We start from the raw sequence: 55,488 nt of genomic DNA, 5'->3' as shown, positions 1-55,488 counted from the left end.
ACGGGGAACTGCTGGTCGGAGCCGACGATGGGCAGGCCGACGATGGAAGGGGGCGTGAAGACGAAGGACATGGAAGCTCCTGCCGCGTGGGACGGCACATCAGACAAACAAGAAGAGAAGGAAAGAAGGTCGCCGCGCTTTCAGGCGTCTTCGAGAAAGGCTTCGCGCAGGATGCCCATGGCCTGCTGCACGGGGCGGTCGGAAAAACTGAAGAGCACGGTGTCTTCGCTCGGCGACGACAGGCGCAGCGGCGCCCACGAGGGCACGACGAAGGTGTCGCGCGGGCCGAAGTCGAAGCGCTGGCCGGCGATTTCGGCCGTGCCGTGACCTTCGACCACGCTGTAGACGGTGCCGTCGGTGGCGCGGTGCGCCTGGCCCGCGAAGCCCTTGGGCAGCAGTTGCAGCTGGGTCGAGATGGTCGGCATCGGCGAGCCGCCGGTCAGCGGGTTGATGTAGCGCAGCTTGTGGCCGAGCCAGGCATCGGGCGCCTCCTGCTTCTGCAACTGGGCCAGCGCCTCGCGGCTGCGCAGGTAGGGGTAGTTGAAGATCGGCGAGGTGGCCGAGGTGTGGTCGTGCCGCACCGGCACCATGTTGTGGCCGAAGCGCGCCAGGCTGTGGCCTTCGGGGCGCGCCACGTGCTGCACCTTGGCATCGTCGTTCTCGGCGAAGCCGGCGTCGAAGAAGCGCAGCATCGGAATATCGAGGCCGTCGAGCCACACCACCGGCTCGGTCACGCCTTCGATGCCTTCGTTGCCATGGTCGTGCCAGGCCCACGAGGGCGTGATGATGAAGTCGCCGGGGTGCATCGTCGTGCGCTCGCCGCCCACCGTGGTGTAGGCGCCTTTGCCGTCCACGATGAAGCGCAGCGCCGACTGCACATGGCGGTGCGAGGGCGCCACCTCGCCCGGCATGATGAGCTGCAGGCCGGCGTAGATCGACTGCGTGATCGACGCGTTGCCAGGCAGCGCCGGGTTCTCGAGCACCAGCACGCGGCGCACGGCCTCTTCGGCGGTGATGAGGTCGGCCGACTCCATGAGCAGCGGGCGGATCTCGTCGTAGCGCCACAGCGCGGACACGCACGGGCTCTTGGGCTCGCGCGGCACCAGCACGTGCAGCGACTCCCACAGCGGCGAGAGGTTCAGCGGACGGATGCGGGCGTAGTAGTCGCGGCGCTCGGCGGCGTTGGCCGGTGCGCTGGCGGCATGGGAAGAAGCGGGGTTCATGGGGTCGGTGTCTCCGTTGGCGGCATTGTTGACCCGCACCACTATTTCCTCAAGACCGCGTGCCAATACACGGAATTCGAAATTTCGATAATGGTGTCTTTCGCCTTCAGGGCTCCGTCCCGCCTCACCCCACCTCACCCCATGTCCAAGCTCGATCTCGAATGGCTCGCCGTGTTCGACGAGGTCTACAAGACCGGCAACGTCACCAAGGCGGCCGAGCGCCTGGGCATGGCGCAGGCGGCGGCCAGCACGGGGCTGAACAAGCTGCGCGCGCACTTCGACGACCGCCTGTTCACCCGCACCGCGCAGGGCATGCAGCCCACGCCGCACGCCGAGCGCATCTACCCGAACCTGCGCGAGGCGCTGGCGCAGCTGGCGCAGGCGCAGGGCAACCGCAGCAGCTTCGAGCCGGCGCGCGCGCAGCGGCGCTTTCGCATCTGCATGACCGACATCAGTGAGGTGGTGCTGCTGCCCGGCCTGCTCGACCACCTGCGCCATGCGGCGCCGGGCGTGCACATCGAGACCGAGATCATCTCCACCCACAGCGGCCGCCGGCTGCAGGACGGCGATGTCGACCTGGCCGTGGGCTTCATGCCGCAGCTGGACGCGGGCTTCTACCAGCAGGTGCTGTTCATGCAGAACTTCGTCTGCCTGGCAGCGCAGAACCATCCGCGCATCGGCGCCAAGCTCACGCGCAAGCGCTTCGAGGAAGAGGCGCACGCGGTGGTGTCCAGCTCGGGCACGGGGCACGCCATCGTCGACACCACCATCGCGCGCCTGGGCCTCAAGCGCAACGTGGTGGTGCGGCTGTCGAGCTTTTTGAGCGTGGCGCGCATCGTGGCCCACACCGAGCTGATCGTGGTGGTGCCGCGCATCCTGGGCAACGTGCTGGCCACGCAGGAGCCGGTGAAGGTGCTGGCGCCGCCCTTCACGCTGCCGGCCTATGCGGTCAAGCAGCACTGGCACGAGCGCTTTCATGCCGACCCGGGCAATGCCTGGCTGCGCCGCACGCTGGCCCAGCTGTTCAGCGGCAGCTGAACGGCGCCGGGCAGACGCCAAAGGGCGCCCGGGCGCTCGCATAATCGCGGCTCCCCACCCACAGCCCACAGAAAAAAGGCGCCCCATGTCTTCCATCACCCTCCGATTCCTGGCCGAACCCAGCACCGTCAACTTCGGCGGCAAGGTCCACGGCGGCACGGTCATGAAGTGGATCGACGAGGCCGGCTACGCCTGCGCCACCAGCTGGGCCAAGCGCTACTGCGTCACCGCCTTCATCGGCAGCATCCGCTTTCACCGGCCGATCATGATCGGCGACCTGGTCGAGGTCGAGGCCCGCCTGGCCTACACCGGCAAGACCAGCATGAACATCTCGGTCGAGGTGCGCAGCGGCGACATGAAGGGCGGCGTGATGGAAAAGACCACCGAATGCCTGATCGTGTTCGTCTCGGTCGACTCGCACGGCCGGCCGCTGCCGGTGGAAGCCTTCGTGCCCGGCACGCCCGGCGAAATGGCGCTGGCCGAGCGCGCCAAGGCGCACCTGGACGCCAGCCGCGCCGCCGGCGGCACGCCCTGATCCCGGACACGGGGATAGGCGGCGCGCCCTAACCACGGCGCGCCCGGGCGGCTAGAGTCGTGCGATTGCATCCCAAGGAACACACCGCATGGCCACCTCCCGAGACGACGACAGCAACGACAAGACCGACCGCATCAAGGACTCGGCCCAGCAGATCTGGCTGGCCGGCCTCGGCGCCTTCGCCAAGATGCAGCAGGAAGGCAGCAAGGCCTTCGAGGCGCTGGTCAAGGACGGCGCCGGCATGCAGAAGAAGACCCAGCAGGCCGCTGAAGAAACGCTGGCCCAGGCCCAGCAGCGCATGGCCGGCTTCGCCAGCGAGTTCGGCACCAAGGCCGCCGGCCAATGGGGCAAGCTCGAGAACATCTTCGAAGACCGCGTGGCGCGCGCACTCGAAAAGCTCGGCGTGCCCTCGGCCGCCGACGTGGCCGCACTGCAGGCGCGCGTCGAGGCGCTCGAGGCCCAGCTCAAGCAGCGCGATGCCAAGGCCTCGCCCGTGCGCGCCTCGCGCAAGGCCGCGCCGGCCCCCGCCGCCAAGAAGACCCTGCGCCGCACCAAGGCCGGCTGACATCGTTCTGTAATTGCGGCACTGCACAAAAAATCAGCGCCGCAAAACATGCCCCGCACCGTTCATGGTGCAGCGCACATGCGCTAGAGTGCCCCCAGAGACCAAGAGAAACCACGGGGGCACCGACATGGCAAAGAAGGCGCCACGCCGCACTGCGCAACGCATCCTCGAAGCTGCATTGGATTTGTTCAACCGCTTCGGGGAACCGAACGTGTCGACCACGCTGGTGGCCGGCGAACTGAACATCAGCCCCGGCAATCTCTACTACCACTACCCCGCCAAGGAAGAGCTGATCAACAAGCTCTACGAAGGCTACGAAGCCGAGCTCAACGAGCTGCTGCACGCCAGCGAAGGCGTGCACGACGTGGAGGACGCCTGGTTCTTCATGCACAGCCTCTTCGAGCTGATCTGGCGCTACCGCTTCCTGTACCGCGACCTCAACGACCTGCTGAGCAAGAACCGGCACCTGGAGACCCAGTTCCAGCTCGTGCTCAAGAACAAGGCACGCGCCATCCGTCAGCTGATCGCCGGCCTGAGCCGCGCCGGCCACCTGGACATCGACGCGCACGAGGTCGACACGCTGGCCCAGAGCATGGTCGTGGTGCTGACCTACTGGCTCAGCTACGAGTACGTGCGCAACCCGCGCCAGGCGCTGGAGCCCGCGCACGCGCAGGGCGCGCTGATGCGCGGCGGCCACCACACGCTGCACCTGCTCGCGCCTTACCTCGCACGCGACCAGCGCCGCCACCTGCTGGCGCTGAGCAATGCCTACAACGGCGAGAACGCCGCCAGCAACCCCAGCCACGTGCCACCGACGGTCGATATGGCGGCCTAGAACATCCATGCCCCACTCCGATTTCAAACCGCTCTCGCTGCTGTCCGCCGGCCCTGCCGCGGCCACGGCCACCGCCGGCACCGAACCTTGGACGCCCCTTCCCTACCCCGACGTGCCCCGCTACGACGCGCGCAGCCTGCTCACGCACTGGCCGCGCCTGCACGCCGGCCACGCGCTGCCGCCGCCTTCAGCCGACGCGCCGCTGGCCGAAGGCTGGGCGCTGTACCACAGCGGCGAGTTCGAACGCGCCGCCGTCCTCGGCCTGCGCCACGGCCCTGACGGCCTGGCGCTCGCCAACCAGGCGACCGCGATCTACGCCAACTACCTGGAACCGCGCGAGGCCGTGCGGCTTTCGCTGTTCCGCCAGGTGATCGAGCGCGCCGGCGCACAGGTCGCGGCCGAGCCCGACAACTGCCAGGCGCTGTACTGGCAGGCCTACGCGCTGGGCCGCTACAGCCAGGGCATCAGCGTGGCGCGAGCCCTGGCGCAGGGCCTGGGCACCAAGCTCAAGGGCGCGCTGGAGCACGTGATCGAACTGCAGCCCGACCACGGCGACGCGCACCTCGCGCTGGCCGCCTTCCACGCCGAGGTGATCGACAAGGTCGGCGCGCTGGTCGGGCGCATGACGTACGGCGTGCGCGCCGAAACCTCGATCGAACTGTTCGAGCGCGGGCTGGCGCTGCACCCGCAGTCGGCGGCCGGGATGATGGAGTACGCGCGTGCGCTGCTGATGCTGCACGGCGAGTCGCGCCTCGGAGAGGCGAACGGGCTGTACGAGAAGGCGGCGGCGCTGACGCCGGCGGATGCGCGGGAGCGGCTGGACGTGGAGCTGGCGCGCGCAGGCCTGACGGACTGAAAGGCCGGAACGCTTGCGATTGGTACCACTTGGTACCAATCCATTTAAGATGCGCGGTTTCCGACCTTCTTCCCGACCGCCATGTCCGACCTCAACGCCCAATTCGAAGCCGCCCAGGCCAACTCCAAGCTGCTGGCCGAGCGCCCCGACAACCCGACGCTGCTGAAGATCTACGCCCTGTTCAAGCAGGCGACCGAAGGCGACAACACGGTCAAGAAGCCCAGCTTCAGCGATATCGTCGCGCGCGCCAAGTGGGACGCGTGGACCGCCCAGAAGGGCGCCACCGCCGACGAAGCCAAGCAGAAATACATCGACCTGATCGAATCCCTGCGCGCCTGACCGGCCGCGCCGGCTAGCCGACGATCCCGCGTTCCTGCAACGCGGCAATCTGCTCGGCGCTCAACCCGATCTCCTCCAGCACCGCCTGCGTATCCGCCCCCAGCGCCGGCGCATTGCGCCGGTGCCCGGCCGGCGTGAGCGACAGCTTGGGCACGAAGCCGGGCACCGCGAGCGCGCTGCCGTCGGGCATCTTCACCTCTTGCAGCATGCCGCGCGCGGCGTAGTGCGGGTCGGCCGCGATGTCGGCGATGGTGTAGATGCGCCCGGCCGGCACGTGCGCCGCATCGAGCGCGGCCAGCACCTCGGTCACCGTGCGCTGCGCGGCCCAGTCGCCGATGGCGGCATCGAGCATCCCGACCTGCGCCACGCGGCCCGTGTTGCCGGCCAGCGCCGGGTCGGCCGCGAGGTCCGGCCGGCCGATGCAAGCCATGAGCCGCTTGAAGATGCTGTCGCCGTTGCCCGCGACGATGGCATAGCCGCCGTCCGCGCAGCGGTACGCGTTGGTGGGCGCAATGCCCGGCAGCGCACTGCCGGCGGCCTCGCGCACCGCGCCGAATTCGGCGTACTCGGGCAGCAGGCTTTCCATGCAGTTGAAGACCGCCTCGTACAGCGCGACGTCGACCACCTGGCCCCGGCCTTTGGGGAATTCGGCGCTCACGGTGGCGTGGCGGTGCTGCATGGCCATCAGCACGCCGATCACGCCGTGCAGCGAGGCCAGCGTGTCGCCGATCGACACGCCCACGCGCACCGGCACGCGGCCCGGTTCGCCCGTGAGGTGGCGCAGCCCGCCCATGGCCTCGGCCACCACGCCGAAGCCGGGGCGGTCGCGGTAGGGGCCGGTCTGGCCGTAGCCGCTGATGCGCAGCATCACGAGCGCGGGGTTGGCGGCCAGCAACTCGTCGGGCCCGAGGCCCCAGCCTTCCATCGCGCCGGGGCGGAAGTTCTCGACCAGCACGTCGGCCTCGGCCGCGAGCTGGCGCACGATGGCCTGCGCCTCGGGCTGGCGCAGGTCCAGCGCCAACGAGCGCTTGTTGCGCGACTGCACCTGCCACCAGACGGAGGTGCCGTCCTTCAGCAGCCGCCAGGTGCGCAGCGGGTCGCCCGCGCCGGGCGGCTCGATCTTGACCACGTCGGCGCCGAAGTCGGCCAGCGTGCGCGCCGCGAAGGGGCCGGCGATCAGTTGCCCGAGTTCGACGACCTTGAGGCCGGCCAGCGGACCCGCGGCCGGAGGGGAAAGAGAGCTTTGCGTCATGGTTTCCGAGTGTGCCGTGCCGCCCGGAGTACCGGGTCAGGCCGGGAAAACACCTATGAAATCTTGACACGGCGCGACGCGGCTCTTTTGCACTGCAGCAATTGCACTCCCGCACGCGCCACGCCCCGAGGAGAAAGGGGTTTGCTGCAGCGCAGCGCGTCGTCGCGCCCTTCACTACCAGGCAGGACCGCGACTCAAAAAAGTATCAGTTGCGAGCGCCAACGCTGGTTGTTGGCATCCGGAGCGATTCGTACAGTCCGCCTCACCCCACCCCGGGGCCACCACCACAGAGGAAAGACCGCCGGCCATGCAACCCGATCTGGAAATCGTCGAAGTCCAAGGTGACGAATCGTTCACCGCCTGGGCGCACGGCTATCCGTATCGCACGGTGCGCTGGCACTTCCATCCCGAGTACGAGATCCAGTTGATCGTCGAGACCCAGGGCGTGTACTTCGTGGGCGACCACGTCGGCCACTTCGAGCCGGGCAACCTCGTGTTCATGGGCCCCGACCTGCCGCACAACTGGATCAGCGACGTGCCCGCCGGCCAGAGCGTCGAGCGCCGCGGCATCGTGATCCAGTTTCCGGCCGCGCTGGTGCGCAACATGGCGGCCACCTTTCCCGAGTTCCGCCGCATCGAGCCGCTGCTGGCCGAGTCGGCCTCCGGCCTGCTCTTCTCGGCCGCCACCGCCGCCGCGGCCAAGCCGATCATGGAAGCGCTGCTCGAGGCGCGCGGGCTGCGCCGCGTGGTGCTGCTGCTGTCGCTGTTCGAGCTGCTGGTGGCCAGCGACGACCGCCAGCGGCTGGCCAGCCCCGCGTTCACGCCCGACCCCAAGGCCTTCATGTCGCACGCGATCAACAACGTGCTGGCGCACATTGCCGCCAACCTGGGCGACGAGTTGCGCGAGCCGATGCTGGCCGAGCTGGTGGGCCAGAGCCCGAGTGCGTTCTCGCGCTCGTTCCGCAAGCACACGGGCCAGTCGTTCGTGCGCTACGTGAACCGGCTGCGCATCGGCCGCGCCTGCGAACTGCTCGCCAACAGCGACAAGCCCGTGCTCGACGTCTGCATGGACGTGGGCTTCAACAACGTGTCGAACTTCAACCGGCAGTTCCTGCTGCACAAGCGCATGCCGCCGACCAAGTTCCGCCATTTCCATCGCATGCAGCTCGCTGCATCGCGCGCCGCCAACAGCCCGCCGTAGCGCGCCCCCCGTGTTCCCCGCGTCGTTCCTGGCGCGGCGCCTTGCGCGCCGCGCGGGGCGGCCCTTTGCCCGCGTTTTTTTGCCGACCGTCACACAACCAACCTCAAGGAGACAACCCAATGAAGAGCCTTCTCAAAGCCACCGCCCTCGTCGCCGCCCTGGCCTGCGGCACCACCGCCGCGCTGGCACAGGCGCCCAAGCAGCCGCTGCGCATCGGCATGACCTTCCAGGAGCTGAACAACCCCTACTTCGTGACGATGAAGCAGGCCCTGGAAGAAGCCGCCGCCAGCATCGGCGCCACCGTGGTCACCACCGATGCGCGTCACGACGTGGCCAAGCAGATCGGCGACGTGGAAGACATGATCCAGAAGAAGATCGACATCCTGCTGCTGAACCCGACCGACTCGGCCGGCGTGCAGTCGGCGGTGCGCTCGGCCAAGAAGGCCGGCGTGATCGTGGTGGCGGTCGACGCCAACGCGCAGGGTCCGGTCGATTCGTTCGTGGGCTCCAAGAACCTCGACGCCGGCCGCCTGGCCTGCGAGTACCTGGCGAAGAACATCGGCGAGAAGGGCGACGTGGCCATCCTCGACGGCATTCCGGTCGTGCCGATCCTGGAGCGCGTGAAGGGCTGCCGCGAAGCGCTGGCCAAGTACCCCGGCATCAAGGTCGTGAGCACGCAGAACGGCAAGCAGGAGCGCGCCACCGCGCTCACCGTGACCGAGAACATCCTGCAGGCCAACAAGAACCTCAAGGGCGTGTTCAGCGTGAACGACGGCGGCTCGATGGGCGCGCTCGCGGCCATCGAGGCCAGCGGCAAGGACGTGAAGCTCACCAGCGTGGACGGCGCACCCGAGGCCATCAAGGCGATGCAGAAGGCGGGCTCGAAGTTCATCGCCACCACCGCGCAGTACCCACGCGACCAGATCCGCCTGGCCATCGGCATCGCGCTGGCCAAGAAGTGGGGCGCCAACGTGCCCGCGGCCGTGCCGGTCGACGTGAAGCTCATCGACGCCGAAGGCGCCAAGACCTTCAGCTGGTAAGCCACCGCAGGCACCGCCCGTGACCACCACGTACGAACCACATCGGGAGATGCTGCGGCTGGAGGGCGTGTCCAAGCGCTTCCCGGGCGTGAAGGCCCTGTCGAACATCGACCTCTCGGTGCGCCACGGCGAGGTGCACGCGCTGCTCGGCGAGAACGGCGCGGGCAAGTCGACGCTGATGAAGATCCTCGGTGGCATCCACCAGGCCGACGAGGGCCGCATCGTCATCGACGGCACCGAGTGCCACTTCGCCGGCTACGGCGACGCCATCGCGGCCGGCATCGGCATCATCTTCCAGGAGTTCAGCCTGGTGCCGTACCTGAACGCGGTGGAGAACATCTTCCTGGGCCGCTACCGCACGAACCGCTTCGGCCTCATGGACCAGGCCGCCATGCAGCGCGAGGCCCGCGCGGTGTTCGATGAACTGGGCGTGCAGATCGACCTCGGCGTGCCGATCTGCCAGCTCTCGGTGGCGCAGCAGCAGTTCGTCGAGATCGGCAAGGCGCTGTCGCTGAAGGCGCGGCTGCTGGTGCTCGACGAACCCACCGCCACGCTCACGCCCAACGAGGCCGAGCACCTGTTCAAGGTGATGCGCGCGCTGCGCGCCAAGGGCGTGGCGATGATCTTCATCTCGCACCACCTCGATGAAATCTTCGAGGTCTGCGACCGCATCAGCGTGCTGCGCGACGGCGCCAACGCCGGACACGCCGAGGTGGCCGCCACGACCGTGGACGCGCTGGTCGAGATGATGGTGGGCCGGCGCATCGAACAGAGCTTTCCGCCCAAGCCGCAGCCCGCGCCGAACGGCCGCAAGGTGCTCGAGGTGCCCGAGATCCAGCTCGTGAAGGACGGCCCCGTGAACCGCTTCGACCTGCACGAAGGCGAGATCCTCGGCTTCGCGGGGCTGGTGGGCTCGGGCCGCACCGAACTCGCGCTGGGCATGATGGGCGCCGACCGCGCGCACCGCAAGACGGTGCTGCGCAACGGCCAGCGCGTGCGCCTGGACGACCCGACGCAGGCGCTCGCGCACGGCATCGGCCTGCTGCCCGAAAGCCGCAAGGTCGAAGGGCTGATCACCGACTTCACGATCCGCTTCAACATCTCGCTGAACAACCTCGGGCGGCACCGCCGCGCGGGCGTGGTCGACACGGCTTCCGAGAAACGCTCGGCCGACGAACTCTCGCGCCGCGTGGGCGTGAAGGCGCCGGGCATCGACACCCGCGTGGCCACGCTGTCGGGCGGCAACCAGCAGAAGGTGGTGATCGCGCGCTGGCTCGGCCACGACTGCGATGTGCTGATCTTCGACGAGCCCACGCGCGGCATCGACGTGGGCGCCAAGGCCGAGATCTACCAGCTGATGCGCGAACTCACGCGCCAAGGCAAGTCGATCCTGATGATCTCCAGCGAACTGCCCGAGATCGTCGGCCTGTGCGACCGCGTCGCGGTGTTCTCGGGCGGCGCCATCGTGGCCACGCTCACGGGCGACGCGATCAACGCGGGCGAAATCATGCGTCACGCGACGTCTTCTTCTCCCTCCCTTCCCTCTTCCTCCGGAAGCCCCCCATGACTGCCACCGCCACCCATCCCACGCCGCCGGCACCCGCGGGCGGGTTCTTCACGCAGTTGCGCCGCTCGACGGCCTTCCTGCCGCTGGTCGGCCTGGTCGCCATTTCGGTCTTCATGATCGTGGCGACCGACAACTTCCTTTCGGTGAGCAACCTGCAGAACATCGCGCTGCAGTCGTCCATCAACGCGATCATCGCGGTGGGCATGACGGCCGCGATCCTCACAGGCGGCATCGACCTCTCGGTGGGCGCGGTGGTGGCGCTGTCGGGCACGCTGGCCTCGGGGCTGATGGTGCACTTCGGCCTGCCGCCCGTGCTCGCCGTGCCGCTCGGGCTCGGCGTGGGCGCGGTGATCGGCCTGTTCAACGGCTACTGCGTGGCCTACCTGCGCATGCCGCCGATCATCGTGACGCTGGCCACCATGGGCATCGCGCGCGGCATCGCGTTGATCTACACCGGTGGCTACCCGATCGACGGCCTGCCCGAGTCGTTCGCCTTTCTCGGCAGCGGCACGCTCGCGGGCCTGAAGGTGCCGATCCTCATCATGCTGGCGACCTACCTCGTGGCCTACGTGCTGCTCAACATGGCGCCCTTCGGCCGCTACGTGTACGCCATCGGCGGCAACGAGGAAGCCACGCGGCTGTCGGGCGTGCGCGTGTCGCGCTACAAGCTGCTGGTGTATGTGCTCAGCGGCCTCACGGCCGCCATCGCGGGCATCGTGCAGGCCGCGCGCGTCACCAGCGGCCAGCCCGGCGTGGGCGTGGGCTTCGAGCTCGACGCGATCGCGGCGGTGGTGATGGGCGGCACGTCCATCGCCGGTGGCCGCGGCGCCATCGTGGGCACGCTGGTCGGTGCGCTGCTGCTGGCCGTGCTCAACAACGGTCTCAACATGATCGGCGTGTCGCCGTACCTGCAATTGATCATCAAGGGCGGCATCGTCTTGCTCGCGATCTTCATCAGCAGGGAAGCCAAGCGCTGACCCTTTCCTGCCTGGCTCCTTCCCCTTCCGGGGGAAGGCTGGGATGGGGGCAGGCAGAGCGCCCGCAATAAGCGCCGCTTGCCCCCACCCCGGCCCTCCCCCGGGAGGGGAGGGAGAAAAACCCAAACCCTCTCTGAACACAAGGAACCCATGTCTTATCAAAAGCTGCAACCAGGCACATCGGGCCTCGCCGCCATGCAGGCCGTCGTGTGCCACGGCCCCAAGGACTACCGCCTCGAAACCGTCGCGATGCCCACCATCGGCCCGAACGAACTGCTCATTTCCATCGCGGCCTGCGGCATCTGCGCCTCCGACTGCAAGTGCCACTCGGGCGCGAAGATGTTCTGGGGCGGCGACGGCCAGCCTTCGTGGGTCAAAGCGCCGGTCATCCCCGGCCATGAGTTCTTCGGCTACGTCGAGGCGCTGGGCGAAGGCGCGGCGGAGCACTTCGGCGTGGAGAAAGGCGACCGCGTGATCGCCGAGCAGATCGTGCCCTGCGGCAAGTGCCGCTTCTGCACCAGCGGCAAATACTGGATGTGCGAGGTCCACAACATCTTCGGCTTCCAGCGCATCGTGGCCGACGGCGGCATGGCCGACTACATGCGCCTGCCGCCGACCTCGCGCGTGCACAAGATCCCCGACGGCATCTCGCTGGAAGACGCGGCCATCATCGAGCCGCTCTCGTGCGCGATCCACACCGTGAACCGGGGCGACATCCAGCTCGACGACGTGGTGGTGATCGCCGGCGCCGGCCCGCTCGGGCTGATGATGACGCAGGTGGCGGCGCTGAAGACGCCCAAGAAGCTGATCGTGATCGACCCCGTGCCCGAGCGCCTCGCACTCGCGAAGCAGTACGGCGCCGATGTCGTCATCAACCCGAAGACCGAGAACGCCGACGCCCTCGTCAAGGGCCTCACCGAAGGCTACGGCTGCGACGTCTACATCGAGACCACCGGCGCGCCCATCGGCGTGACGCAGGGCCTGGACATGATCCGCAAGCTCGGCCGCTTCGTCGAGTTCAGCGTGTTCGGCTCGGAGACCAGCGCCGACTGGTCGATCATCGGCGACCGCAAGGAACTCGACGTGCGCGGCGCGCACCTGGGCCCGTATTGCTACCCGGTCGCCATCGACCTGCTGGCGCGCGGGCTCGTCACCTCGAAGGGCATCGTGACGCACGACTTTCCGCTGACCGAGTGGGAGCACGCCTTCGCGCTGGCCAACTCGCTCGACTCGATCAAGGTGCTGCTCAAGCCGCAGCCCCGCGCCGGGTCATGAAGTACGTCGTCGGCGTCGACATCGGCACGCAGAGCACCAAGTGCCTGCTGGTCGGCATCGACGGCAAGGTGCACGCGCAGGCGAGCGTGGCCTACCAGCCCGAGACGCCGAAGCCGCTGTGGGCGCAGCAGGACTGCGAGGTCTGGTTCGACGCCGTGTGCGAGAGCGTGCGTGCCTGCGTGGCGCAAGGCGGCATCGCAGCCACCGACATCGCCGCGATGTGCGTGAGCAGCCTCTACGGCGGCGCGGGCATCCCGGTCGACGAGGCCATGCGCCCGCTGCACCCCTGCCTGATCTGGATGGACCGCCGCGCCACCGCCGAAGTCGATGCGGTGAACGCGACGGTCGACGTGGCGCGGCTGCAGGCCATCACCGGCAACGGCGTCGACAGTTACTACGGCTTCACCAAGATGCTGTGGCTGCGCGAGCACCGGCCCGAGGTGTGGGCGAAGACGCACCACTTCCTGCCGCCCAACAGCTACATCAACTGGCGGCTGACGGGCCAGCTCGCGGTCGACCACAGCTCGGCCGGCAACATCGGCGGCGTGTACGACGCGGCGCGGCGGCGCTGGTCGACGCAAGCGCTCGACATGCTCGGCATCCCGGCGCGCATGATGCCGCCGCGGCTCGTCGAATCGAGCGAGGTGGTGGGCCACCTGAGCGCCGAGTGGGCCGCGCAGCTGGGCCTGCGCGAAGGCATGCCGCTGATGGCCGGCGGCGTCGATGCGGCGGTGGCCACCTTCTGCGCGGGCGTCACCGGCAGCGGCGACCACGTCGCGATGATCGGCACCAGCATGTGCTGGGGCTTCGTGAGCCCGACGGTGGACGCGCGCCACAGGCTCATCACCATGCCGCACGTGTACCGCGGCGCGGACCGCAGCTACGTGTTCGGCGGCGCGATCACGGCCGGCGCGGCCGTCACCTGGTTCCGCGAGGCCTTCTGCCAGGCCGAGATGGCCGAGGCCGCGCGCACCGGTGAAGACGCGCACGCCCTCATCGAACGCCGCGCGGTCGATGTGCCGCCCGGCGCCGACGGCCTGGTCTTCCTGCCCTACCTGATGGGCGAGCGCAGCCCGATCTGGGATGCACAGGCCAAGGGCGCCTTCCTCGGCCTCTCGCTCGCGCACAGCCGCGCCCACCTGTATCGCGCCGTGCTCGAAGGCGTGAGCTTCGCGCTGCAGCACAACATCGAGGCCGGCCGGCGCAGCGGCCAGCCGCTGGACGACCGCCTGATCGTGGTCGGCGGCGCCGCGCATTCCGACCTGTGGATGCAGATCGTGGCCGACGTCACGGGCTACCGCGTGTTCACGATCGAGGAAGAGGTCGAAGCCGCCCTCGGCGCGGCGATGCTCGCGGCGCTCGGGGCCGGGCTGGTCGACGCGGCCACCGCCGAACGCGGCTGGGTCACGCTGGTGGAACGCGCGCGGCCCGAGCCTGCGGCGCAGGCGGTCTACCGGGAGCGCTTCGAGATCTACACCTCGCTGTACCCGGCGCTGCGTGATGCGATGCATCGGTTGGGATGAGGCATCTGTCCGGGGCGCGATCACGCCGACGGGGGACATTCGCGGAGGGGAGTACCCGGTGTCCCGTGCACACGCCCTGAACCCACAACATCCGATAGAGCAACCGACATGACACCCACCTTCGACTTCTCAGGCAAGCGCGCCCTCGTGACAGGCGCCAGCAGCGGCATCGGCCGCGCAGTCGCCGCACAGCTCGCCCGCTCAGGCGCACAAGTCACAGCCGTAGGTCGCAACGCCGACGCGCTGGAAGCATTGCAGGCCGAATCCGGTTGCCTGCCCTTGGCCCTGGACGTGGCCGACGTCCCCGCACTGGAAAAAGCACTCGCCCCCTTGCCCGCCTTCGACCTCGTCGTGAACTGCGCCGGCACCACGCGCATCGAGCGCGCCATCGACCTGCAGGCCGGGAGCTTCGACGCCGTGATGGCCGTCAACACACGCGCCGCCGCGCTCGTGGCCGCGCGCTGCGGCCGGGCCATGATCGCGGCCGGCGTGCGCGGCAGCATCGTCAACGTGTCGAGCCAGGCCTCGCTGGTCGCGCTCGACGCGCACCTTTGCTACAGCGCCTCGAAGGCGGCGATGGACGCCGTCACGCGTGCGCTGTGCCTCGAGTTCGGGCCGCACGGCATCCGCGTGAACAGCGTGAACCCGACCGTCACGCTCACGCCCATGGCCGAGCGGGCATGGTCCGACCCGGCCAAGAGCGCGGCAGCGCTCCAGAACATTCCGTTGGGACGTTTCGCGCAGGTCGAGGAAGTGGTCGCGCCGATCCTGTTCCTGCTGTCCGACGGCGCGTCGATGGTCAGCGGCGTGGCGCTGCCGGTCGATGGCGGCTACACCATCGCCTGAAGAAAAAGAAAAACCTCCGCCTCAGGCGAAGCGGGTGCCGCCCTGCGGCGCGTCGAGCAGCGCGTCGAGGTTGCGCGAGATCTTCTGCTCGATCTGGTCGCTGAAGCTGCTGAACAGGAAACCCAGCGTCGCTTCGAGCCGGAAGGTGTCGGCCGTGACCTCCACCGTGCCGTCGATGCCCGCGCGGCTGAACTGGGCCCGGTCGCAGTCGGTGCCCTCGGTGTAGGTGCATTCCAGACCGTAGTCCTGCTCGACCTGATGCACCCATTGGCGCGCGACTTCGCGGGCGCCGGCAATGCCCAGCGTGTGGTTGCGTTCGATTTGGATGTCAGGCACCGTGGTCTCCGTTGTTGTCGTGTGTGCGGCCGTGGCGCGCATGGGTGTGCAGGATACCCGTGGCGGCCTGCAGGGCGCTGCGGCGCTCTTCCGTCGTGGGCAGCGCGGCAATGCGCCGCACCGCAGTGTAAAAGCGCGGCCAGTCGCGGCCCTCGCGTTCGAACAGGGCTTCGAAGCCCGGCACGAGGTCGTCATACGCGCCCTGCGCACCGAAGGCTGCATTGTTGGCGCGCGCCACCCAGCCGTCGTAGGCGTTCTGGCGCGGACCGGTCCACGCCGCCTTCAGCGCGGCATAGCGCTCGCGGAAGTCGGCCATGGCGGCCTGCTTCTGCACTTCGACCTTCGCCCAGTCCTTGGCCTTGGCTTCGGGCGACTCGTACACCTGCGTGAGCGCGCGGCGCGTGTTGAGCGCCAGCGCACGGAAGTCCTGCCGCTGTGCATTGAACTGCGCGTACTCGGCGCGCGCGGCCTCACCGGCTTCGCGCTGCAGCCACATCGCGCCGCCGATGCGCTCGACGGCCGTGGCGTACGACTCGTTGAACACCGTGTCGCCCGGCACATAGAGCACCTGGTGCGCCAGCTCGTGGAACACGAGGCGCGCCAGCTCGCCCTCGGGGTAGCCGATGAAGGTGGACAACAGCGGATCGCCGCCGGCCCAGTTCATCCAGCCCAGTGTGGAGTACGCGGGCACGGGGTACACGGCCACTTCGAGGCCATTCGTCTTCTGCGCCTCGGCCTCGGTTTTCGCGGCGGCTTCGTCGTAGTAACCGCGGTAACCCACGCAGCCCGCGACCGGGAAGCACCATCTCTTGAGCGTGAGCGAGTACGGCGGCGCGGCCACCACGTTCCACACGGCGGCGGGGCGGTGCAGGTCGGCATACGAGGTGTAGCTCGCGTTGTCGGGCAGGCCGAGTTCGCTCGATGCGAAACGGCGGATGCGCTGCGCAAGCTCGAGCTTGGCCTTGAGCGGCGCCCCCACGGCCGGGTCGGCCAGCCATTCGGGCACGGGCTTGGCCGCGCGCAGGATGTCGAGGTGGCCGTTGGCCGATTGCCAGTAGTAGCCGAGGTCGGCGCAGCCACTTAGGAAAAGCGCGCCGGCCAATGCCAGCGCGGGCGTGCGCAGCCGCCGCATCACGCCTTTTCGACCTGCACCAGGCAGTCGTAGAAGGTCGGGCCCCGGCCGATGTCGGTCAGGCGCTGGCTGGTCAGCTCGTTGACGTTGGTGCCGTCCATGCCGAGCTTGCGCCACCAGATGCCCATGCCGTGCACCACGCCCTGGCGCGCGCGGCGCGACACCTCGGCGCGGCAGCGGTGCTCGCCGCGCTGGTTGAACACGCGCACCGTGGCGCCGTCCTCGATGCCGCGCGCGGCGGCATCGTCGGCGTGGATCTCGAGCAGCGGCTCGACCTCGATGGCGCGCAGGCTGGTCACGTTGACGAAGGTCGAATTGAGGAAGTTGCGCGCCGGCGGCGAGATCATGGCCAGCGGGAACTCGGTCGAGCTGCCGGCCGGTTCCCAGTTGGGCACGTGGTCGGGCAGGCCGTCCATGCCCATGGCCTGCAGGCGCTCGCTGAAGAACTCGCAGCGGCCCGAAGGCGTGGGGAACCTGCCTTCGGCGAACGGTGCCTCGGCCAGCTTCAGGCTGGTGAAGCCTTGGGCGCGCAGCTGCTCGAAGTCGATCACCTTCTCGGCGAAGGCGGTGCGGCACAGCGACTCGTCGCTCTCCGAAAAGCAGGGCTCGTCGAAGCCCAGGCGGCGCGCCAGTTCGCGGAACACCCAGGCGTTGCTGCGGGCCTCGCCGCGCGGCGCCACGGCGGGGCGGTTCAGCAGCACGTCGGTGTGGCCGTAGCTGCAATGGATGTCCCAGTGCTCGAGCTGCGTGGTGGCGGGCAGCAGGTAGTCGGCGTAGTCGGCGGTGTCGGTGCGGAACTGCTCGAGCACCACGGTGAAGAGGTCTTCGCGCGCAAAGCCCGCCACCACCTTGGCCGACTCGGGCGCCACCGCCACGGGGTTGCTGTTGTAGACCACGACGGCCTTCACGGGCCTCGCGGTGTCGAGCAGCGCATCGCCGATGGTGCTCATGTTGATGGTGCGCGGCTTGCGCCCGGCCAGCAGGTCGGGGCGCTGCAGCGCGGCGCGGTCGACCGGGTAGTGGCCCGAGCTGCTGAGCAGCAGGCCGCCCGCGCGGTCGCGCCAGGCGCCGACCAGCGCCGGCAGGCAGGCGATGGCGCGCGCCGCGTTGCCGCCGCCGCGCACGCGCTGCATGCCGTAGTTCAGGCGGATCGCGGCCGGCTTCGTGGTGCCGTAGGCCTGGGCCAGCGCGACGATCTGTGCCTCGGGAATGCCGCAGACCTCGGCCGCGCGTGACGGCGGCCATTGCAGCGCGCGCTCGCGCAGCTGCTCCCAGCCCAGCGTGTGGTTGGCGATGTAGTCGTGGTCGAGCCAGTCGTGCACGATGAGTTCGTGCATGAGCGCCAGCGCCAGCGCGGCGTCGGTGCCGGGCAGCAGCGCGATGTGCTCGTCGCACTTGTCGGCGGTTTCGGTCTTGCGCGGGTCGATGCACACCAGCCGTGCGCCAGCGCGTTTGGCGGCCTGGGCGTGGCGCCAGAAGTGCAGGTTGCTGGCGATGGAGTTGCTGCCCCAGATGAGGATGAGCTTGGCCTGCGCGAAGAACTCGATGCGCATGCCGACCTTGGCGCCCAGCGTATAGACCATGGCCTCGCCGCCCGCCATCGAGCAGATGGTGCGGTCCAGCAGCGAGGCGCCCAGCTTGTGGAAGAAGCGCCGGTCCATCGATTCGCCCTGCACCAGGCCCATGGTGCCCGCATAGCTGTAGGGGAGAATTGCTTCCGGTTCGGCCTGCAAACCCCGAAGATGCGCGGCGATATCGTCCAATGCCGTCTCCCACGAGACCGGCTCGAAGCGGCCGCTGCCCTTGGGACCGACGCGTTTCAGCGGCTGCACGAGCCGCTCGGCATGGTCATTGCGTTCGATGTATCGCGACACCTTGGTGCACAGCACGCCGCCGGTGTGCGAGTGGGCGGGGTTGCCCTGCAGCTTCACCGCCACGCCGTCCTTGACGGTGGTGACGAGCGCACAGGTGTCGGGGCAATCGTGCGGGCAGGCGCCCAGCACCGTGGAGGGTGCGGTGGCGTCGGGCGTGTCGAGGAGGGAATCCGTTGCGTGGGCCATCGGACAAGTCTAATTTGAGTATCAACACACAGGGCAGAGGGAGGATTTCACCATGACGATGCAATTGAATCGCAGGCATTTTTCGATCGCCACGGCGGCCGCTGCCACGCTGGGCGGCTTCGGCATCGCCCGGGCGCAGGGCGACACGCCGCTGGTGCTGGGCCAGTCGGCGCCGTTCACGGGGCCGGCCGCGCAACTGGGCATCCAGTTCCACCAGGGCGCCAAGCTGTTCCTGGACCAGCACAACGCGCAGCCGGGCCAGCGCGACGTGGTCATCAAGAACCTGGACGACGGCTACGAGCCCGACCGCTGCGCGGCCAACACGCAGAAGCTGATCAGTGAAGACGTGTTCGCGCTGTTCGGCTACATCGGCACGCCGACCAGCCTGGCCGCGCTGCCGCTGGCGGTGAAGGACAAGGTGCCGTTCATCGCGCCGTTCACGGGCGCGATGTCGCTGCGCGAGCCCTTTCACCGCAACGTGTTCCATCTGCGCGCTTCGTACAACGACGAGACGGCATTGATGGTGAAACAGCTCACTCACCTGGGCATGAAGAAGATCGCGGTCTTCTACCAGAACGACGCCTACGGCAAGGCCGGCCTCGACGGCGTGACGCTGGCACTGGCCCAGCAGGAACTCAAGCCGGTGGCGCTGGCCACGGTGGAGCGCAACTCGGCCGACGTGGCCGCCGCGGTGAAGACGATCATGGCGAGCCAGCCGGCGGCGGTGGTGCAGGTCGGTGCCTACAAGGCCTGCGCTGCGTTCATCCGCGAGATGCGCAAGGCGGGTTACGGCGGCGTGTTCTTCAACCTCTCGTTCGTGGGCACGCAGGCGCTGGCGGACGAGCTGGGCAAGGAGGCGGCGGGCGTGATGGTCACGCAGGTGGTGCCCTCGCCCTACAACCAGGCGAATGCGCTGGCCCGCGAGTTCACCGAGGCGGTGCGCAAGGCGGGCGGCGGCGCGAGCGCCAATTTCTCGAGCATGGAAGGCTACCTGGCCGCCAAGGTGCTGACCGAGGGCCTGCGCCGCGCACCGGGCGGCAAGGGCACGCGCGACGGGCTGATCGCGGGGCTGGAAAGCATCGAGCGGCAGCAGTTCGGCGGCTTCGAGGTGTCGTTCTCTTCGAAGAGCCATGTGGCTTCGAAGTTTGTCGAGCTGTCGATGCTGACGGCGGACGGGCGGGTGCGGACCTAGTTTCTCGGGGTGCGGTCAGGCCGAAAGGCCGTCCACCGCCTGGAACATCGCCTGCCGCGCCTGGCTCACGATCTGGCCGCGCCAGGCGTCGCTGTCCGTGTAGAACGCCTCCACCATGCGCGCGCGAATGCCATCGGCCAGATCGGCGGGCGCGTCCGGGTGCTTGTGCAGCCAGTGGTCGGCGCGCAGGGCGCCAGTCACCTCGAGCATCGGCAGCGTGCCGTATTCGAGCGCGATGCCGGTGTACTCGGCCTGCGGGCACTCTTCGTACACGGCGTCCCACATCAGCCCGCGCAGCAGCGCCGAGGTCGAGGAGCCGTCGTAGATCGAGGTCACGGGCGCGGCGGGCGTGCCCCACCAGGCGTTGGCGCGGGCGTAGGCCACCTTGTCGTCGCGGCAGGCAAAGATGCGCTCGCCCAGGCCGTTGGGGCCCAGCCCCGTGTGCAGGTCGATCCAGGCGAGGCGCTTCGCGCTGCCTGCATGGCGGCGCAGCACGCTGCGGATGGTCTTGTTGCTCCAGGTCGGCGCCTTGCCGCCGAAGAAGAGGCCGTCGTCGAACTGGTACTGGCCGCTCGTCACCGCCGCCTGGTAGGCCGTGGCGCCGTGCTTCTCGATCCACTTCTCGATCGCGGCCTGGTTCTCCGGCGTGGGTGGCCAGGTGTCGGGCAGCAGCAGCGGATGAAGCTTCGCGTAGGGCTCGTTCACCGGCACGGGCTTCGAGAAGTCGAGGAAGTTGCGGTTCAGGTCGACGTTCTCGTGCGTCACGCGGCGGCCGTACGAAAAGCCGTGTGGGTTGAGCGCATGCACGTACAGCACCGCCACGCCCTGCGCCTTGGCCTTCTCGCGCCATTCGGCGTCGTGCAACGCGAACACCTGCACGCCGCTGCCGCAGTGGCCCTCGACGCCGTGGCAGGCGCTGGTGACGACGAGCAGCCGCTCGGCGTTGGCGTCGCCGTCGAGCGCCACGTCCATCGACAGCTCTTCGCCGTCGCGGCCCTTGAGCGGGTGCGCATGCGGCTCGACCGTGAGGCCGGCGCTCACGCAGCCCTGCAGGAACTTCTGGCGCGCCTGGGCGTAGCGCGGCGAAAAGGCCTCGCCGATGCCGATCATGGGGCCGTGCCGCCGGGCTGGAGGAACTGCTCGGCGATCTGCACCCAGCAGGTCGCGCCCAGCGGGATGAGGTCGTCGTTGAAGTCGTAGCTGGCGTTGTGCAGCGTGCACGGGCCTTCGCCGTGGTGCACGTCGCGGTGCGCGCCGTCGCCGTTGCCGATGAAGGCGTAGGCGCCGGGCTTGGCCTGCAGCATGAAGGCGAAGTCTTCCGAGGTCATGGCGGCCTCCTGCTTGAGCACGTTCTCGGGGCCGACGATCCCGCCCATCACGCGGCGCGCGAAGTCGGCCTCGACCTCGGTGTTGATGGTCGGCGGGTAGTAGCGCTCGAAGCGGAACTCGCAGGTGGCGTCGTGCGCGGCGCAGATGTGCTCGCTGATCTGCTTCATCTTGGCCTCGATCATGTCGAGCACCTCGAGCGAGAAGGTGCGCACGGTGCCCGACAGCTCGCAGTTGTCGGGGATCACGTTGTTGGTTTCGCCGGCGTGGATGGTGGTGACCGAGATCACCGCTGAATCGGTCGGCTTCATCTTGCGCGTGAGGATGGTCTGGAAGGCCTGCACGATCTCGCAGGCGATCGGCACCGGGTCGATGCCGGTCTGCGGCAGCGCGGCGTGGCCGCCCTTGCCGACCACGTTCACATGGAACTTGTTGCCCGAGGCCATCACCGGGCCGGGGCTCACGGCGAACTGGCCGGCCTTCATGCCGGGCCAGTTGTGCATGCCGAACACGGCGTCCATGGGGAACTGCTCGAACAGGCCTTCCTTGATCATCTCGCGCGCGCCACCGCCGCCTTCTTCGGCCGGCTGGAAGATCAGGTAGACGGTGCCGTCGAAGTTGCGGTTTTTCGCCAGGTGTTGCGCCGCCGCGAGCAGCATGGCCGTGTGGCCGTCGTGGCCGCAGGCGTGCATCTTGCCGTGGTGCTGGCTGGCGTGGGCGAAGGTGTTGAGCTCGGTGACGGGCAGCGCGTCCATGTCGGCGCGCAGGCCGACGGCGCGGTTGCTGGTGCCGTTCTTGACGATGCCGACCACGCCGGTGGTGCCCAGGCCGCGGTGGATGGGGATGCCCCATTCGGTGAGCTTGCCTGCCACCACGTCGGCGGTGCGGACTTCTTCGAAACAGAGTTCAGGGTGGGCATGAAGGTCACGCCGGACGGCCGCGATGCCGGCCGCCTGCGTGACGAGCGAGTCGATGAGTTTCATAAGACACAGTCTAGGCTTTGCGGAATGCGCCGCAAAGACCGTGCCGGGTAATTACGCACGCCCCCAGACTGCGCGCACTTCGTGTCGCTTCGCCAACCCCCTCGCCGGGGGCAACACCTGCGGCCCGGCAAAGCCGGTTCCGCGGTGTTCCACGAACAGACTCAGCGGCCGATGCTTTTCAGGTACTCGGAACGCGCGGCCAGCGCGGTGTCGGTGAAGTCGGTGAACACGCCATCGACGCCGAGCTTGTAATAGACCGTGTATTCGTTCTTGCCGTCCTTGTTGTAGTCGGACGCGAGCCGGCGCGACTCGTTACGGAACGTGAAGGGGTGCACGAACAGGCCCGCCTTGTGGGCGTCGGCGATCAGCGTGGTGGGGGCCATCGAGGTGGCGTCGGCGTCGTTGATCTTGCCGTCCTTGTTGACGTCCACCACCTTGCCGTCGGCGCCCACGGTGCCCTTGACGCTCACGATGTAGCGCTTCCAGGGGCCGATGCCGTCGGCGTAGGTCTTGATCTCGGCCAGCCCGGCGGGCGTGACCATGACGTCGAAGTTGCGCTTGTCGCCGGCCTTGGTCCACTCGTAGGGGCGGTCGACCGGCACGGCGTAGGTCATGGCGCCGGTCTTCATGTCGATGCCGTCGCCGTCGATCAGCTGGATGAGCTTGGTGTTCAGGCCCTTGCTCTTCATGTACTTGAGGCTGCCGGGCTCGAACGACTGCACGTAGATGGGCGCGGTCTTGCTGTTCCAGCCGGCGGCATTGATGGCGGCGATGACCTTGTCTTCCATGGGCATGCCCAGGTCGCGGAAGTAGGTCGGGTTCTTGGTCTCGGGGTAGATCGCGATGGTGCGGCCGGTTTCCTTCGACTTGGCCTTGGCGAAATCGATGATCTCCTGGAAGGTCACGACCTTGAACTTGCCGTTGAATTCCTGCGGGCGCTCGGCGTCGGTCGAGATGCCGCCCAGGGTCTTGATCTCGGCCAGCGTGAAGTCGTTGCTGAACCAGCCGGTCTGGGTTTCGCCGTCGACCTGGATGGTCTTCTTGCGCGAGGCGAAGCGGGGGTGCTTGGCCACGTCGGTGCTGATGCCCAGGTTGGGGTCGTGGCGGGCGATGAGCACGCCGTCCTTGGTGGAGACCAGGTCCATCTCGATGACGTCAGCGCCCAGCTCGATGGCGCGGGCATAGGCCTCCAGCGTCTGTTCCGGCAGGTAGCCCGAGGCGCCGCGGTGGGCGATGACCAGCGGCGGGTTGCCGTCCAGCGTGAGCAGCTTGTTCGCCGCCGGGCCGGTGGTGCCGCAGGCGGCCAGGCTCAGGGCGGCCGCGGCGGTCAGGGTGATCTGCAGGGACATGCGCATGTTGTCTTCTCCATCCAAACAAAGAAAAAAGAGGAGGCAGGCTACCCGCTGCGCGTGACAACGCCGATACCCATCTGCGCGGGCGTTCAACTTCCCGGACAATCTGTTGCATGCAGCACACGCTTTCTCCCCAGAGCCTCTTGATGGCGCAAACCTTGGTTCGCATGAACACGGTGAGCGCAAACAGCAACCTCGAGCTGATCGACTTCGCCCAGGCGCACCTCGCCGCCCTCGGCGTGAAGAGCCGCATCACCTACAACGCCGAGCGCACCAAGGCGAACCTGTTCGCCACGCTGGGCGAGGGCAAGCCGGCCGGCGTGATCCTCTCGGGCCACACCGACACGGTGCCCTGGGACGGCCAGGCCTGGAGCGTCGACCCGCTGTCGGCCGTGGTGCAGAACGAGCGCCTGTACGGGCGCGGCTCGGCCGACATGAAGAGCTACATCGCGATCGCGCTGGCCAACGCCCAGCGCTTCCTCGAGGGCGACGCGCCCTTCGCCGTGCACTTCGCCTTCACGTATGAAGAAGAAATCGGCTGCTTCGGCGTGCGCGAACTCATCGCCGACATGCGCGACGCCGGCATCAAGCCGCTGGCCTGCATCGTGGGCGAGCCCACCAGCATGGTGCCGGCCATCGCCCACAAGGGCGTGTACCGCTACAAGTGCTGCGTGCGCGGCAAGGAGGCGCACTCGTCGCTCACGCCGAAGTCGGTCAACGCCATCGAGATGGCCGCGCGCGTGATCGGCAAGGTGCGCGACATGGCCGAGGATTTCGAGCGCAGCGAGCCGCGCTACGACGGCTTCGACGTGCCCTTCAGCACCGCCAGCGTGGGCCAGTTCCACGGCGGCATCGCCGACAACGTGGTGCCGCGCGACGCCGAGTTCCGCTACGAATTCCGCGACCTGCCCACCGCCGACGCCAAGCGCATGCAGTCCGACGTGCTGGCGTACGCCGCGAGCATCGAGCCCGCCATGAAGAAGGTGGCGCCCGACGCCGGCTTCAAGTTCGAAACGATCTGCGAGATCCCGAGCTTCCTGGGCGCGGCCGGCGATCCGGTCACGCTGCTCGCGCAGCGCCTGGCCAGCGAAGACCGCACCACGCTGGTGGCCTTCGGCACCGAAGCGGGCCTGTTCAAGAACGCCGGCATCCCCACGGTGGTGTGCGGCCCCGGCAGCATCGAGCAGGCGCACCAGCCCGACGAGTTCGTGAGTCTTGAGCAGCTCGCGCGCTGCGAGCTGTTCATGGAGCGCCTCGCGACCTCGCACACCATTGGCTGAAGACCCCGGCAGCGGCGCACTGCAACGCATGAAACGCGTCGCGCTCGGCCTGCTGTGCGCGGCGGCGGCGCTGTATGCGCTGGCCAGCGCGCTGCACGGCCAGCATCCGGCCTGGGGCTACGTGGCGGCCTTTGCCGAAGCCGCGATGGTCGGCGCCATTGCCGACTGGTTCGCGGTGGTGGCGCTGTTCCGCCACCCGCTGGGCCTGCCGATCCCGCACACGGCGATCATCCCGAGCAACAAGGACCGCATCGGCGCCAAGCTCGCGGGCTTCATCTGCGACAACTTCCTGAGCACCGCCCAGGTGCTGGCCAAGCTGCGCCAGTTCGACGCGGCGGGGCGCATCGCCGAGTGGCTGGCCCGACCCGCCAGCGGCGAGCGGCTCGGCGAATGGGGCGTGGCCGCCACGCGCTACGGGCTGGCCGCCTTCGACGACGAACGGGTGCGCGACTTCATGGGCCGCGCCGCGGCGGCCGGCCTGGCCAAGATCGACCTCTCGCGCCTTACCGGCCAGGCCCTGGACGCGCTCACGGCCGGCGGGCGCCACCAGGCGCTGCTCGACGACGTGCTGCAGCAGGTGGCCGAGCTGCTCGACGGCGACGAGGTGCAGGCGCACATCACCGAGGCCATCGCGCGCGAGATCAAGACGCTGCGCTACGTCGGCCTGGACCAGGTGGCGGCCAAGCTCGCCACGCGCAAGATCGTGGCCGCCATCGCGCGCACGCTGGCCGAGCTGGCGGCCGAGCCCGAGCACCCGATGCGCAAGCGCTTCGACCACTTCGTGGACGACTTCGTGGTGCGCCTGAAGCTCGACCCCGAGTTCCAACAGCGCGGCGAGCAGATCCGCGCCGAGCTCATCGCGCACCCCGCGCTGGGCGACTACCTGCACGGCCTGTGGGGCGAGCTGCTGGGCTGGCTGCACGACGACCTCGGGCGCCCCGACTCGACCATCCGCCAGCGCATCGCCACCATGGCCGGCGCACTGGGCCAGCGGCTGCAGAACGACGCGGCGATCCGCGCCTGGATCAACGAGCAGCTCGAAGCCGCCGCGCCGGCGGCCATCGAGCGCTACCGCGAGGACATCCGCCGCTACATCGAGGAGCGCGTGGGCGAGTGGAACGCGCACGAGATGACCGACGAACTCGAGCGCCACATCGGGCGCGACCTGCAGTTCATCCGCATCAACGGCACGCTGGTGGGCGGGCTGGTGGGGCTGCTGATCCATACGGCGACGCAGCTGCTGCGCGGCTGAACAATCACCGGGTGCTGCGGGTTATCCGCAGCGGACGAAAGTCCGCATCCAGTCTCGCGAGCGACTGCGCGGCCTCCTCCGGCTCCTAGACTGCGGGCGCACTGCCGCATCCACAACGCCAACCCCAGAGGAGATCGCCATGCCCCGTCGCTCGATCCGCGCTGCCGCGCTGACCGCCGCCCTCGCCCTGCTCGCCGCCTGCAGCTCGCTGTCGCCACCGCCCAAGCGCCCCGCCGCCTGGGCCGCGCCCGAAGTGCTCGTGGCCCCGTCGTCCTTCGCGGGCGTGCACGGCCTGGCCATCGATGCGAAGGGCCGGCTGCTCGCGGGCTCCGTGCTCGGCAACACGTTGTGGGAGGTCGACCGCCAGACCGGCGCCGCCAAGGTGCTGATCGACGCACCCGAAGGCCAGGCCGACGACATCGCGGTCGGCCCGAAGGGCGAGCTGGCCTGGACCAACTACCTCATGGGCATGCTGCGCTACCGCGAGAACGACAGCGCGCCGCTGCGCGTGCTCGCCAAGGACCTGCCCGGCCTGAACTCGCTCGACTTCGACCGCAAGAACGGCAAGCTCTACGCCTCGCAGGTGTTCCTGGGCGATGCGCTGTGGGAGATCGACCGCGAAGGCAAGCAGCCGCCCCGGCTCATCAAGAAGGACATGGGCGGCTTCAACGGCTTCGAGGTCGGGCCCGACGGCCTGCTCTACGGCCCGCTGTGGTTCAAGGGCCAGGTCGTGAAGATCGACCCGGCGAACGGCAATCTGACCGTGATCGCCGACGGCTTCAAGATCCCGGCCGCCGCCAACCTCGACGGCAAGGGCAACCTGTGGGTGGTCGATGCGCGCAGTGGCGAGCTGGTGAAGGTCGATCTTGCGAGCGGCAAGAAGACCGTGGCCAAGCAGCTGCGCCCGTCGCTCGACAACCTGACCATCGCACCTGACGGGACGATCTACGTCTCGAACATGGCCAACAACGAGGTGCAGGCCTTCAACCCCGCCACCGGCGAACTGCGCACGCTCACCAGCGGCAAGGTGGCGGTGCCCGCGGGCCTGAAGATCGACGGCAACGACCTGTGGGTGGCCGACGTCTTCGGCTTCCGGCAGGTCGACGTGCGCACCGGCGAGGTGCGCGACGTGTTCCGCATGCAGCGCGACCCCGAGCTCGACTACCCCTTCGCGGTCGGCCTGTCGCCCCAGCTGTTCACGCTGACCTCGTGGTTCACGGGCTCGGTGCAGCTGGTCGACCGCCAGACGCTGAAGACGGTCGAAACGATCCACGGCCTGAAGGCCCCGTTCGACGCGCTGCCCATGCCCGACGGCAGCGTGATCTACGCCGAACTCGCCACCGGCAGCATCACCCGCGCCAGCGGGCCGAAGTTTGCAGAGAAGTCAGTGCTGGCTAGCGGCCTGAACGGCCCGGTGCAACTGGTGGTCGGCCAGGACGGCGCGCTCTACGTGACCGAGGCCGCCGGCAAGCTGCTGCGCATTCCGCTGGACGCCAGCGCCCCGCTGCGCACCGTGGCCGACGGGCTGGCGCTGCCCGAGGGCCTGGCCCAGACGCCGTGGGGCAGCTTCATCGTGGCCGAGAGCGCGGCGCGCCGGCTGGTCGAGATCGACCCGGCCACCGGCACCCGCCGCACCGTCGCCGACAACCTGCCCATCGGCCTGGCGCCCGGGCCCGGCCTGCCGCCGCCCTATGTGGTGACGGGCGTGGCCGTGGGGCGCGACGGCACGGTCTACGTGTCGGCCGACAAGAACAATTCGATCTATCGAATTCGCCCTGTTATGCAGGGTAACAATTAGTACAAATTCCTGTTTACTTTTATAAACACATATTACAAACTGGCCGGGACGCTTCGCAGCGTGCCGATCGCATAGGGCAGTCGGAGGTCTGCGAAGCGCTCTTTCCGAAGGGACATCGCATGACTCCGCTCGTCGTAGGCCAGGTGCTATCGCCCGAATATTCCCTGGGGCTGGTTGCACTGTCGTTCGTCATTTCCTTCTTCGGCTCGCTGGTGGCCCTGATCTGTGCCGGGCGCATGGTCGGCGCCGACGGCAAGCCCAACCTGGCCATCGTGGCCTGCGCCGCGGTGGCGCTGGGCGGCATCGGCATCTGGTCGATGCACTTCATCGGCATGCTGGCCTACCGGCTGCCCTTCGGCATTTCGTACAACATGCCGCTGACCATCGTGTCGCTGGTGGCGGCCATCCTGATCTCGGGCATTGCGCTGTACCTGGCGGGCGGGCGAAAGAAATTCAGCCGCTCCGGCTGGCTGGCTGGCAGCCTGCTGGCCGGCCTGGGCGTGTGCGTGATGCACTACATGGGCATGTTCGCGATGAACATGCGGGCCACGATGAGCTTCGACCCCGGCATGGTCGCGCTGTCGGTGGTCATCGCCATCACGGCCGCCGCCGCGGCGCTGTGGCTGGCCTTCAACCTGCGCAAGCTGACCCACCAGGTGGCCGCCGCCGCCGTGATGGGCGTGGCGGTCTGCACCATGCACTACGTGGGCATGAACGCGGCCAGCATGATCTGCACGGCGGCCGCCCCGATCGACGCGCTCTCCCTGGGCGGCAGCTACATGGGCCTCACGGTGTTCGGCACGGCCGGCGCGGTGCTGATCTTCATCTACTGGGTGGTCACGGGCAGCAGCCTCGATGCCGCCCCCGCTGCACAGCAGCGCGTGCGCCCCAGCTAGTTGGCGCAAGCGGGCCGGGGGCCCGCCTCCTACAGTCTGTGCGAACGACACGTTGCGCTTCGCACAGACCCCCATGCCCTTTCTCGAATCCCGGCTGCAGACGGCCGCAGACACCTACCAGGCCAACCGCGCCAGCATGCTCTCGCTGCTGGCGCAGGTCCGGTCCCACGAAGCCCGCGCCGTGGCCGCCTCCAGCGCCTCGGCCGAGCGCTTCGCCAAGCGCGGCCAGTTGCTGCCGCGCGAACGCCTCGCGCTGCTGCTGGACACCGGCGCGCCCTTCCTGCCGCTGGCCACGCTGGCGGGCCTGGGCCAGGACAACCCCGACCTCGCCAAGAGCGTGCCCGGGGGCGGCCTGATCGCCGGCATCGGGCGCGTGGCGGGCGTGCGCTGCATGATCAGCGCCTCCGACTCCGGCATCGACGCCGGCGCGCTGCAGCCCATGGGTCTGGACAAACAGCTGCGCCTGCACGAGATCGCGCTGGAGAACAAGCTGCCCTTCATCCAGCTGGTCGAAAGCGCGGGCGCCAACCTCATGCAGTACCGCGTGCAGGACTTCGTGCGCGGCGGCAACATCTTCCGCAACCTCGCGCGGCTCTCGGCCGCGGGCCTGCCGGTGGTGACGGTGACCCACGGCTCGTCGACCGCGGGCGGCGCCTACCAGACGGGCCTGTCCGACTACATCGTGATGGTGCGCGACCGCACGCGGGCCTTCCTGGCCGGGCCGCCGCTGCTGAAGGCCGCCACCGGCGAGATCGCCACCGAGGAAGAACTGGGCGGCGCCGTCATGCACACCCACATCTCGGGCCTGGGCGACTACCTGGCCGAGGACGACCGCGACGCGCTGCGCATCGCACGCGCCATCCTCGGCGGCATCGACTGGGCGCGCGACGAAACGCCGCGCACCTTCGCACCGCCGCGCCACGACGCCGAAGAGCTGATGGGCCTCATGCCCGCCGACGGCCGACGGCCGGTGGACATGCGCGAGGTCATCGCGCGCATCGCCGACGGCTCGGAGTTCCTGGCCTTCAGCGAGCACTACGGCAGCGCCACGGTCTGCGGCCACATCCGCCTCGAAGGGCATGCGGTGGGCATCATCACCAACAACGGCCCCATCGATTCCGACGGCGCCACCAAGGCCACGCACTTCATCCAGGCCTGCTGCCAGTCGCGCACGCCCATCGTCTACCTGCAGAACATCACGGGCTACATGGTGGGCCGCGCGCACGAGGAGGCCGGCATCATCAAGCACGGCGCCAAGATGATCCAGGCCGTGACCAGCGCCAACGTGCCGCAGATCACGCTGCATTGCGGCGCCTCGTACGGTGCGGGCAACTACGGCATGTGCGGGCGCGGCTTCGCGCCGCGCTTCTGCTTCAGCTGGCCCAACGCGCGCACCGCCGTGATGGGCGGCGAGCAGGCCGCGCAGACCATGGCCATCGTGATGGAGGCTGGCATGGCCCGCAAGGGTGCCGTCGACCGCGACAAGATCGACGCGATGCAGCGCCAGATCGTCGAGCGCTTCGAGCGCCAGATGAGCGTCTTCACCACCAGCGCGCTGCTGCTGGACGACGGCGTGATCGACCCGCGCGACACGCGCGCCGTGCTGGCCGAGGCGCTGTCGATCTGCCGCGACGCCGAGGCACGCGCCCCGCAACCCATGCAGTTTTCGGTGGCACGGCCATGAGCGAATTTCAAAAAATCCTGATCGCCAACCGCGGCGAGATCGCCGTGCGCGTGATGCGCACCGCGCGCGCCATGGGCTACCGCACAGTCGCCGTGTACTCCCGCGCCGACGCAGACGCCGAGCACGTGCGCCAGGCCGACGAGGCCGTGTGCATCGGCGAGCCGCTGCCCGCGCAGAGCTACCTGAACATCGAGTCGATCGTTGCGGCGGCCCGCGCCAGCGGCGCCGACGCGGTGCACCCGGGCTACGGCTTCCTCGCCGAGAACGCGGCCTTCGCACAGGCCTGCCGCGACGCGGGGCTGGTCTTCATCGGTCCGTCGCCCGAGGCCATCGTCGCGATGGGCGACAAGGCCGGTGCCAAGCGGCTCATGCAGGCGGCCGGCGTGCCGTGCATTCCCGGCTACCAGGGCGACGATCAAAGCACTGCCACGCTGGCCGCCGAGGCCGAGCGCATCGGCTGGCCCGTGATGATCAAGGCCACGGCCGGCGGCGGCGGGCGCGGCATGCGGCTCGTGGCCTCGGCCGGCGCCTTTGCCGAGCAATTGCAGAGTGCGCAGTCCGAGGCGCTGCATGCCTTCGGCGACGCCACCGTGATTTTGGAGCGCGCCATCGTCGCGCCGCGCCACATCGAGATCCAGGTGTTTGCCGACCGCCACGGCCACGCGATCCACCTCGGCGAGCGCGACTGCTCGGTGCAACGGCGCCACCAGAAGGTGATCGAGGAAGCACCTTCGCCGGCCGTCGATGCCGCGCTGCGCGCACGCATGGGCGCCACCGCCGTGGCCGCCGCGAAGGCCATCGCCTACGAAGGCGCGGGCACGCTCGAGTTCCTGCTCGACGCGCAGGGCCAGTACTGGTTCATGGAGATGAACACGCGGCTGCAGGTGGAGCACCCCGTGACCGAAGCGGTGACGGGGTTGGACCTGGTCGAACTGCAGCTGCGCGTGGCGGCCGGCGAGCCGCTGCCGCTGACGCAGGACGACGTGCGCATCACCGGCCATGCGATCGAAGTGCGCCTGTGCGCCGAAGACCCGCAGCAGGGCTTCCTGCCGCAAAGCGGCACGCTGAGCGCATGGCGCACGTCACCGGCGCTGCGCACCGAACACGCGCTGCGCGACGGCGCCGAGGTGCCGCCCTTCTACGACTCGATGATCGCCAAGCTCATCGCGTCGGGGCGCACGCGCGACGAAGCACGGCAGCGGCTGCTGGCGGGCCTGCGCGACACGGTGGCGCTCGGCCTGCCGACCAACCAGGCGCTGCTGCAGCGCGCGCTCGCGCACCCCGTGTTCGCAAGCGGCGGAGCGACCACCGCCTTCATCGGCGACCACCTCGATGCGCTGCTGGCCGCCGACACCGCGAGCGACACGCGCGCCGCCCTGCTCGCAGCCCTGTTGCTGCAGACCGGCGCGCGCGGTTGGCCCTCGCCGCTGGCGCACACGCTGCCCAATGCCTTGCGCTTTGCGCTCGACGGCGCCGTGCACACGGCGCGCGTGACGCCACGCGGCGCGGCGCACTTCGAGGTCGTGCTGGACGACGCCGCGCCCGTGTCGCTCGCCTTGCTGGCGCTGTCGGACGACGGCCTGCTGCGCTTCGCCTGCGGCGGCGTGGTCGCGCAGGCGCGGGTCGTGCGGCGTTCCGAACGCGTGGACTTCCATTTCGACGGCCACGCCCACCGCCTCGACGACCTCACGCACGTGGCCGTTCCGCGCGCCGGCGCGGGCGGCGGCGACGGCCTGCTGCGCGCCTCGATGAACGGCCGCGTGGTCGCGCTGCTCGCCGCCGAGGGCGACACCGTCGCCGCCGGCCAGCCGCTGGTCACGCTCGAAGCCATGAAGATGGAACACGTGCACTGCGCACCGCGCGCGGGCCGCGTCGCGGCGCTGCATGTGGCCGTGGGCACGCAGGTGGCCGCGCGCCACATCGTGGCCGAGATCGCCGAGGCCTGAAGGCCCTTCCTTTTTTCGAGAACCTGTCGAATGAACGCATCCCACTATCGCTCCGTCTTCGCGCCTGGCCTGTTCGCCGGGCAATGCATCGTCGTCACCGGCGGCGGCTCGGGCATCGGCCGCTGCACCGCGCACGAACTGGCCTCGCTCGGCGCCCACGTGGTGCTGGTCGGGCGCAAGCCCGAGAAGCTCGACGCGGTGCGCGCCGAGATCGAAGCCGCCGGCGGCCGGGCCAGCACGCAGGCCTTCGACATCCGCCAGGAAGACGCCGTGCGCGAGGCCGTGAAGGCCATCGTCGCGGCGCACGGGCGCATCGACGGGCTGGTCAACAACGCGGGCGGCCAGTACATCACGCCGCTGGCCGCCATCTCGGCCAAGGGCTGGGAGGCGGTGATCCACACCAACCTCACGGGCGGCTTCCTGGTGGCGCGCGAGTGCTACCTGCAGAGCATGCAGGCGAACGGCGGCGCCATCGTCAACATCGTGGCCGACATCTGGGGGTCGATGCCGAACATGGGCCACAGCGGCGCCGCGCGCGCCGGCATGGTGAGCTTCACCGAGACCGCCGCCGCCGAATGGGCCGTGAGCGGCGTGCGCGTGAACGCCGTGGCGCCGGGCTACATCGCCTCCAGCGGCATGGACCATTACCCGCCCGAGGCCGGCGACATGCTGCGCGCCATGCGCAAGACCGTGCCGGCCGGCCGCTTCGGCAACGAGGCCGAGACCTCCGCCGCCATCGCCTTCCTGCTGGGCCCGGCCGCCGCCTTCATCAGCGGCACCGTGCTGCGCGTGGACGGCGCACGCCCGCAGGCGCGCATGGGCTGGCCGATGGCGCTGCCCGACGCGCAGGCGCAGCAGCGCCCCGCGGTGCGGCCCTACGACGGCTTTCACCTCGCGCAGACACCGCGCGTGTTCCAGGACAAGTAACGAGCGAACGAACGAACGGAGACCAGTGATGCAGTACACCCATGAACACCTCGAGATGCAGAACACCCTGCGCCGGTTCATCGACGAGGAGATCAACCCCCACGTCGACGAATGGGAAGAGGCCGAGATCTTTCCCGCGCACGAGGTCTTCAAGAAGCTCGGCAACCTCGGCCTGCTGGGCCTGAACAAGCCCGAGGCCTTCGGCGGCGCCGGGCTCGACTACTCGTTTGCGATGGCCTTCGCCGAAGGGCTGGGCCACATCAGCTGCGGTGGCGTGCCGATGGCCATCGGCGTGCAGACCGACATGTGCACGCCCGCGCTCGCACGCTTCGGCAGCGACGAGTTGCGCCGCGAGTTCCTGGTGCCCGCCATCGCCGGCGACACGGTCGGCTGCATCGGCGTGAGCGAGCCCGGCGCGGGCAGCGACGTGGCGGGCCTGAAGACCTACGCGAAGAAGGACGGCGACGACTACCTCATCACCGGCCAGAAGATGTGGATCACCAACAGCCTGCAGGCCGACTGGATGTGCATGCTGGTCAACACCAGCGAGGGCCCGGTGCACCGCAACAAGTCGCTCGTGATGGTGCCGATGAACCTGCCCGGCATCGAGAAGGCGAAGAAGATCCGCAAGATCGGCATGGACTCGAGCGACACCGGCCTCATCTACTTCGACAACGTGCGCGTGCCGCAGCGCTACCGCATCGGCGAAGAGGGCCAGGGCTTCGTCTACCAGATGCAGCAGTTCCAGGAAGAGCGCCTGTGGTGCGCGGCCAGTTCGCTCGCACCGATGGACGACTGCATCTCGCAGACCATCGAATGGGCGCAGCAGCGCCAGATGTTCGGCGCCACGCTGGCCGACCAGCAGTGGGTGCAGTTCAAGCTGGCCGAACTGAAGACCGAGGTGGAGGCGCTGCGCGCCCTCACCTACCGCGCCTGCGACCTGCACGTGAAGGGCGAGGACGTGCTCGAGCTCGCCTCGATGGCCAAGCTCAAGACCGGCCGCCTCACGCGCCAGGTGGCCGACACCTGCCTGCAGTTCTGGGGCGGCATGGGCTTCACGCTGGAGAACCGCGTGGCGCGCCTGTACCGCGACGGCCGCCTGGGCTCGATCGGCGGCGGTGCCGACGAAGTGATGCTCGGCATCCTCGCCAAGACCATGGGCATCGCCAAGCGCCCGCCGCGCGGCTGACCGGGCACGCCATGGACGCGGAACTGCAGGCCGACCGTGCGGCGCTCGCCGACACGGTGCGCCGCTTCGCCCAGACCGAGATCGCACCGAACGTGCAGGCCTGGGACGAGGCCGGCGAGTTCCCGCGCGCGCTGTACGCCCGCGCGGCCGAGCTGGGCCTGCTGGGCCTGGGCTACCCGGAAGCACTCGGCGGCACGCCCGCCTCGTATGCGCTGAAGCTGCCCGCGTGGGTCGCGCTCGCGCGCCACGGCCAGAGCGGCGGCGTGCTCGCGAGCCTGTTCTCGCACAACATCGGCCTGCCGCCCGTGGTGCTGCACGCGAGCGATGCCGTGCGCCGCGAGGTCGTGCCCGCGGTGCTGCGCGGCGAGAAGATCGCCGCGCTTGCGATCACCGAACCCGGCGGCGGCTCCGACGTGGCCGCGGTGCGCACGACGGCCAAGCGCGACGGCGATCACTACGTGCTCAACGGCGAGAAGACCTTCATCACCTCGGGCATGCGCGCCGACTGGATCACCGTGGCCGTGCGCACCGGCGAAGGCCGCGGCGCGGGTGGGCTCTCGATGCTGCTGGTACCCGGCGACGCGCCCGGCCTCTCGCGCACGCGGCTCGCGAAGATGGGCTGGCTGTGCTCCGACACCGCGACGCTGCACTTCGACAACGTGCGCGTGCCCGCGCGCTACCTGCTGGGCGACGAAGGCGGCGGTTTCCGCATGGTCATGGGCAACTTCAACGGCGAGCGCGTCGGGCTCGCGGCCGGCGCGCTGGGCTTCGCGCAGGCCTGCCTGGACGAAGCGCTGGCCTGGTCGCGCGAGCGCAAGACCTTCGGCGCCGCGCTCATCGAACACCAGGCGGTGCGCCACAAGCTGGTCGACATGCAGATGCGCATCGCCTCGACCGAGGCCTGGCTCGAGGCCGTGTCCGCCGAGGGTGACGCGCACGAGGCGGCAGGCCGCATCAACGCGCCCGAGTGGGTGGCGCAGGTCTGCCTGCTCAAGAACCACGCCACGCAGACCATGCAGTTCTGCGCCGACCAGGCGGTGCAGATCCTCGGCGGCATGGGCTTCATGCGCGGCACCGTGAGCGAGCGCGTCTACCGCGAGGTCAAGGTGATGATGATCGGTGGTGGCGCCGAGGAGATCATGAAGGAGCTGGCGGCGCGGCAGCTGGGGTGGGTGTAGCGGCGGCACCGAGCTTTATTCCGGCCCGGCCGGAACGCCGCTGCGCGGCAGGTGTCCAACCGTTCAGCACCTTTGCTGAGTCGCGGGAGATCACCATGCTCTCTTTCACTTACGGCATCGGCGCCGTCGTTCTGGTCCTGCTGGCGGCGCTGCTCTTTTCGGCGATCTGGATCTTCCGGGAGTACGAGCGCGGCATCGTGTTCACCCTGGGGCGCTTCTCGAAGGTGGCAGGGCCCGGGCTGGTGTTCGTGATCCCGGCCATCCAGCAGGTGGTGCGCGTCGACCTGCGCACCGTGGTGCTCGAAGTGCCGACGCAGGACGTGATCTCGCGCGACAACGTGTCGGTGAAAGTCAGCGCGGTCGTCTACTTCCGCATCGTCGATGCGGCCAAGGCCATCATCGAGGTCAAGGACTTCTTCAACGCCACCAGCCAGCTGGCCCAGACCACGCTGCGCTCGGTGCTCGGCAAGCACCAGCTGGACGACATGCTGGCCGAGCGCGAGAAACTCAACCTGGATGTGCGCGAATCGCTGGACGTGCAGACGGCGTCATGGGGCATCAAGGTGTCGAACGTCGAGATCAAGCAGATCGACCTCACCGAATCCATGATCCGCGCCATCGCGCGGCAGGCCGAGGCGGAACGCGAACGCCGCGCCAAGGTGATCCATGCCGAGGGCGAGCTGCAGGCGTCCGAGAAACTGTTCCAGGCCGCGCGCGTGCTGGCGCAGGAACCGCAGGCGATCCAGTTGCGCTACCTGGAAACGCTCACGGTGATCGGCGCGGACAAGAACACGACGATCGTCTTTCCGCTGCCGGTGGACCTGATCACGAGCTTTCTCGGCAAGCAGCACGCATAGCGCGCAACGCACGAAAGCGGAAAACCGTTCGAAGCACCCGCCGGCCTCCTTGCATGCCGGCCGACGCCTGACGCGCGTCAGTCCGCGTCTTCCCCACCGCCCGCCTGTGCGGCCAGCGCCGCTGCGGCGCGCAGCTTGTCCTTCTTGCTCGGCCGCGCGCCCTTGATGCCGCCGTTGCCCGAGGTGTCGACCAGCACCGGCGCCGTCTCGGTCGGCTCGAAGCCCGCGATGCGCTCGCGCGGCACGCGCTGGCCCTGGCGCTTCTCGATCAGGCGGAAGTGCGCCTCGGTGGTGGGGCTCACGAAACTGATCGCCAGCCCGCTCGCGCCCGCGCGGCCGGTGCGGCCGATGCGGTGGATGTAGTCGGTGGGCGAGCGCGGCAGGTCGTAGTTGATGACCACGGGCAGCTGCGCGATGTCGAGGCCGCGCGCCGCGAGGTCGGTGGCGATCACCACGTCCCAGCGGCTCTGCTTGAACTGCGCCAGGATGTCGCGGCGCGTGCCCTGCGCGATGTCGCCGTGGAAGGGCACGGCGTAGATGCCGTTGCGGTACAGCTTCTCGGCCACGGTCTGCGCGGCGTGTTGCGTGGCGACGAACACCAGCACGCGGTCCCAGGTGCCTTCGTTGTCCTTCAGCAGCTGGCGCAGCAGCTGGGTGCGACGGGCGGCGTCGACCTCGATGGCGCGCTGCACGATGTCGGGCCGGGTGCCGGGCTCGCCCTGCACGTCGACCAGCGCCGGGTCGTGCAGCATGTCGTCGGCCAGCGCCTGGATGGCGATCGGGAAGGTGGCCGAAAAGAGCAGGTTCTGGCGCCGCGCCGGCAGCAGCGCCAGGATGCGCTGCAGCTCCTCGGCAAAGCCCAGGTCGAACAGGCGGTCGGCCTCGTCGAGCACGAGCGTCGACACGGCGTCGAGCGTGAGCGCGTTGTGTTCGACCAGGTCGAGCAGCCGGCCGGGCGTGGCGACCACGATGTCAGCGCCGCCGCGCAGCCGCATCATCTGCGGGTTGATCGAGACGCCGCCGACCGCGACGACGATCTTCAGGCGCTCGGGCAGGTGCCGTGCGAAGTCTTCCAGCGTCTCGCCCACTTGGGCCGCGAGTTCGCGCGTGGGCACGAGCACCAGTGCGCGCAGGCGGCGCGACGCCGACGCGGCGGGTTCGGCGGCCAGGCGCTGCAGCAGCGGCAGGGAAAATGCGGCCGTCTTGCCGGAGCCGGTCTGTGCCGAGCCCCGTAGGTCGCGGCCCTGCAAAATGGCAGGGATGGCCGCCGCCTGGATGGCGGTCGGCGCGGCAAAGCCGCTCGCGGCGGCCGCTTGCGCGAGTGCGGGGGTCAGGCCCAGGGTATCGAATGGCATGGAACGGGCACCGGGAAAAAAAAGAGAGATCGAAAGAAAGACGGACCGAATGGGAACGATGAAGAACCTGCGCACCGGCAGCACGCTGGTGTACTCCACCGAGGCGGGCGGGCGCATGTGCCCCGACTGCGGCGCCCCGATGGCGCAATGCCGCTGCAAGGAACTCGCGAAGGCCCGCACGGCGGCCACGGACGGCATTGTCCGCGTATCGCACGAGACCAAGGGCCGAAAGGGCAAGGGCGTGACCGTGGTCAAGGGCCTGCCGCTCGACGCGGCGGCGCTGGCGGCCGTGGGCAAGCAGCTGAAAGCGGCCTGCGGCACGGGCGGCACGATGAAGGACGGCACCGTGGAGATCCAGGGCGATCACCGCGAGGTGGTCATCGCCGCCCTCGTGAAGCAGGGCCACACGGTTAAGCGCGCGGGCGGCTGAACAGCGCATGAACCCCGAAGACCTGCAGCGCCTGGTGACGCTCGAAATGCCTTTTGGCAAGCACAAGGGCACGCTGATCGCCGATTTGCCCGGAAATTACCTGACTTGGTTCGCGCGCGAGGGTTTTCCCGCGGGAGAAATTGGCCGGCTGCTCGCTTTGATGCATGAAATAGACCACAACGGCCTGTCCGACCTGCTCAAACCGTTGCGAAACCGCCCGTCGGGTCGGAATGTTTCTCGATAACACAAGATTTCCCCCCTTTTTTAGGAAATCGGGCCGGATAATCCGGCTCACGTGTCTGCGAGCCTCGGCTCCCGTGCACGTAATTTGGTGATCGGTCAGTTTCGCGCCACAGCGCATTAGTTTGTTGTGATTCTGGGACTCCATCGCTTTGTGTTTTTTTGGTTTGAATTAGGAGTCCCTCCATGGGCAAGAAACTTTACGTGGGCAACCTCGCCTACTCCGTGCGTGACAACGACCTGGAACAAGCTTTCGGCGAATTCGGTTCGATCGTCAGCGCCAAGGTCATGATGGAACGTGACACCGGCCGTTCGAAGGGCTTCGGCTTCGTCGAAATGGGCACCGACGCTGAAGCACTCGCTGCAGTCGAAGGCATGAACGGCGCATCGCTGCAGGGCCGCGCCCTGACGGTGAACGAAGCCCGTCCGATGGAAGCACGTCCCCCCCGCACCGGCGGTGGTGGCGGCTACGGCGGTGGTGGCGGCGGCGGCTACGGTGGTGGCGGCGGCGGCGGTTACGGCGGCGGCGGTGGTGGCCGCAGCGGTGGCGGCGGCGGTGGTTACGGCGGCGGCGGCGGTGGCCGCGGCGGCTACTAAGCCCTCCCCCACACACTCATGAGCGCCTCGGCGCTCTGAATGAATAAAAAGCTCCTTCGGGAGCTTTTTTCGTTTCTGGCCCACCCCACAAACCCGGCCCCGTTCCCTGCCCCTTCGAGGAACACCGCGGAACCGGCTTTGCCGGGCCGCTGGTGTTGCCCCCGGAAGGGGGTTGGCGAAAGCGACACGAAGTGCGCGAAGCCTGGGGGAGAGTCCGTGCTTTCCCTGTAAGCATTAGTGCGTACCGTGGTGGTCAGCCTATGGTCAGCCGCCGGCGACGACCCTCGTCCCTTCGAAAACAGAGGGTCGAGACAATGAAAATCAAGAGACAGGCGGACTTCTTCTCAGGAGTCATGTTCGCCGCCGTCGGTGGCGCGTTCGCCATCGGCGCCACCACCTACACCATCGGCGACGGCGCCCGCATGGGGCCGGGGTACTTTCCGCTGATGCTGGGCATCCTGCTGGCGCTGCTGGGCGCGCTGATCATGTTCCAGGCCATGGTGGTCGAGAGCGCCGACGGCGACAAGATCGGCAAATGGGCCTGGAAGCCGCTGGCCTTCGTGCTCGGCGCCAACCTGGCCTTCGGCGTGCTGCTGGGCGGCCTGCCCAGCGTCGGGCTGCCGGCGATGGGCATGATCATCGCGATCTACGCGCTGACGATCATCTCGAGCATGGCCGGCGAGCACTTCAAGCTGCGCGACGTGCTGGTGCTCTCCACCATCCTGGCGGCCGGCAGCTATGTGGCCTTCATCTGGGCGCTCAAGCTCCAGATCCAGGTCTGGCCCACCTTCATTTCGGGCTGAGGAGCACACCGCCATGGAACTGTTCCACAACCTGGCGACCGGCTTCGGCGTCGCCTTCACCTTCACCAACTTGCTGTACTGCCTGGTCGGTTGCATCCTGGGCACGCTGATCGGCGTGCTGCCGGGCATCGGCCCCGTCGCGACCATCGCGATGCTGCTGCCCGCCACGTACGCGCTGCCGCCCGTGTCGGCGCTGATCATGCTGGCCGGCATCTACTACGGCGCCCAGTACGGCGGCTCGACCACGGCCATCCTGGTGAACCTGCCCGGGGAGTCGTCCTCGGTGGTCACCTGTATCGACGGCTACCAGATGGCAAGGCAGGGCCGCGCAGGCCCCGCGCTGGCCGCGGCGGGCCTGGGCTCGTTCTTCGCGGGCTGCGTCGGCACGCTGATCCTGGCCGCCTTCGCGCCCCCGCTGACCGAGCTGGCCTTCAAGTTCGGCCCGGCCGAGTATTTCTCGCTGATGGTGCTGGGCCTGATCGGCGCGGTGGTGCTGGCCTCCGGCTCGCTGCTCAAGGCGGTGGCGATGATCGTGCTGGGCCTGCTGCTGGGCATCGTCGGCACCGACGTGAACTCGGGCGTCGCGCGCTTCAGCTTCGACATTCCCGAGCTCACCGACGGCATCGGCTTCGTGGTGATCGCCATGGGCGTGTTCGGCTACGGCGAAATCATCGGCAACCTCTCGCAGCCCGATGACGAGCGCGAGGTGTTCACGCACAAGGTGAAGGGCCTGTGGCCCACCAAGGAGGACTTCAAGCGCATGACGCCCGCCGTGCTGCGCGGCACGGCGCTGGGTTCGGCCCTGGGCATCCTGCCCGGCGGCGGTGCACTGCTGGCGGCCTTTGCGGCCTATGCGCTGGAGAAGAAGATCAAGATGCGCCCGGGCGAAGTGCCCTTCGGCAAGGGCAACATCCGCGGCGTGGCATCGCCCGAGTCGGCCAACAACGCCGGCGCGCAGACCTCCTTCATCCCGCTGCTGACGCTGGGCATTCCGCCCAATGCGGTGATGGCACTGATGGTGGGCGCGATGACGATCCACAACATCCAGCCCGGCCCGCAGGTGATGACCAGCAACCCCGAGCTGTTCTGGGGCCTGATCGCCTCGATGTGGATCGGCAACGCGATGCTGATCATCCTGAACCTGCCGCTGATCGGCATGTGGATCAAGCTGCTGACGGTGCCCTACAAGTTCCTGTTCCCGGCCATCGTGCTGTTCTGCGCGATCGGCGTGTACTCGACCAACAACAACACCTTCGACGTGTGGATGGTGGCGATCTTCGGCTTCATCGGCTACCTGTTCCTGAAGCTGCGCACCGAGCCGGCCCCGCTGCTGCTGGGCTTCATCCTCGGGCCGATGATGGAAGAGAACCTGCGGCGCGCGCTGCTGCTGTCGCGCGGCGCGTGGAGCGTGTTCGTGACGCGGCCGCTGTCGGCGGGCCTGCTGATCGCTGCGGCGCTGCTGCTGGCCATCGTGCTGCTGCCGGCGATCAAGGCGAAGCGCGAAGAAGCGTTCGTCGAAGACTGACCTCGGCGCCCCGAAAAAAAGCCCCTGGCCGAACGCCAGGGGCTTTTTTTATTTCAGGAACGCGTCGTAGGCGGTTTTCAGGATCAGCGCACTCACCACCACGATGAACACGATCCGCACGAAGCCCGCGCCATGCTTCAGCGCCACGCGCGTACCGACCAGGCTGCCGGCCACGTTGGCCACGGCCATCACCAGCCCGTAGTGCCACCAGACGTGGCCCTTGGCGGCCAGCAGGATCAGCGCGGCGGCGTTGGTCAGGGTGTTGATGACTTTGGCCGAGGCCGAGGCGTTGAGGAAGTCGTAGCCCATCCAGCGCACGAACAGGAACACCAGGAAGCTGCCCGTGCCCGGCCCGAAGAAGCCGTCGTAGAAACCGATGGTCAGGCCGATGGTGCTGGCCGCCAGGGTCTCGGCACGGCCGCTGAAGCGCGGCGCGTGCAGCCGGCCCATGTCCTTGCGCGCCAGCGTGTAGACCAGCACACCCAGCAGGATGACCGGCAGCGCCCGGCGCAGGAAGTCGCCCGGAAAGACCGTGACGGTCCAGGCGCCGAGCATCGAGCCGCCGAAACCCAGCAGCGCGGCCGGCCACATGGCGCTCCAGCGCATCTGCACGCGCTGGCTGAACTGGGCCGCCGAGGCCGCGGTGCCCCAGATCGACGCGCTCTTGTTGGTGCCCAGCAGCGTGGCGGGCGGCGCGCCCGGAAACACCGCAAAGAGGGCCGGCACCAGGATCAACCCGCCGCCGCCCACGATCGCATCGATAAAACCCGCGAGCAGTGAGGCGCCCGTGACCACCAGCATTTCCATGCGGGCGATTGTCTCACCGGAATCGCTATCGAAACGATAGCTGTGGTGGCCGGTAGCGGCTGGCCAGGAGGCTTGTTTGGCTTGGAAGAAAGCGCCCGCGTTTGCGCTGCGAACGGGCAAAAAAAAGCGCCGACCAGCGGCGCTTTTCAAATATCAGACAGGCATCTCGTACGGAGCCTTTGAAGAATGTTCTTGTTGATCGATCGGAAGCTTGTCTCCTCGGACCCTCGGCAGTACGAGCAGGGCCCGTCGCGAGTGCGCAGATTGTGCAAGCGCGCACCCGCCCGGTGCATTAGGAATTACCCGCTTCGTGTTACTTCGACCCCCCGGTTGGGAAACCAAAGTGTTTCAGGCAGTTAACAAGATGGCATGACTCGTGCACACAGGCCTGTCGTCCACCACTCCAAGAAGAAACGGTCATGGCCCTGCTGGCACCCCAAGCCTCCCTGAACGCGGCCGACACCGCCTGGATGATGACCTCGACCACGCTGGTGCTGCTGATGACGCTGCCCGGCATCGCGCTCTTCTATGCCGGCATGGTGCGGCGCAAGAACGTGCTGGCCACCATGGCCGGGGTGGTGGCGATCGCCGCCGTGGTCTCGCTGACCTGGTTCGCGCTCGGCTACTCGCTGGCCTTCACGCCCGGCTGGCCCTGGCTGGGCAAGCTCTCGCGCATCGGTTTTTCGGGCTTCGAGTACCTGAAGGAGGCCGGCCAGGTGGCCGTGAGCCACGTGGCGCCGAACGTGCCGGAGTCGGTCTACGCGATGTTCCAGCTGAGCTTCGCGATCATCACCACCGCGCTGGTGCTCGGCGCCTTTGTCGAGCGCATGCGCTTCTCGGCGCTGCTGTGGTTCGCGCTGCTGTGGAGCGTGCTCGTGTACGCGCCGGTCGCGCACTGGGTGTGGGAGCCGGGCGGCTGGCTCGCGCAGATGGGTGCGCTCGACTTCGCAGGCGGCTCGGTGGTGCACGTCAACGCGGGCATCGCGGGGCTGGTGTGCGCCTATGCGCTCGGGCCGCGCCGGGGCTACGGGCGCGAGGCCTTCGAGCCCTACAGCCTGGCGCTCACCATGACGGGCGCGGGCCTGCTGTGGGTGGGCTGGTTCGGCTTCAATGCCGGCTCGGCGGTGGCGGCCGACGGGCGCGCCGGCCTGGCGATGCTGGTCACGCACATCGCGGCGGCGGCCGGCGCCATGAGCTGGATGATCGGCGAATGGATCGTGCGCCGCAGCCCGTCGCTCTTGGGCCTGTGCTCCGGCCTCGTGGCCGGGCTGGTGGCGATCACGCCGGCGGCCGGCTTCGTCACGCCGCTGTCGGCGCTGGCCATCGGCGCCATCGCCGGGCTGGCCTGCTACTGGGGCGCCACGGGCCTGAAGCACCTGCTCGGTGCGGACGACTCGCTTGACGTGTTCGGCGTGCACGGCATCGGCGGCATCGTGGGCGCGCTGCTCACGGGCGTGTTCGCCGACCCGCGCATCTCGGGCGCGACGGGCAACGTGCTGACGCAGGCGATCGCGGTCGCCAGCGTGGCGATCTACAGCGCGGCCGGCACGGCCATCGTGCTGTTCCTGGTGCATGTGCTGGTCGGATTGCGTGTCGACCCCGAGAGCGAACTGGTGGGCCTCGATCTTGCTCAACACAAGGAACACCTGGGAGCCTGACCCAACGACGGAGACCCCGCCATGCCCTCCATGTCCGAAAGCGAACGCATCGCGCTTGCAGCACGCCTTCACGTGGCACTGCGGCGAAAGCACGGGCGCGTGACCGACACCGAATGGATGGCCACCAATGCCGAGTACGCCGCCGAGATCGTGCGCATGACGCGCCAGCACGCCGCCGAGACCAAGGACGACGAACTCGACCAGCTCGCCACGCGGCTGGAGCAGGCCATGGAACCGCTGGCGCGCGCCGCGCGGCTGGCGGCGCGCCAGCCCGACGGCCTGCCGCCCACGCCGCCGCCGCGCTATGTCGGCGGGCTGCGCTGACGACGCCTCAGTTCGCGGCCAGCGCCGCCTTGCGGATCGACGCCAGCGTGCTCGCGGGCGTGATCGCCTCCGGGTCCAGCAGGCAATGCAGGATCGCCGGCTTGCCGCTGGCACGCGCACGCGCCAGTGCGGGGCCGAATTCTTCCGTCGTGGTCACGCGCTCGCCGTGGCCGCCGAACACCTCGGCGTAGCCACGGAAGTCGGGGTTCTTCAGCTGCGTGGCGCTGATGCGGCCGGGGTAGTGCTTTTCCTGGTGCATGCGGATCGTGCCGTACATGCCGTTGTCCAGCAGCACCACGAGGATCGGCAGGCCGTACTGCACGGCGGTCGCGAACTCCTGGCCATGCATCATGAAATCGCCGTCGCCCGCGAACACGACCACCTCGCGCTCGGGCCACAGCCGCTTGGCGCCGACGCCGGCCGGCAGGCCGTAGCCCATCGAACCGCTGGTCGGCGCGAGCTGGCTCGCGAACGCGCGGAACGGCCAGAAGCGGTGCACCCAGGTCGCGAAGTTGCCCGCGCCGTTGCAGAAGATGGTGTCGGCCGGCAGCACCTCGCGCAGGTGCTGCATGACCTCGCCCATCTGCAGCGGACCGGGGATGCGGATCGCGGCCGGGTCGCTCCAGCGCAGGAAGTCTTCGCGCGCGGTCTTCGTCTCGGCCTGCCACACGGGCGGTGACGCCGGACGCAACGCGGACACCGCTTCGGCGAACGCCTGCGGCGTGGCGTGGATGCCCTGCGTCGGGCGATAGAGCTTGCCGAGCTCGTCGGCATCGGCGTGCACGTGCACCAGCGCCTGCTTCGGCTGCGGGATCGCGAACAGCTCATAGCCCTGCGACGGCACTTCCGACAGACGCCCGCCCACCAGCAGCACGAGGTCCGCATTGCGGATGCGTTCCAGCATGCGCGGGTTGGCGCCGAGCCCCAGGTCACCCGCATAGCAGGGGTGCTCGGCGGACATCAGCATCTGGCGGCGGAACGAGCAGTACACGGGCAGCGCATGCGCCTCGGCGAACTGCGCGAACTGCTGCGTCGCGGCTTCGGACCAGCGGCTGCCGCCCAGGATGACGACGGGCCGCTGCGCTTGCGACAGGCGCTGCTGCAGCTCGGCGATCTGCGCCGCGCCCGGATGCGTTTCGGTGACGGCATACGGCAGCGCATCGGCCACCACGGCGGCTTCGGTCAGCATGTCTTCGGGCAGCGCGATCACCACCGGACCGGGCCGGCCCGAGGTCGCGACATGGAAAGCGCGCGACACCAGCTCGGGCACGCGCGCCGGGTCGTCGATCTGCACGACCCACTTGGCCATCGTGCCGAAGACCGCGCCGTAGTCCAGCTCCTGGAAGGCCTCGCGGCCCATCGCGTCGCGCGCGACCTGGCCGACGAACAGCAAGAGCGGCGTCGAATCCTGGTGCGCGATGTGCACGCCCGCCGCCGCGTTGGTGGCGCCGGGGCCGCGCGTGACGAAGCAGATGCCGGGCTGGCCCGTGAGCTTGCCCTGTGCCTCGGCCATCATTGCCGCGCCGCCTTCCTGCCGGCACACCGTCACGTCGATCGATGCGTCGTGCAATGCATCGAGCACGGCCAGGAAGCTTTCGCCGGGCACGCAGAAGAGCTGCTTGACGCCGTGGGTGATGAGCTGGTCGACCAGGATCTGGCCGCCGGTGCGGGAGGAAGTCATGAAGGTTCCAGTGGGATGAAGATGAGGGTCAGGAGAGCGCGGTGCAGGCAGCGGCGATGCGCGCACACGCCTCTTCCAGCTGCGCCATCGACGTCGCATACGAGATGCGGAAATACGGCGCGAGCCCGAACACGCTGCCCGGCACCACCGCCACCTCGACCTCCTGCAGCAGGTAGCGGCAGAAGTCGCTGTCGGTCTGCAGCAGCGCGCCGGCGGCGGTGCGCTTGCCGAGCACGCCCGCGCAACTTGCGAAGGTGTAGAAGGCGCCTTCGGGCACGCGGCAGTGCAGGCCCGGCGTGCGGTTGAGCGCGGCCACGACGACATCGCGGCGCTGTTGAAAGGATGCGCAGCGCTCGGCCACGATGCCCTGCGGTCCGGTGAGCGCCTCGATCGCCGCGGCTTGGCTCACCGACGACGGGCACGAGGTCGACTGGCTTTGCACCACCGCCATCGCGGCGATCAGCGGGCGCGGTCCGGCGCCGTAGCCGACGCGCCAACCCGTCATCGCATAGGCCTTCGACACGCCGTTCACCGTGAGCGTGCGTTCGCGCAGCCGCGGTTCGACAGCCACCGGCGTTGCGAACGCGAGGCCGTCGTAGAGAATGTGTTCGTAAATGTCGTCCGCCAGCACCCAGACGTGGGGATGGTCGAGCAGCAGGTCGGTGATCGGCTTCAGTTGCGCCGCGCTGTAGGCCGCACCGCTCGGGTTCGACGGCGAGTTGAGAAACAGCCAGCGCGTGCGCGGCGTGATGGCGGCCTGCAGTTGCGCGGCCGTCAGCCGAAAGCCGTTCTCCTCGCCGCACGCCACCGACACCGGCACGCCGCCGCAGATCTGCACGATGTCCGCATACGAAGTCCAGTACGGCGCGGGCAGGATCACTTCATCGCCCGGGTTCAGGCTCGCCATCAGCGCATTGAAGATCACCTGCTTGGCGCCCGCGCTCACGCTGATCTCGTCGAGCGCGAAGTCCAGCGCGTTGTCGCGCTTGAACTTCAGCTGCACCGCCGCCTTCATCGCCGGGCTGCCGTCGAGCACCGTGTAGCGCGTGTCGCCATGCGCAATGGCCTGCGAGGCAGCATGCCGGATGTTCTCGGGCGTGTCGAAGTCGGGCTCGCCCGCGCCCAGCACGATCACCGGGCGGCCGGCGCGCTTGAGCGCCTGCGCGTGGTCGGTGATGCGCAGGATCTCCGAGACATTGATGGCGCGCACGCGTTGCGCCGGCGAGAACACGGCGGCGTCTGTCACTTGGCGTAGGTCTCCAGCGGCTTGTCGTTGGGTTCGAGAATCAGCTGCTTGAGCGCGGGGCTCATCGGCAGGTTGAGGCTGGTGTTCTTCGGCGGGATCGCGGCCACGAACCACTTGGTGTAGATCTTCTCGAGATCGCCGCTCTTCATGAGCTTGCGCAGCGAGTCGTCCACTGCCGCCTTGAAGGCCGGGTCGTCCTTGCGGAACAGCAGCGCGATCGGCTCGGAGCCCAGCGCCTCGCCGGTGATGCGGTAGGCCGTCGGGTTCTTCGAGTTCGCGATGATCCCGGCGAGCAGGTTGTCGTCGAGCACGAAGGCATCGGCGCGGCCCGACTCCATGAGCAGGAAGCTCTCCAGGTGGTCCTTGCCGAGCATGGTGTTGTACGAGACGTTCTGTGCGCGCTCGCGCTTGCGCAGCAGCTGCACGGCGGTGGTGCCGGTCGAGGCCGACACGTTGCGGCCCGCGAGCTGGTCGAGCGTGGTGATGCCCGAGTCGACCTTGGTCGCCATGCGCACTTCGCTCACGTACGTGGTGAGCGCGAAGGCCACCTGCTGCTGGCGCGCGGTGTTGTTGGTGGTGGGGCCGCAGCCGATGTCCAGCGTGCCGTTCTGCACCAGCGGGATGGTGTTCTGCGCGGTCACGGCCATGTATTCGAGCTTGGCGTTGGGCGTGATGTCCTTCAGCACGCGCTCGCAGAGCTCGACGTGGTAGCCCACGTACTTCTCGCCCGCGCCCAGCATGTAGGCCATGGGCGGCGAGGCTTCGCGCACGCCGAGCACGACCTTGCCGCTCGCCTTGATCTTGTCGAGCGTGCCGCCGGTGGGCGCCTGCTGCGCGGTGGCGGTGGTGCCGAAGGCGAGCGCAAGCAGCGCGGCGGTGGCGAGGGTCTTCAGTTGCATCTTCATCTTTGCTGTCTCCTGGTGGTTTTTCTGGGGGGATAGGTGCGGCCGCTGCCTGGCCGCTGCGGCGAAACGCCGCGCGGCAGGCACCACGGGCCGGGGTTGTTCAGTCGCCGATGTCGAAGGTCACGCCCTGCGCAAGGGGAAGTGCCGTCGAGTAGTTGATGGTGTTGGTCGCGCGGCGCATGTAGGCCTTCCAGCTGTCCGAGCCCGCTTCGCGCCCGCCGCCGGTTTCCTTCTCGCCACCGAAGGCGCCGCCGATCTCGGCGCCGCTCGGGCCGATGTTGACGTTGGCGATGCCGCAGTCGGAACCGGCGCTGGACATGAAGCGCTCGGCCTCGCGCACATTGAGCGTGAAGATCGACGACGACAGGCCCGCGCCCACCGCGTTGTGCCATTCGATGGCTTCGTCGAGCGAGCTGTAGCGCACCACATAGAGGATGGGCGCGAAGGTCTCACGCAGCACCGGGCCGGCGTGCGACTTCAACTCCACCAACGCCGGGCGCACATAGAACGCGTCCGGCGTGCCGATGCCCTCGACGCGCTGGCCGCCGTGCACCGTGGCGCCGGTCTCGCGGCTTTCGTTCAGGGCCTTCTGCATGCCGTCGAAGGCCGCGCGGTCGATCAGCGGACCGACCAGCGTGCCGGCCTCGCGCGGATCGCCCACCTGCACGTTGCCGTAGACCTTCACGAGCTGGGGCACGAGCTGGTCGTACACGCTCTCGTGCACGAACAGGCGCCGCAGCGTGGTGCAGCGCTGGCCCGCCGTGCCCATGGCCGCGAAGGCGATGCCGCGCAGCGTAAGGTCCAGGTCGGCCGAGGGCGTGACGATGGCAGCGTTGTTGCCGCCCAGTTCGAGGATGGCGCGGGCAAAGCGCGCCGCCAGCTTCGGGCCGACCTGCCGGCCCATCGCCGTGGAGCCGGTGGCCGAGAGGATCGGCACGCGGGGGTCGTCGACCAGCACCTCGCCGATGTCGCGCCGGCCCAGCAAGAGGCCGAGCAGGCCTTCGGGCGCGTCGCCGAAGCGTTCGATGGCGCGCTGCGCGATGGCGTGCACGGCCAGCGCGGTGAGCGGCGTTTTTTCCGACGGCTTCCACACCACCGGGTCGCCGCACACCAGTGCGAGCGCCGCGTTCCACGACCACACGGCCACCGGGAAGTTGAAGGCCGAGATCACGCCGCACACGCCCAGCGGGTGCCAGGTTTCCATCATCCGGTGCTCGGCGCGCTCGGTGGCCAGCGTGAGGCCGTAGAGCTGGCGCGAGAGGCCGACCGCGAAGTCGCAGATGTCGATCATTTCCTGCACTTCGCCCGCGCCTTCGGACGGGATCTTGCCGGCCTCCAGCGTGACGAGGCGGCCCAGGTCGTGCTTGGCGGCGCGCAGCTCTTCGCCCAGCAGGCGCACCAGCTCGCCGCGGCGCGGCGCCGGTACCAGGCGCCAAGCCTTGAAGGCCTCGTGCGCACGGCCGATGGCGCCGGAGGCTTCCACGGCCGTGGTCTGCGGCACCTGCGCGATCACCTCGCCGCTGACCGGCGAGCGCACCGTGAGGTCGCCGCCGGTGTGGGCGGTGCGGGGCACGCCCAGGCGATGCAGCAGTTGGTCGACCTCGGCGGGGAGGGACACGGGGGTCTGGGCTTCTGGCATGGACGCTCCAGGGAGAAGGAAGGACAGAAGAAGAAATGCGACGGCGGGAACGGGCCAATATGTGCGAAACCCGCGCCCTTGCCTAGCGAAAAATTGGAAGGACTTGGTGCGTTTTGCGAATGAACTCCGTGACGACACCTTCCTTCAACGCACGACAAACGCCCACCCGCACAATGCGCACGTGCCCCGAAAACCGCCCGATCCCTCGCCGCCCCCGCCCTATTGGCTCTACCTGCTGGAATGCGAGGGCGGCGTGTACTACGCGGGCATCGCGCTCGACGTGGAGCAGCGCTTCTTCCAGCATGTCTTCGGGCTGGGCGCCAAGTTCACGCGCGCGCGTCCGCCGCAGCGCGTGCTGGCGGCGCGCCAGTACCCCGACAAGGGCGCCGCGTTGCGGGCGGAGATCGCGCTCAAGGCGCTGCCTCGCGCCCGCAAGCTGGCGTTCTTCGAGAGCTAGCCACCCCCCGCAGGCGACCTGCGCAGCATCACGGGCAGGCACAGCAGATAGAGCACGGCACCGGCCAGCCACACGATGCCCGGAAAGCGCGTGCGGAACGCGAAGTAGACCGCGCTGATCACCAGCGGCCCGACCACCGAGGCCAGGCTGGAGAGGCTCGCGAGCACGCCCTGCAGCCGCCCCTGCTCGGCCTCGCCCACGCGCCGCGAGAGCGTCGCCTGCAGCGCGGGCTGGCCGATGCCGCCCATGCACAGCAGCGGCAGCAGCGCGAGCGCCATCCAGCCCTGCGTGGCGAAGGCGATCAGCGCGTAGGCCGTGCAGTCGGCCAACGTGCCGAGGGCGATCGCCGCGCGCTCGCCCCAGCGCTCGACCACCGGGCCCGCCACGAAGCCCTGCACCAGCGCATGCAGCAGGCCGAAGCACGCGAGCGACAGGCCGACCGTGGTGGCGTTCCAGGCGAAGCGGTCCTCGCCGTAGAGCACCCAGGTCGTGCCGGCGACCTCGCCCACCATCACCAGCACCCCGAACACGCCCAGGATCGGCAGCAGCGCAGGAATGCCCATGGCCCAGCGCAGCGGCGCCAGCGGATGCAGCACGCCGCGGTCGAAGGGCCGGGCCGCGAGCGCTGGCGGGCGCGACTCGCGCAGCACCAGCAGGCCGACCAGGAACGTGATGCCGTTGAGCACCGCGGCCGCCACGAAGGGCAGCCGCACGCCGTGGTCGCCGAGCACACCGCCGATGGCCGGCCCGGCGATGAAGCCCAGCCCGAAGCAGGCGCCCATGCGGCCGAACCAGCGCGCGCGCTGCTGCTCGGGCGTGAGGTCGGCGATGGCCGCCGAGGCCACCGCCATGCTCGCGCCCGTCATGCCTGCGATGGCGCGACCCACGAACAGCATCCACAGCGAGGGCGCAAAGGCCATGAAGAGCGCATCGATCGCCGCGCCCGCCACCGACACCAGCAGCACCGGCCGTCGGCCGAAGCGGTCGCTCAGCGCGCCGAGCACAGGCGCGCACAGGAACTGCATCAGCGCGTAGAGCGACAGAAAGGCGCCGAAGCGCCAGCCGAGGTCGCCGGTGTGGCCGACCTCGCGCAGCAGGCCCGGCACGATGGGCATGACCAGGCTGATGCCGACGGCGTCGAGCGTGACGATCGCGAGGATCACCGCCTGCGCGTGGCGCCCGCCCGCTGCGGCGGACGGAGAAGAAAGATCAGAATTTATCATTGATAAGGAATTATCAGCGATAAATTCCAGGCTGTGAAGCAGCCCTCATTCGCCCGAACCAGGGCACGCACATCGCCATGAAACTGGACAGTGAAGTGATCCTCGAAGCCGCGCTCGCGCTGCTCGACGAGGTCGGCATGGACAAGCTCAGCACCCGGCTGCTGGCCGAGCGGCTCGGCGTGCAGCAGCCTGCGCTGTACTGGCATTTCAAGAACAAGCGCGCGCTGCTCGACGCGATGAACCGCGAGATCCTGCGCCGCGCGCACGACCGCCGGCTGCCGCTGGAGGGCGAGTCGTGGGAGACCTTCCTGCGAGAGAACGCGCGCAGCTTCCGGCGCGCATTGCTCGCGCGACGCGACGGCGCACGCCTGCATGCCGGCTCCGAGCCCGACCCGGGCGACCTCGAGATGGTGGAAGCCCAACTGGCCGCCGTGGTCAGCCGGGGCCTGCCGGCGACGCAGGCGATGGCGCTGCTGATCGCGCTGGGCCGCTACACCGTGGGCTGCGTGCTCGAGGAGCAGGCGGCACCGCCCGATGCGGAAATCCGGCAGCAGGCGCTCGATGCCGCCGCGGCCTCGCGCCCGCTCTTGGCCGAGGCCTTCGCCAGCTACCGCAAGGCCGGTCCCGATGCGATGTTCGAGGTCGGCGTGGACCTGATGCTCGAAGGCGCGAAGGCGCGCCTGGAGGCCGACACCAAGAGCCGCGCCAAGCCGCGCCGCTGAGCCGGCTCAGCGGTTGCGGTTGTCTTCCAGAATCCAGCCCGCCGCCTTCTCCGCCATCATCAGCGTCGGGCTGTTGGTGTTGCCGCTCGTGATGGTGGGCATCGCGCCCGCATCGACCACGCGCAGGCCGCGCACGCCGCGCACGCGCAGGCGCGCATCGAGCACCGCCATCGGGTCGCCGTCGGCGCCCATCTTGGTGGTGCCGACCGGATGGAAGATGGTCGTGGCGATGTCGCCGGCCAGCCGCGCGAGGTCGTCGTCGGTCTGGTACTGCACGCCGGGTTTCCACTCCTGCGGCTTGTACTTCGCGAGCGCGGGCTGCTGCGCGATGCGGCGCGTCACGCGCAGCGAATCGGCCGCGACCTTGCGGTCTTCCTCGGTGCTCAGGTAGTTGGGGGCGATGGCGGGCGCGTCTTCGAAACGCGCGCTCTTGATGCGCACCGAGCCCCGGCTCGTCGGGTTCAGGTTGCACACGCTCGCGGTGAAGGCCGGGAAGCTGTGCAGCGGCTCGCCGAAGGCGTCGAGCGACAGCGGCTGCACGTGGTACTGGATGTTGGGCCACGCGCGGTCGGGCGAGCTGCGCGTGAAGGCGCCGAGCTGCGACGGCGCCATGCTCATCGGGCCGCTGCGTTTCAGCAGGTATTCGAGGCCGATCTTCGCCTTGCCGACCAGCGACGAGGCCAGCACGTTGAGCGTGGGCGCGCCCTCGATCTTGTAGACCGCACGGATCTGCAAGTGGTCCTGCAGGTTGGCGCCGACGCCGGGTGCGTCCAGCGCCACGTCGATGCCGTGCTGGCGCAGCAGATCGGCCGGGCCGACGCCCGACAGCTGCAGGATCTGCGGCGAGCCGATAGCGCCCGCGCTCAGGATCACTTCGCACTCGGCGTGCGCCGTGGTCATCTCGGAGCCGTCCCACACCTGCGCGCCGGTGCAGCGTTTGGTGCCGTCGGGCAGCGTCTCGAACAGCAGGCGCGACACCTGCGCGCCGGTCCACAGCTCGAAGTTGGGGCGACCGTAGCAGGTGGGCCGCAGGAAGGCCTTGGCGGTGTTCCAGCGCCAGCCGTTCTTCTGGTTGACCTGGAAGTAGCCCACGCCTTCGTTGCTGCCGCGGTTGAAGTCGGCGGTGTGCGGCACGCCGGCCTGCACGGCCGCGTCAGCAAACGCATCGAGGATGTCCCAGCGCAGCCGCTGCTTCTCGACACGCCATTCGCCGCCCGCGCCGTGCATCTCGTCGGCGCCCAGGTAGAAGTCTTCGTGCTTGCGAAAGGCTGGCAGCACGTTCTCCCAGCGCCAGCCCTCGTCGCCCGTGAGCGCGGCCCAGTGCTCGTAGTCGCGCGACTGACCGCGCATGTAGATCATGCCGTTGATGCTCGAGCAGCCGCCCAGCGTCTTGCCGCGCGGATAGCGCAGCGTGCGGCCGTTGAGCCCCGCGTCGGGCTCGGTGTTGTAGAGCCAGTCGGTGCGCGGGTTGCCGATGCAGTACAGGTAGCCCACCGGAATGTGGATCCAGTGGTAGTCGTCCTTGCGGCCGGCCTCGATGAGCAGCACGCGCTTGGTCTTGTCGGCGCTCAGGCGGTTGGCGATGAGCGAGCCGGCGGTGCCGGCGCCGATGATGATGTAGTCGAAGGTGGTGTCGCTCATGGCGGCTGGCTTTTTGTCTCTCGTTGTTCTTCGGATGGAAGCAGCGCCGCGCGTGCGGCGCCCCTTTTTACTTCGCGGTGGGCATCACGAATTCCGCGCCCTTGCCGATGCTCTCCGGCCAGCGCTGCATGATCGACTTCTGCTTCGTATAGAAGCGCACGCCCTCTTCGCCATACGCGTGCATGTCGCCGAACAGGCTCTTCTTCCAGCCGCCGAAGCCGTGCCAGGCCATCGGCACCGGGATCGGCACGTTGATGCCGACCATGCCGACCTGGATGCGGCGGCCGAACTCGCGCGCCACGTTGCCGTCGCGCGTGAAGCAGCTCACGCCATTGCCGAACTCGTGCGCGTTGATGAGGTCGACGGCTTCCTTGAAGGTCGCGACGCGCAGGCAGCCCAGCACGGGGCCGAAGATCTCTTCCTTGTAGATGCGCATCTCGGGCGTGACGTGGTCGAACAGCGTGCCGCCCATCCAGAAGCCATCGCCGCAGCCTTCGCCAGCCTTGTTGCCGTCGAAGCTGCGGCCGTCGACCAGCAGCTTCGCGCCTTCCTTCTCGCCCTGCGCGATGTAGCCGGTGATGCGCTCGTGCGCGGCGCGCGTGACGATCGGGCCCATCTCGGCCGCGAGGTTCTCGCCATCGAGCACCTTCAGCGTCTTCGTGCGCTCGATGAGCTTGGGCAGCAGCCGGTCGGCCACGTCGCCCACCAGCACCGCGACACTGATCGCCATGCAGCGCTCGCCGGCCGAGCCGTAGCCGGCGCCGATGAGGGCGTCGACGGCCTGGTCGATGTCGGCGTCGGGCATGACGACCATGTGGTTCTTCGCGCCGCCCAGCGCCTGCACGCGCTTGCCGTGGCGGGCACCGGTCTCGTAGATGTAGTTGGCGATGGGCGTGGAGCCGACGAAGCTGATCGCCTTGACGTCAGGATGCTCGAGCAGCGCGTCGACCGCCACCTTGTCGCCCTGCACCACATTGAACACGCCGTCGGGCAAGCCGGCCTTCTTGAGCAACTCGGCCATCAGCAGCGACGCGCTCGGGTCGGTCGGGCTGGGCTTGAGCACGAAGGTGTTGCCCGCGGCGATGGCCACCGGGAACATCCACATCGGCACCATCACCGGGAAGTTGAAGGGCGTGATGCCCGCGACCACGCCCAGCGGCTGGCGCAGCGTCCAGTTGTCGATGCCGGTGCTCACCTGGTCGGTGAAGTCGCCCTTGAGCAGCTGGGGAATGCCGCAGGCGAACTCGACGATGTCGATGCCGCGGCTCACCTCGCCCTGCGCGTCGGTGAAGACCTTGCCGTGCTCGGCGGTGATGAGGTGGGCGAGCTCGTCCTTGTGCTGGTTGAGCAGCTCCAGGAACTTGAACATCACGCGCGCCCGGCGGATCGGCGGTGTGTCGGCCCAGGCCGGGAACGCGGCCTGCGCGGCGGCCACGGCGGCCCCGACCTGCGCGGCGTCGGCCAGGCCGACCTTGCCGGTGACGGCGCCGGTGGCGGGGTTGGTCACGTCCTGCGTGCGGCCGGAGGTGTTGGCGGCGGGGGCGCCGGCGATGTGGTGGTCGATATTTCGGGTGCTGATGGACATGTGCGGGTCTCCTGAAGGCAATTTGGCCCAATCCACGAAGAGAAAGCCAATGAATTCGCGTCGATGACGCTATAAATCATTCTTATATGACTACGTCATCGATGGACCTCCAGATTCTGCGCGCCTTCATCCTGGCGGGGGGGGGGGGGGGGGGGGGGGGGGGGGGGGGGGGGGGGGGGGGGGGGCGTAC

At 68.9% G+C, this 55,488-nt stretch carries 51 protein-coding genes (1 of these 51 running past the window's edge); 33 read left to right on the top strand and 18 right to left on the bottom strand.

What is annotated here, in order from left to right; genetic code table 11:
• A protein-coding gene (locus tag AC3WQM_RS25220; protein ID WP_056584092.1) for a fumarylacetoacetate hydrolase family protein crosses the window boundary here: on the bottom strand, window positions 1-71 show its 5' end (the start). Its footprint begins 634 nt before the window's first position; only the first 71 of its 705 coding nucleotides appear in the window; it begins with the start codon at window positions 69-71; its stop codon lies off the left edge, out of view.
• Between the two features lie 69 nt (window positions 72-140).
• Entirely contained in the window at window positions 141-1,223 is a 1,083-nt protein-coding gene (gtdA, locus tag AC3WQM_RS25215; RefSeq protein WP_492682555.1) for a gentisate 1,2-dioxygenase, read from the bottom strand.
• A gap of 141 nt (window positions 1,224-1,364) precedes the next feature.
• Here gtdA and AC3WQM_RS25210 point away from each other — a divergent pair, with 141 nt between their 5' ends.
• The 6 genes from AC3WQM_RS25210 to AC3WQM_RS25185 all read left to right on the top strand — a co-directional run bounded on the left by AC3WQM_RS25210 (window position 1,365) and on the right by AC3WQM_RS25185 (window position 5,391).
• The gene (locus tag AC3WQM_RS25210; protein WP_492682553.1) at window positions 1,365-2,261 is read left to right on the top strand and encodes a LysR family transcriptional regulator; all 897 of its coding nucleotides are present in this window, start codon (window positions 1,365-1,367) and stop codon (window positions 2,259-2,261) included.
• 85 nt (window positions 2,262-2,346) lie between these two features.
• Window positions 2,347-2,796, top strand: coding sequence for an acyl-CoA thioesterase (locus AC3WQM_RS25205; RefSeq protein ID WP_062476095.1), 450 nt, complete (start codon window positions 2,347-2,349; stop codon window positions 2,794-2,796).
• A gap of 88 nt (window positions 2,797-2,884) precedes the next feature.
• Window positions 2,885-3,361, top strand: coding sequence for a phasin family protein (locus AC3WQM_RS25200; protein WP_492682551.1), 477 nt, complete (start codon window positions 2,885-2,887; stop codon window positions 3,359-3,361).
• A gap of 127 nt (window positions 3,362-3,488) precedes the next feature.
• Window positions 3,489-4,196 (top strand): TetR/AcrR family transcriptional regulator, encoded by a 708-nt coding sequence (locus AC3WQM_RS25195; protein WP_492682549.1) that lies wholly within the window; start codon window positions 3,489-3,491, stop codon window positions 4,194-4,196.
• Window positions 4,197-4,203: 7 nt separating this feature from the next.
• Window positions 4,204-5,052: a hypothetical protein gene (locus AC3WQM_RS25190; RefSeq protein WP_492682547.1), complete on the top strand. Its 849-nt coding sequence runs from the start codon at window positions 4,204-4,206 to the stop codon at window positions 5,050-5,052.
• An 81-nt stretch (window positions 5,053-5,133) separates the two neighbouring features.
• Window positions 5,134-5,391 (top strand): acyl-CoA-binding protein, encoded by a 258-nt coding sequence (locus AC3WQM_RS25185; protein ID WP_492682545.1) that lies wholly within the window; start codon window positions 5,134-5,136, stop codon window positions 5,389-5,391.
• A 13-nt stretch (window positions 5,392-5,404) separates the two neighbouring features.
• Here AC3WQM_RS25185 and AC3WQM_RS25180 read toward each other — a convergent pair whose 3' ends face one another.
• On the bottom strand, window positions 5,405-6,643 hold the full coding sequence (locus tag AC3WQM_RS25180) for a CaiB/BaiF CoA transferase family protein (protein ID WP_492682543.1): 1,239 nt from the start codon (window positions 6,641-6,643) through the stop codon (window positions 5,405-5,407).
• A gap of 307 nt (window positions 6,644-6,950) precedes the next feature.
• On the opposite strand from AC3WQM_RS25180, the gene AC3WQM_RS25175 reads away from it, so the two are divergent.
• From AC3WQM_RS25175 to AC3WQM_RS25145, 7 genes are all read left to right on the top strand, one after another.
• Window positions 6,951-7,844 carry a helix-turn-helix domain-containing protein gene (locus tag AC3WQM_RS25175; protein WP_062476111.1) on the top strand — a complete coding sequence of 298 codons (894 nt, stop codon included), beginning with the start codon at window positions 6,951-6,953 and terminating at the stop codon, window positions 7,842-7,844.
• Between the two features lie 119 nt (window positions 7,845-7,963).
• The gene (locus tag AC3WQM_RS25170; RefSeq protein ID WP_062476114.1) at window positions 7,964-8,884 is read left to right on the top strand and encodes an ABC transporter substrate-binding protein; all 921 of its coding nucleotides are present in this window, start codon (window positions 7,964-7,966) and stop codon (window positions 8,882-8,884) included.
• Between the two features lie 49 nt (window positions 8,885-8,933).
• Window positions 8,934-10,451, top strand: a complete 1,518-nt coding sequence (locus AC3WQM_RS25165; RefSeq protein WP_492682649.1) for a sugar ABC transporter ATP-binding protein — start codon at window positions 8,934-8,936, stop codon at window positions 10,449-10,451.
• On the top strand, window positions 10,448-11,428 hold the full coding sequence (locus tag AC3WQM_RS25160; RefSeq protein WP_492682541.1) for an ABC transporter permease: 981 nt from the start codon (window positions 10,448-10,450) through the stop codon (window positions 11,426-11,428). Before AC3WQM_RS25165 ends, AC3WQM_RS25160 begins: the two co-directional genes overlap by 4 nt.
• Window positions 11,429-11,578: 150 nt before the next feature.
• Window positions 11,579-12,703: an alcohol dehydrogenase catalytic domain-containing protein gene (locus AC3WQM_RS25155; RefSeq protein ID WP_492682539.1), complete on the top strand. Its 1,125-nt coding sequence runs from the start codon at window positions 11,579-11,581 to the stop codon at window positions 12,701-12,703.
• A complete protein-coding gene (locus tag AC3WQM_RS25150; protein WP_492682537.1) occupies window positions 12,700-14,226 on the top strand; it encodes an FGGY-family carbohydrate kinase in 1,527 nt (508 codons plus the stop codon). Before AC3WQM_RS25155 ends, AC3WQM_RS25150 begins: the two co-directional genes overlap by 4 nt.
• A gap of 108 nt (window positions 14,227-14,334) precedes the next feature.
• Entirely contained in the window at window positions 14,335-15,072 is a 738-nt protein-coding gene (locus AC3WQM_RS25145) for an SDR family oxidoreductase (protein ID WP_492682535.1), read from the top strand.
• Window positions 15,073-15,093: 21 nt separating this feature from the next.
• On the opposite strand, the gene AC3WQM_RS25140 is transcribed toward AC3WQM_RS25145, so the two are convergent.
• From AC3WQM_RS25140 to AC3WQM_RS25130, 3 genes are read right to left on the bottom strand one after another with little or no spacing between them, the layout of a single operon-like run.
• Entirely contained in the window at window positions 15,094-15,408 is a 315-nt protein-coding gene (locus tag AC3WQM_RS25140) for a polyhydroxyalkanoic acid system family protein (protein WP_062476134.1), read from the bottom strand.
• On the bottom strand, window positions 15,401-16,540 hold the full coding sequence (locus tag AC3WQM_RS25135) for an aminopeptidase (protein ID WP_492682533.1): 1,140 nt from the start codon (window positions 16,538-16,540) through the stop codon (window positions 15,401-15,403). The genes AC3WQM_RS25140 and AC3WQM_RS25135 overlap by 8 nt, the downstream gene beginning before the upstream one ends.
• Window positions 16,540-18,600, bottom strand: a complete 2,061-nt coding sequence (locus AC3WQM_RS25130; RefSeq protein ID WP_492682531.1) for a molybdopterin-containing oxidoreductase family protein — start codon at window positions 18,598-18,600, stop codon at window positions 16,540-16,542. Before AC3WQM_RS25130 ends, AC3WQM_RS25135 begins: the two co-directional genes overlap by 1 nt.
• A 58-nt stretch (window positions 18,601-18,658) precedes the next feature.
• On the opposite strand from AC3WQM_RS25130, the gene AC3WQM_RS25125 reads away from it, so the two are divergent.
• Window positions 18,659-19,792 carry an ABC transporter substrate-binding protein gene (locus tag AC3WQM_RS25125; protein ID WP_492682647.1) on the top strand — a complete coding sequence of 378 codons (1,134 nt, stop codon included), beginning with the start codon at window positions 18,659-18,661 and terminating at the stop codon, window positions 19,790-19,792.
• A 15-nt stretch (window positions 19,793-19,807) separates the two neighbouring features.
• Here AC3WQM_RS25125 and AC3WQM_RS25120 read toward each other — a convergent pair whose 3' ends face one another.
• The 3 genes from AC3WQM_RS25120 to AC3WQM_RS25110 form a co-directional block, all read right to left on the bottom strand.
• Entirely contained in the window at window positions 19,808-20,902 is a 1,095-nt protein-coding gene (locus tag AC3WQM_RS25120; protein WP_492682529.1) for a M14 family metallopeptidase, read from the bottom strand.
• Window positions 20,899-22,101, bottom strand: coding sequence for a M20 aminoacylase family protein (locus AC3WQM_RS25115; protein ID WP_492682527.1), 1,203 nt, complete (start codon window positions 22,099-22,101; stop codon window positions 20,899-20,901). The genes AC3WQM_RS25120 and AC3WQM_RS25115 overlap by 4 nt, the downstream gene beginning before the upstream one ends.
• Before the next feature lie 161 nt (window positions 22,102-22,262).
• On the bottom strand, window positions 22,263-23,456 hold the full coding sequence (locus AC3WQM_RS25110) for a glycerophosphodiester phosphodiesterase (protein WP_492682525.1): 1,194 nt from the start codon (window positions 23,454-23,456) through the stop codon (window positions 22,263-22,265).
• Between the two features lie 110 nt (window positions 23,457-23,566).
• On the opposite strand from AC3WQM_RS25110, the gene argE reads away from it, so the two are divergent.
• The 10 genes from argE (at window position 23,567) to AC3WQM_RS25060 (ending at window position 36,460) form a co-directional block, all read left to right on the top strand.
• The gene (gene argE, locus AC3WQM_RS25105; protein WP_095950723.1) at window positions 23,567-24,733 is read left to right on the top strand and encodes an acetylornithine deacetylase; all 1,167 of its coding nucleotides are present in this window, start codon (window positions 23,567-23,569) and stop codon (window positions 24,731-24,733) included.
• A 28-nt stretch (window positions 24,734-24,761) separates the two neighbouring features.
• Complete coding sequence (locus AC3WQM_RS25100) at window positions 24,762-25,985, top strand: DUF445 domain-containing protein (RefSeq protein ID WP_492682523.1); 1,224 nt, start codon at window positions 24,762-24,764, stop codon at window positions 25,983-25,985.
• Between the two features lie 139 nt (window positions 25,986-26,124).
• The gene (locus AC3WQM_RS25095; protein WP_492682521.1) at window positions 26,125-27,783 is read left to right on the top strand and encodes a Vgb family protein; all 1,659 of its coding nucleotides are present in this window, start codon (window positions 26,125-26,127) and stop codon (window positions 27,781-27,783) included.
• A gap of 119 nt (window positions 27,784-27,902) precedes the next feature.
• A complete protein-coding gene (locus AC3WQM_RS25090) occupies window positions 27,903-28,679 on the top strand; it encodes an MHYT domain-containing protein (RefSeq protein WP_489060172.1) in 777 nt (258 codons plus the stop codon).
• Between the two features lie 73 nt (window positions 28,680-28,752).
• Window positions 28,753-30,363: an acyl-CoA carboxylase subunit beta gene (locus AC3WQM_RS25085; RefSeq protein ID WP_492682519.1), complete on the top strand. Its 1,611-nt coding sequence runs from the start codon at window positions 28,753-28,755 to the stop codon at window positions 30,361-30,363.
• A complete protein-coding gene (locus AC3WQM_RS25080) occupies window positions 30,360-32,309 on the top strand; it encodes an acetyl/propionyl/methylcrotonyl-CoA carboxylase subunit alpha (RefSeq protein WP_492682517.1) in 1,950 nt (649 codons plus the stop codon). Before AC3WQM_RS25085 ends, AC3WQM_RS25080 begins: the two co-directional genes overlap by 4 nt.
• Window positions 32,310-32,339: 30 nt before the next feature.
• The gene (locus AC3WQM_RS25075) at window positions 32,340-33,236 is read left to right on the top strand and encodes an SDR family NAD(P)-dependent oxidoreductase (RefSeq protein ID WP_492682515.1); all 897 of its coding nucleotides are present in this window, start codon (window positions 32,340-32,342) and stop codon (window positions 33,234-33,236) included.
• A gap of 28 nt (window positions 33,237-33,264) precedes the next feature.
• Window positions 33,265-34,425, top strand: coding sequence for an acyl-CoA dehydrogenase family protein (locus tag AC3WQM_RS25070; RefSeq protein WP_492682513.1), 1,161 nt, complete (start codon window positions 33,265-33,267; stop codon window positions 34,423-34,425).
• Window positions 34,426-34,436: 11 nt separating this feature from the next.
• Entirely contained in the window at window positions 34,437-35,603 is a 1,167-nt protein-coding gene (locus AC3WQM_RS25065; RefSeq protein ID WP_492682511.1) for an acyl-CoA dehydrogenase family protein, read from the top strand.
• A gap of 95 nt (window positions 35,604-35,698) precedes the next feature.
• Window positions 35,699-36,460, top strand: a complete 762-nt coding sequence (locus AC3WQM_RS25060; protein ID WP_489060181.1) for a slipin family protein — start codon at window positions 35,699-35,701, stop codon at window positions 36,458-36,460.
• Between the two features lie 77 nt (window positions 36,461-36,537).
• Here AC3WQM_RS25060 and AC3WQM_RS25055 read toward each other — a convergent pair whose 3' ends face one another.
• The gene (locus AC3WQM_RS25055; RefSeq protein ID WP_492682509.1) at window positions 36,538-37,815 is read right to left on the bottom strand and encodes a DEAD/DEAH box helicase; all 1,278 of its coding nucleotides are present in this window, start codon (window positions 37,813-37,815) and stop codon (window positions 36,538-36,540) included.
• 58 nt (window positions 37,816-37,873) lie between these two features.
• Here AC3WQM_RS25055 and AC3WQM_RS25050 point away from each other — a divergent pair, with 58 nt between their 5' ends.
• The 5 genes from AC3WQM_RS25050 (at window position 37,874) to AC3WQM_RS25030 (ending at window position 41,410) form a co-directional block, all read left to right on the top strand.
• Window positions 37,874-38,245: a translation initiation factor Sui1 gene (locus AC3WQM_RS25050; RefSeq protein WP_492682645.1), complete on the top strand. Its 372-nt coding sequence runs from the start codon at window positions 37,874-37,876 to the stop codon at window positions 38,243-38,245.
• Between the two features lie 7 nt (window positions 38,246-38,252).
• Window positions 38,253-38,489, top strand: a complete 237-nt coding sequence (locus AC3WQM_RS25045) for a DUF3820 family protein (protein WP_056584018.1) — start codon at window positions 38,253-38,255, stop codon at window positions 38,487-38,489.
• 182 nt (window positions 38,490-38,671) lie between these two features.
• On the top strand, window positions 38,672-39,082 hold the full coding sequence (gene rbp, locus AC3WQM_RS25040; RefSeq protein WP_159278843.1) for an RNA-binding regulator: 411 nt from the start codon (window positions 38,672-38,674) through the stop codon (window positions 39,080-39,082).
• Window positions 39,083-39,396: 314 nt separating this feature from the next.
• Complete coding sequence (locus tag AC3WQM_RS25035) at window positions 39,397-39,885, top strand: tripartite tricarboxylate transporter TctB family protein (RefSeq protein ID WP_070063464.1); 489 nt, start codon at window positions 39,397-39,399, stop codon at window positions 39,883-39,885.
• A 13-nt stretch (window positions 39,886-39,898) separates the two neighbouring features.
• Complete coding sequence (locus tag AC3WQM_RS25030) at window positions 39,899-41,410, top strand: tripartite tricarboxylate transporter permease (RefSeq protein ID WP_492682507.1); 1,512 nt, start codon at window positions 39,899-39,901, stop codon at window positions 41,408-41,410.
• Between the two features lie 48 nt (window positions 41,411-41,458).
• Here the strand turns inward: AC3WQM_RS25030 and AC3WQM_RS25025 are convergent, their stop codons facing one another.
• Complete coding sequence (locus AC3WQM_RS25025; RefSeq protein WP_139703963.1) at window positions 41,459-42,217, bottom strand: sulfite exporter TauE/SafE family protein; 759 nt, start codon at window positions 42,215-42,217, stop codon at window positions 41,459-41,461.
• A 419-nt stretch (window positions 42,218-42,636) separates the two neighbouring features.
• Between AC3WQM_RS25025 and AC3WQM_RS25020 the strand changes: the two genes are divergently transcribed.
• Window positions 42,637-43,875 carry an ammonium transporter gene (locus AC3WQM_RS25020; protein WP_492682505.1) on the top strand — a complete coding sequence of 413 codons (1,239 nt, stop codon included), beginning with the start codon at window positions 42,637-42,639 and terminating at the stop codon, window positions 43,873-43,875.
• A 21-nt stretch (window positions 43,876-43,896) separates the two neighbouring features.
• Window positions 43,897-44,199: a hypothetical protein gene (locus AC3WQM_RS25015; RefSeq protein WP_082818034.1), complete on the top strand. Its 303-nt coding sequence runs from the start codon at window positions 43,897-43,899 to the stop codon at window positions 44,197-44,199.
• Between the two features lie 7 nt (window positions 44,200-44,206).
• Here the strand turns inward: AC3WQM_RS25015 and AC3WQM_RS25010 are convergent, their stop codons facing one another.
• The 4 genes from AC3WQM_RS25010 to amaB form a co-directional block, all read right to left on the bottom strand.
• Window positions 44,207-45,880, bottom strand: a complete 1,674-nt coding sequence (locus AC3WQM_RS25010) for a thiamine pyrophosphate-binding protein (protein WP_492682503.1) — start codon at window positions 45,878-45,880, stop codon at window positions 44,207-44,209.
• A 28-nt stretch (window positions 45,881-45,908) separates the two neighbouring features.
• Entirely contained in the window at window positions 45,909-47,126 is a 1,218-nt protein-coding gene (locus AC3WQM_RS25005) for a pyridoxal phosphate-dependent aminotransferase (protein ID WP_492682501.1), read from the bottom strand.
• Window positions 47,123-48,031: an amino acid ABC transporter substrate-binding protein gene (locus AC3WQM_RS25000; RefSeq protein ID WP_492682499.1), complete on the bottom strand. Its 909-nt coding sequence runs from the start codon at window positions 48,029-48,031 to the stop codon at window positions 47,123-47,125. Before AC3WQM_RS25000 ends, AC3WQM_RS25005 begins: the two co-directional genes overlap by 4 nt.
• Window positions 48,032-48,131: 100 nt before the next feature.
• On the bottom strand, window positions 48,132-49,670 hold the full coding sequence (gene amaB, locus AC3WQM_RS24995) for an L-piperidine-6-carboxylate dehydrogenase (protein WP_492682497.1): 1,539 nt from the start codon (window positions 49,668-49,670) through the stop codon (window positions 48,132-48,134).
• 181 nt (window positions 49,671-49,851) lie between these two features.
• Between amaB and AC3WQM_RS24990 the strand changes: the two genes are divergently transcribed.
• Window positions 49,852-50,127, top strand: a complete 276-nt coding sequence (locus AC3WQM_RS24990; RefSeq protein ID WP_159273524.1) for a GIY-YIG nuclease family protein — start codon at window positions 49,852-49,854, stop codon at window positions 50,125-50,127.
• Here the strand turns inward: AC3WQM_RS24990 and tet are convergent.
• The gene (tet, locus tag AC3WQM_RS24985) at window positions 50,124-51,350 is read right to left on the bottom strand and encodes a Tet(A)/Tet(B)/Tet(C) family tetracycline efflux MFS transporter (protein ID WP_492682495.1); all 1,227 of its coding nucleotides are present in this window, start codon (window positions 51,348-51,350) and stop codon (window positions 50,124-50,126) included. The two genes, AC3WQM_RS24990 and tet, sit on opposite strands and share 4 nt — an antisense overlap.
• Before the next feature lie 77 nt (window positions 51,351-51,427).
• On the opposite strand from tet, the gene tetR reads away from it, so the two are divergent.
• On the top strand, window positions 51,428-52,072 hold the full coding sequence (gene tetR / locus AC3WQM_RS24980; protein WP_492682493.1) for a tetracycline resistance transcriptional repressor TetR: 645 nt from the start codon (window positions 51,428-51,430) through the stop codon (window positions 52,070-52,072).
• A 6-nt stretch (window positions 52,073-52,078) separates the two neighbouring features.
• On the opposite strand, the gene AC3WQM_RS24975 is transcribed toward tetR, so the two are convergent.
• Both AC3WQM_RS24975 and AC3WQM_RS24970 read right to left on the bottom strand, forming a co-directional pair.
• Window positions 52,079-53,713 (bottom strand): GMC family oxidoreductase, encoded by a 1,635-nt coding sequence (locus AC3WQM_RS24975; protein WP_492682491.1) that lies wholly within the window; start codon window positions 53,711-53,713, stop codon window positions 52,079-52,081.
• Window positions 53,714-53,780: 67 nt separating this feature from the next.
• Window positions 53,781-55,298: a CoA-acylating methylmalonate-semialdehyde dehydrogenase gene (locus tag AC3WQM_RS24970; protein WP_492682489.1), complete on the bottom strand. Its 1,518-nt coding sequence runs from the start codon at window positions 55,296-55,298 to the stop codon at window positions 53,781-53,783.
• Window positions 55,299-55,488 lie beyond the last annotated feature (190 nt).

It is taken from the genome of Variovorax sp. FW301-JW7 (genome assembly GCF_058788795.1).
Note: the sequence above shows the minus strand (reverse complement) of the source record. Positions and strands in the feature narration are given on the sequence as shown.

Excerpts from the sequence above, each read along its gene's own strand:
- AC3WQM_RS25010 (WP_492682503.1), bottom strand. The coding sequence starts at position 45,880 with ATGACTTCCTCCCGCACCGGCGGCCAGATCCTGGTCGACCAGCTCATC.
- AC3WQM_RS25055 (WP_492682509.1), bottom strand. The coding sequence starts at position 37,815 with ATGCCATTCGATACCCTGGGCCTGACCCCCGCACTCGCGCAAGCGGCC.
- AC3WQM_RS25020 (WP_492682505.1), top strand. The coding sequence starts at position 42,637 with ATGGCCCTGCTGGCACCCCAAGCCTCCCTGAACGCGGCCGACACCGCC.
- AC3WQM_RS25015 (WP_082818034.1), top strand. The coding sequence starts at position 43,897 with ATGCCCTCCATGTCCGAAAGCGAACGCATCGCGCTTGCAGCACGCCTT.
- AC3WQM_RS25090 (WP_489060172.1), top strand. The coding sequence starts at position 27,903 with ATGACTCCGCTCGTCGTAGGCCAGGTGCTATCGCCCGAATATTCCCTG.
- AC3WQM_RS25115 (WP_492682527.1), bottom strand. The coding sequence starts at position 22,101 with ATGAAACTCATCGACTCGCTCGTCACGCAGGCGGCCGGCATCGCGGCC.
- AC3WQM_RS25085 (WP_492682519.1), top strand. The coding sequence starts at position 28,753 with ATGCCCTTTCTCGAATCCCGGCTGCAGACGGCCGCAGACACCTACCAG.
- AC3WQM_RS25185 (WP_492682545.1), top strand. The coding sequence starts at position 5,134 with ATGTCCGACCTCAACGCCCAATTCGAAGCCGCCCAGGCCAACTCCAAG.
- AC3WQM_RS25070 (WP_492682513.1), top strand. The coding sequence starts at position 33,265 with ATGCAGTACACCCATGAACACCTCGAGATGCAGAACACCCTGCGCCGG.
- AC3WQM_RS25110 (WP_492682525.1), bottom strand. The coding sequence starts at position 23,456 with ATGCGCATGTCCCTGCAGATCACCCTGACCGCCGCGGCCGCCCTGAGC.
- AC3WQM_RS25065 (WP_492682511.1), top strand. The coding sequence starts at position 34,437 with ATGGACGCGGAACTGCAGGCCGACCGTGCGGCGCTCGCCGACACGGTG.
- AC3WQM_RS25145 (WP_492682535.1), top strand. The coding sequence starts at position 14,335 with ATGACACCCACCTTCGACTTCTCAGGCAAGCGCGCCCTCGTGACAGGC.
- AC3WQM_RS25050 (WP_492682645.1), top strand. The coding sequence starts at position 37,874 with ATGAAGAACCTGCGCACCGGCAGCACGCTGGTGTACTCCACCGAGGCG.
- AC3WQM_RS25120 (WP_492682529.1), bottom strand. The coding sequence starts at position 20,902 with ATGATCGGCATCGGCGAGGCCTTTTCGCCGCGCTACGCCCAGGCGCGC.
- AC3WQM_RS24970 (WP_492682489.1), bottom strand. The coding sequence starts at position 55,298 with ATGTCCATCAGCACCCGAAATATCGACCACCACATCGCCGGCGCCCCC.
- AC3WQM_RS25035 (WP_070063464.1), top strand. The coding sequence starts at position 39,397 with ATGAAAATCAAGAGACAGGCGGACTTCTTCTCAGGAGTCATGTTCGCC.
- AC3WQM_RS25200 (WP_492682551.1), top strand. The coding sequence starts at position 2,885 with ATGGCCACCTCCCGAGACGACGACAGCAACGACAAGACCGACCGCATC.
- rbp (WP_159278843.1), top strand. The coding sequence starts at position 38,672 with ATGGGCAAGAAACTTTACGTGGGCAACCTCGCCTACTCCGTGCGTGAC.
- AC3WQM_RS25075 (WP_492682515.1), top strand. The coding sequence starts at position 32,340 with ATGAACGCATCCCACTATCGCTCCGTCTTCGCGCCTGGCCTGTTCGCC.
- AC3WQM_RS25170 (WP_062476114.1), top strand. The coding sequence starts at position 7,964 with ATGAAGAGCCTTCTCAAAGCCACCGCCCTCGTCGCCGCCCTGGCCTGC.
- AC3WQM_RS24975 (WP_492682491.1), bottom strand. The coding sequence starts at position 53,713 with ATGAGCGACACCACCTTCGACTACATCATCATCGGCGCCGGCACCGCC.
- AC3WQM_RS25130 (WP_492682531.1), bottom strand. The coding sequence starts at position 18,600 with ATGGCCCACGCAACGGATTCCCTCCTCGACACGCCCGACGCCACCGCA.
- AC3WQM_RS25175 (WP_062476111.1), top strand. The coding sequence starts at position 6,951 with ATGCAACCCGATCTGGAAATCGTCGAAGTCCAAGGTGACGAATCGTTC.
- tetR (WP_492682493.1), top strand. The coding sequence starts at position 51,428 with ATGAAACTGGACAGTGAAGTGATCCTCGAAGCCGCGCTCGCGCTGCTC.
- AC3WQM_RS25080 (WP_492682517.1), top strand. The coding sequence starts at position 30,360 with ATGAGCGAATTTCAAAAAATCCTGATCGCCAACCGCGGCGAGATCGCC.
- AC3WQM_RS25160 (WP_492682541.1), top strand. The coding sequence starts at position 10,448 with ATGACTGCCACCGCCACCCATCCCACGCCGCCGGCACCCGCGGGCGGG.
- AC3WQM_RS25190 (WP_492682547.1), top strand. The coding sequence starts at position 4,204 with ATGCCCCACTCCGATTTCAAACCGCTCTCGCTGCTGTCCGCCGGCCCT.
- tet (WP_492682495.1), bottom strand. The coding sequence starts at position 51,350 with ATGATAAATTCTGATCTTTCTTCTCCGTCCGCCGCAGCGGGCGGGCGC.
- amaB (WP_492682497.1), bottom strand. The coding sequence starts at position 49,670 with ATGCCAGAAGCCCAGACCCCCGTGTCCCTCCCCGCCGAGGTCGACCAA.
- AC3WQM_RS25155 (WP_492682539.1), top strand. The coding sequence starts at position 11,579 with ATGTCTTATCAAAAGCTGCAACCAGGCACATCGGGCCTCGCCGCCATG.
- AC3WQM_RS25210 (WP_492682553.1), top strand. The coding sequence starts at position 1,365 with ATGTCCAAGCTCGATCTCGAATGGCTCGCCGTGTTCGACGAGGTCTAC.
- AC3WQM_RS25060 (WP_489060181.1), top strand. The coding sequence starts at position 35,699 with ATGCTCTCTTTCACTTACGGCATCGGCGCCGTCGTTCTGGTCCTGCTG.
- AC3WQM_RS25125 (WP_492682647.1), top strand. The coding sequence starts at position 18,659 with ATGCAATTGAATCGCAGGCATTTTTCGATCGCCACGGCGGCCGCTGCC.
- AC3WQM_RS25095 (WP_492682521.1), top strand. The coding sequence starts at position 26,125 with ATGCCCCGTCGCTCGATCCGCGCTGCCGCGCTGACCGCCGCCCTCGCC.
- AC3WQM_RS25180 (WP_492682543.1), bottom strand. The coding sequence starts at position 6,643 with ATGACGCAAAGCTCTCTTTCCCCTCCGGCCGCGGGTCCGCTGGCCGGC.
- AC3WQM_RS25135 (WP_492682533.1), bottom strand. The coding sequence starts at position 16,540 with ATGCGGCGGCTGCGCACGCCCGCGCTGGCATTGGCCGGCGCGCTTTTC.
- argE (WP_095950723.1), top strand. The coding sequence starts at position 23,567 with ATGCAGCACACGCTTTCTCCCCAGAGCCTCTTGATGGCGCAAACCTTG.
- AC3WQM_RS25100 (WP_492682523.1), top strand. The coding sequence starts at position 24,762 with ATGAAACGCGTCGCGCTCGGCCTGCTGTGCGCGGCGGCGGCGCTGTAT.
- AC3WQM_RS25150 (WP_492682537.1), top strand. The coding sequence starts at position 12,700 with ATGAAGTACGTCGTCGGCGTCGACATCGGCACGCAGAGCACCAAGTGC.
- AC3WQM_RS25195 (WP_492682549.1), top strand. The coding sequence starts at position 3,489 with ATGGCAAAGAAGGCGCCACGCCGCACTGCGCAACGCATCCTCGAAGCT.
- AC3WQM_RS25045 (WP_056584018.1), top strand. The coding sequence starts at position 38,253 with ATGAACCCCGAAGACCTGCAGCGCCTGGTGACGCTCGAAATGCCTTTT.
- gtdA (WP_492682555.1), bottom strand. The coding sequence starts at position 1,223 with ATGAACCCCGCTTCTTCCCATGCCGCCAGCGCACCGGCCAACGCCGCC.
- AC3WQM_RS25025 (WP_139703963.1), bottom strand. The coding sequence starts at position 42,217 with ATGGAAATGCTGGTGGTCACGGGCGCCTCACTGCTCGCGGGTTTTATC.
- AC3WQM_RS25030 (WP_492682507.1), top strand. The coding sequence starts at position 39,899 with ATGGAACTGTTCCACAACCTGGCGACCGGCTTCGGCGTCGCCTTCACC.
- AC3WQM_RS25205 (WP_062476095.1), top strand. The coding sequence starts at position 2,347 with ATGTCTTCCATCACCCTCCGATTCCTGGCCGAACCCAGCACCGTCAAC.
- AC3WQM_RS25000 (WP_492682499.1), bottom strand. The coding sequence starts at position 48,031 with ATGAAGATGCAACTGAAGACCCTCGCCACCGCCGCGCTGCTTGCGCTC.
- AC3WQM_RS25165 (WP_492682649.1), top strand. The coding sequence starts at position 8,934 with ATGCTGCGGCTGGAGGGCGTGTCCAAGCGCTTCCCGGGCGTGAAGGCC.